54 protein-coding genes (1 of these 54 cut by a window edge) are annotated in these 54,379 nt (G+C 71.1%); 26 read left to right on the top strand and 28 right to left on the bottom strand.

Annotated features, from left to right (window positions below; genetic code table 11):
* Positions 1–263 precede the first annotated feature (263 nt).
* Complete coding sequence (locus tag ACFFIC_RS07025; RefSeq protein ID WP_377049454.1) at positions 264–1,631, top strand: hydrolase; 1,368 nt, start codon at positions 264–266, stop codon at positions 1,629–1,631.
* A gap of 47 nt (positions 1,632–1,678) precedes the next feature.
* Here the strand turns inward: ACFFIC_RS07025 and ACFFIC_RS07020 are convergent, their stop codons facing one another.
* Positions 1,679–2,737, bottom strand: a complete 1,059-nt coding sequence (locus ACFFIC_RS07020) for an AbrB family transcriptional regulator (RefSeq protein ID WP_377049453.1) — start codon at positions 2,735–2,737, stop codon at positions 1,679–1,681.
* A gap of 125 nt (positions 2,738–2,862) precedes the next feature.
* Between ACFFIC_RS07020 and ACFFIC_RS07015 the strand changes: the two genes are divergently transcribed.
* Positions 2,863–4,194 carry a dihydroorotase gene (locus ACFFIC_RS07015; RefSeq protein WP_377049452.1) on the top strand — a complete coding sequence of 444 codons (1,332 nt, stop codon included), beginning with the start codon at positions 2,863–2,865 and terminating at the stop codon, positions 4,192–4,194.
* A gap of 32 nt (positions 4,195–4,226) precedes the next feature.
* On the opposite strand, the gene ACFFIC_RS07010 is transcribed toward ACFFIC_RS07015, so the two are convergent.
* Together ACFFIC_RS07010 and ACFFIC_RS07005 are read right to left on the bottom strand one after the other, a co-directional pair.
* Entirely contained in the window at positions 4,227–4,568 is a 342-nt protein-coding gene (locus ACFFIC_RS07010; RefSeq protein WP_377049451.1) for a hypothetical protein, read from the bottom strand.
* Between the two features lie 113 nt (positions 4,569–4,681).
* Positions 4,682–5,038 carry a hypothetical protein gene (locus ACFFIC_RS07005; RefSeq protein WP_377049450.1) on the bottom strand — a complete coding sequence of 119 codons (357 nt, stop codon included), beginning with the start codon at positions 5,036–5,038 and terminating at the stop codon, positions 4,682–4,684.
* A gap of 118 nt (positions 5,039–5,156) precedes the next feature.
* Between ACFFIC_RS07005 and ACFFIC_RS07000 the strand changes: the two genes are divergently transcribed.
* The 3 genes from ACFFIC_RS07000 (at position 5,157) to der (ending at position 8,596) form a co-directional block, all read left to right on the top strand.
* Entirely contained in the window at positions 5,157–5,810 is a 654-nt protein-coding gene (locus ACFFIC_RS07000; RefSeq protein WP_377049449.1) for a tetratricopeptide repeat protein, read from the top strand.
* Between the two features lie 25 nt (positions 5,811–5,835).
* Positions 5,836–7,182 (top strand): outer membrane protein assembly factor BamB family protein, encoded by a 1,347-nt coding sequence (locus ACFFIC_RS06995; RefSeq protein WP_377049448.1) that lies wholly within the window; start codon positions 5,836–5,838, stop codon positions 7,180–7,182.
* Between the two features lie 73 nt (positions 7,183–7,255).
* Positions 7,256–8,596, top strand: coding sequence for a ribosome biogenesis GTPase Der (der, locus tag ACFFIC_RS06990; protein WP_377049447.1), 1,341 nt, complete (start codon positions 7,256–7,258; stop codon positions 8,594–8,596).
* A 141-nt stretch (positions 8,597–8,737) separates the two neighbouring features.
* Here der and ACFFIC_RS06985 read toward each other — a convergent pair whose 3' ends face one another.
* The 5 genes from ACFFIC_RS06985 to radA form a co-directional block, all read right to left on the bottom strand.
* Complete coding sequence (locus ACFFIC_RS06985) at positions 8,738–9,466, bottom strand: SDR family NAD(P)-dependent oxidoreductase (protein ID WP_377049446.1); 729 nt, start codon at positions 9,464–9,466, stop codon at positions 8,738–8,740.
* Positions 9,463–10,956: an amidophosphoribosyltransferase gene (gene purF / locus ACFFIC_RS06980; protein WP_377049445.1), complete on the bottom strand. Its 1,494-nt coding sequence runs from the start codon at positions 10,954–10,956 to the stop codon at positions 9,463–9,465. Before purF ends, ACFFIC_RS06985 begins: the two co-directional genes overlap by 4 nt.
* A 4-nt stretch (positions 10,957–10,960) precedes the next feature.
* The gene (locus ACFFIC_RS06975) at positions 10,961–11,533 is read right to left on the bottom strand and encodes a CvpA family protein (protein ID WP_377049444.1); all 573 of its coding nucleotides are present in this window, start codon (positions 11,531–11,533) and stop codon (positions 10,961–10,963) included.
* Positions 11,534–11,639: 106 nt separating this feature from the next.
* Positions 11,640–12,065, bottom strand: a complete 426-nt coding sequence (locus ACFFIC_RS06970) for a hypothetical protein (RefSeq protein WP_377049443.1) — start codon at positions 12,063–12,065, stop codon at positions 11,640–11,642.
* Positions 12,066–12,138: 73 nt separating this feature from the next.
* Entirely contained in the window at positions 12,139–13,578 is a 1,440-nt protein-coding gene (gene radA, locus ACFFIC_RS06965) for a DNA repair protein RadA (protein ID WP_377049442.1), read from the bottom strand.
* Positions 13,579–13,702: 124 nt separating this feature from the next.
* On the opposite strand from radA, the gene ACFFIC_RS06960 reads away from it, so the two are divergent.
* Positions 13,703–14,101, top strand: coding sequence for an MAPEG family protein (locus ACFFIC_RS06960; RefSeq protein WP_377049441.1), 399 nt, complete (start codon positions 13,703–13,705; stop codon positions 14,099–14,101).
* A 4-nt stretch (positions 14,102–14,105) separates the two neighbouring features.
* Here the strand turns inward: ACFFIC_RS06960 and ACFFIC_RS06955 are convergent, their stop codons facing one another.
* The 10 genes from ACFFIC_RS06955 to rpsF form a co-directional block, all read right to left on the bottom strand.
* Complete coding sequence (locus ACFFIC_RS06955) at positions 14,106–15,188, bottom strand: SPL family radical SAM protein (RefSeq protein WP_377049440.1); 1,083 nt, start codon at positions 15,186–15,188, stop codon at positions 14,106–14,108.
* Positions 15,178–16,233, bottom strand: a complete 1,056-nt coding sequence (locus ACFFIC_RS06950) for a spore photoproduct lyase family protein (RefSeq protein WP_377049439.1) — start codon at positions 16,231–16,233, stop codon at positions 15,178–15,180. The genes ACFFIC_RS06955 and ACFFIC_RS06950 overlap by 11 nt, the downstream gene beginning before the upstream one ends.
* Positions 16,234–16,308: 75 nt before the next feature.
* Positions 16,309–17,085 carry an ABC transporter ATP-binding protein gene (locus ACFFIC_RS06945; protein WP_377049438.1) on the bottom strand — a complete coding sequence of 259 codons (777 nt, stop codon included), beginning with the start codon at positions 17,083–17,085 and terminating at the stop codon, positions 16,309–16,311.
* On the bottom strand, positions 17,082–17,885 hold the full coding sequence (locus ACFFIC_RS06940; RefSeq protein WP_377049437.1) for an MlaE family ABC transporter permease: 804 nt from the start codon (positions 17,883–17,885) through the stop codon (positions 17,082–17,084). The genes ACFFIC_RS06945 and ACFFIC_RS06940 overlap by 4 nt, the downstream gene beginning before the upstream one ends.
* Positions 17,882–18,934 carry an alanine racemase gene (alr, locus tag ACFFIC_RS06935; RefSeq protein ID WP_377049660.1) on the bottom strand — a complete coding sequence of 351 codons (1,053 nt, stop codon included), beginning with the start codon at positions 18,932–18,934 and terminating at the stop codon, positions 17,882–17,884. The genes ACFFIC_RS06940 and alr overlap by 4 nt, the downstream gene beginning before the upstream one ends.
* Positions 18,935–18,947: 13 nt before the next feature.
* Positions 18,948–20,468 carry a replicative DNA helicase gene (locus tag ACFFIC_RS06930; RefSeq protein ID WP_377049436.1) on the bottom strand — a complete coding sequence of 507 codons (1,521 nt, stop codon included), beginning with the start codon at positions 20,466–20,468 and terminating at the stop codon, positions 18,948–18,950.
* A 9-nt stretch (positions 20,469–20,477) separates the two neighbouring features.
* Positions 20,478–21,764 (bottom strand): class I SAM-dependent methyltransferase, encoded by a 1,287-nt coding sequence (locus tag ACFFIC_RS06925; protein WP_377049435.1) that lies wholly within the window; start codon positions 21,762–21,764, stop codon positions 20,478–20,480.
* A 151-nt stretch (positions 21,765–21,915) separates the two neighbouring features.
* A complete protein-coding gene (rplI, locus tag ACFFIC_RS06920) occupies positions 21,916–22,482 on the bottom strand; it encodes a 50S ribosomal protein L9 (RefSeq protein WP_377049434.1) in 567 nt (188 codons plus the stop codon).
* Positions 22,483–22,497: 15 nt separating this feature from the next.
* Positions 22,498–22,776: a 30S ribosomal protein S18 gene (gene rpsR / locus ACFFIC_RS06915; protein ID WP_043830720.1), complete on the bottom strand. Its 279-nt coding sequence runs from the start codon at positions 22,774–22,776 to the stop codon at positions 22,498–22,500.
* A 6-nt stretch (positions 22,777–22,782) separates the two neighbouring features.
* Positions 22,783–23,250, bottom strand: coding sequence for a 30S ribosomal protein S6 (rpsF, locus tag ACFFIC_RS06910; protein WP_377049433.1), 468 nt, complete (start codon positions 23,248–23,250; stop codon positions 22,783–22,785).
* Positions 23,251–23,598: 348 nt separating this feature from the next.
* On the opposite strand from rpsF, the gene aqpZ reads away from it, so the two are divergent.
* Positions 23,599–24,339 (top strand): aquaporin Z, encoded by a 741-nt coding sequence (aqpZ, locus tag ACFFIC_RS06905; protein ID WP_377049432.1) that lies wholly within the window; start codon positions 23,599–23,601, stop codon positions 24,337–24,339.
* Positions 24,340–24,360: 21 nt separating this feature from the next.
* Here aqpZ and ACFFIC_RS06900 read toward each other — a convergent pair whose 3' ends face one another.
* Together ACFFIC_RS06900 and ACFFIC_RS06895 are read right to left on the bottom strand one after the other, a co-directional pair.
* Positions 24,361–25,044: a Fe2+-dependent dioxygenase gene (locus ACFFIC_RS06900; RefSeq protein WP_377049431.1), complete on the bottom strand. Its 684-nt coding sequence runs from the start codon at positions 25,042–25,044 to the stop codon at positions 24,361–24,363.
* Positions 25,045–25,150: 106 nt separating this feature from the next.
* Complete coding sequence (locus tag ACFFIC_RS06895) at positions 25,151–27,448, bottom strand: TonB-dependent receptor (RefSeq protein WP_377049430.1); 2,298 nt, start codon at positions 27,446–27,448, stop codon at positions 25,151–25,153.
* Positions 27,449–27,665: 217 nt separating this feature from the next.
* Here ACFFIC_RS06895 and ACFFIC_RS06890 point away from each other — a divergent pair, with 217 nt between their 5' ends.
* From ACFFIC_RS06890 to ACFFIC_RS06855, 8 genes are all read left to right on the top strand, one after another.
* Positions 27,666–27,929, top strand: a complete 264-nt coding sequence (locus ACFFIC_RS06890) for a hypothetical protein (RefSeq protein ID WP_377049429.1) — start codon at positions 27,666–27,668, stop codon at positions 27,927–27,929.
* Positions 27,930–28,109: 180 nt separating this feature from the next.
* Complete coding sequence (fabD, locus tag ACFFIC_RS06885; protein ID WP_377049659.1) at positions 28,110–29,069, top strand: ACP S-malonyltransferase; 960 nt, start codon at positions 28,110–28,112, stop codon at positions 29,067–29,069.
* The gene (locus tag ACFFIC_RS06880) at positions 29,066–29,536 is read left to right on the top strand and encodes a GNAT family N-acetyltransferase (protein WP_377049428.1); all 471 of its coding nucleotides are present in this window, start codon (positions 29,066–29,068) and stop codon (positions 29,534–29,536) included. The genes fabD and ACFFIC_RS06880 overlap by 4 nt, the downstream gene beginning before the upstream one ends.
* Positions 29,524–30,261, top strand: coding sequence for a 3-oxoacyl-[acyl-carrier-protein] reductase (fabG, locus tag ACFFIC_RS06875; RefSeq protein ID WP_377049427.1), 738 nt, complete (start codon positions 29,524–29,526; stop codon positions 30,259–30,261). Before ACFFIC_RS06880 ends, fabG begins: the two co-directional genes overlap by 13 nt.
* A gap of 201 nt (positions 30,262–30,462) precedes the next feature.
* On the top strand, positions 30,463–30,702 hold the full coding sequence (locus tag ACFFIC_RS06870) for an acyl carrier protein (protein WP_043830727.1): 240 nt from the start codon (positions 30,463–30,465) through the stop codon (positions 30,700–30,702).
* 139 nt (positions 30,703–30,841) lie between these two features.
* Positions 30,842–32,125 carry a beta-ketoacyl-ACP synthase II gene (gene fabF, locus ACFFIC_RS06865; RefSeq protein WP_377049426.1) on the top strand — a complete coding sequence of 428 codons (1,284 nt, stop codon included), beginning with the start codon at positions 30,842–30,844 and terminating at the stop codon, positions 32,123–32,125.
* A 46-nt stretch (positions 32,126–32,171) separates the two neighbouring features.
* Positions 32,172–33,206 (top strand): endolytic transglycosylase MltG, encoded by a 1,035-nt coding sequence (gene mltG / locus ACFFIC_RS06860; RefSeq protein ID WP_377049425.1) that lies wholly within the window; start codon positions 32,172–32,174, stop codon positions 33,204–33,206.
* Positions 33,207–33,228: 22 nt separating this feature from the next.
* Entirely contained in the window at positions 33,229–34,122 is an 894-nt protein-coding gene (locus ACFFIC_RS06855) for a DMT family transporter (protein WP_377049424.1), read from the top strand.
* Between the two features lie 22 nt (positions 34,123–34,144).
* Here ACFFIC_RS06855 and rutA read toward each other — a convergent pair whose 3' ends face one another.
* Positions 34,145–35,245, bottom strand: a complete 1,101-nt coding sequence (gene rutA / locus ACFFIC_RS06850) for a pyrimidine utilization protein A (RefSeq protein ID WP_377049423.1) — start codon at positions 35,243–35,245, stop codon at positions 34,145–34,147.
* 168 nt (positions 35,246–35,413) lie between these two features.
* Here rutA and ACFFIC_RS06845 point away from each other — a divergent pair, with 168 nt between their 5' ends.
* A complete protein-coding gene (locus ACFFIC_RS06845) occupies positions 35,414–36,178 on the top strand; it encodes a TerC family protein (RefSeq protein WP_377049422.1) in 765 nt (254 codons plus the stop codon).
* Here the strand turns inward: ACFFIC_RS06845 and ACFFIC_RS06840 are convergent.
* Complete coding sequence (locus ACFFIC_RS06840) at positions 36,141–36,935, bottom strand: SDR family NAD(P)-dependent oxidoreductase (RefSeq protein ID WP_377049421.1); 795 nt, start codon at positions 36,933–36,935, stop codon at positions 36,141–36,143. The genes ACFFIC_RS06845 and ACFFIC_RS06840 overlap by 38 nt on opposite strands.
* A 30-nt stretch (positions 36,936–36,965) precedes the next feature.
* On the opposite strand from ACFFIC_RS06840, the gene ACFFIC_RS06835 reads away from it, so the two are divergent.
* Genes ACFFIC_RS06835 through ACFFIC_RS06825 form a run of 3 tightly spaced genes read left to right on the top strand, consistent with a single transcriptional unit; the run spans position 36,966 to position 39,423 of the window.
* The gene (locus ACFFIC_RS06835) at positions 36,966–37,859 is read left to right on the top strand and encodes a YicC/YloC family endoribonuclease (protein WP_377049420.1); all 894 of its coding nucleotides are present in this window, start codon (positions 36,966–36,968) and stop codon (positions 37,857–37,859) included.
* 8 nt (positions 37,860–37,867) lie between these two features.
* Entirely contained in the window at positions 37,868–38,482 is a 615-nt protein-coding gene (gene gmk / locus ACFFIC_RS06830) for a guanylate kinase (RefSeq protein ID WP_377049419.1), read from the top strand.
* Positions 38,482–39,423: an AEC family transporter gene (locus ACFFIC_RS06825; protein ID WP_377049418.1), complete on the top strand. Its 942-nt coding sequence runs from the start codon at positions 38,482–38,484 to the stop codon at positions 39,421–39,423. The genes gmk and ACFFIC_RS06825 overlap by 1 nt, the downstream gene beginning before the upstream one ends.
* Before the next feature lie 22 nt (positions 39,424–39,445).
* Here ACFFIC_RS06825 and ACFFIC_RS06820 read toward each other — a convergent pair whose 3' ends face one another.
* Positions 39,446–39,721 carry an usg protein gene (locus ACFFIC_RS06820; protein ID WP_377049417.1) on the bottom strand — a complete coding sequence of 92 codons (276 nt, stop codon included), beginning with the start codon at positions 39,719–39,721 and terminating at the stop codon, positions 39,446–39,448.
* Between the two features lie 259 nt (positions 39,722–39,980).
* Here ACFFIC_RS06820 and groES point away from each other — a divergent pair, with 259 nt between their 5' ends.
* The 3 genes from groES to ACFFIC_RS06805 all read left to right on the top strand — a co-directional run bounded on the left by groES (position 39,981) and on the right by ACFFIC_RS06805 (position 42,790).
* Entirely contained in the window at positions 39,981–40,301 is a 321-nt protein-coding gene (gene groES / locus ACFFIC_RS06815) for a co-chaperone GroES (RefSeq protein WP_377049416.1), read from the top strand.
* 28 nt (positions 40,302–40,329) lie between these two features.
* Entirely contained in the window at positions 40,330–41,976 is a 1,647-nt protein-coding gene (gene groL, locus ACFFIC_RS06810) for a chaperonin GroEL (RefSeq protein WP_377049415.1), read from the top strand.
* Between the two features lie 604 nt (positions 41,977–42,580).
* Positions 42,581–42,790 carry a cold-shock protein gene (locus ACFFIC_RS06805; protein WP_377049414.1) on the top strand — a complete coding sequence of 70 codons (210 nt, stop codon included), beginning with the start codon at positions 42,581–42,583 and terminating at the stop codon, positions 42,788–42,790.
* 7 nt (positions 42,791–42,797) lie between these two features.
* On the opposite strand, the gene ACFFIC_RS06800 is transcribed toward ACFFIC_RS06805, so the two are convergent.
* The 3 genes from ACFFIC_RS06800 to ACFFIC_RS06790 are packed head-to-tail and all read right to left on the bottom strand — an operon-like array spanning position 42,798 to position 46,677.
* The gene (locus tag ACFFIC_RS06800) at positions 42,798–43,295 is read right to left on the bottom strand and encodes a hypothetical protein (protein ID WP_377049413.1); all 498 of its coding nucleotides are present in this window, start codon (positions 43,293–43,295) and stop codon (positions 42,798–42,800) included.
* Between the two features lie 59 nt (positions 43,296–43,354).
* Positions 43,355–43,804 (bottom strand): tellurite resistance TerB family protein, encoded by a 450-nt coding sequence (locus ACFFIC_RS06795; protein WP_377049412.1) that lies wholly within the window; start codon positions 43,802–43,804, stop codon positions 43,355–43,357.
* A gap of 32 nt (positions 43,805–43,836) precedes the next feature.
* Positions 43,837–46,677 (bottom strand): ATP-dependent DNA helicase, encoded by a 2,841-nt coding sequence (locus ACFFIC_RS06790; RefSeq protein ID WP_377049411.1) that lies wholly within the window; start codon positions 46,675–46,677, stop codon positions 43,837–43,839.
* Positions 46,678–46,821: 144 nt separating this feature from the next.
* Between ACFFIC_RS06790 and fbaA the strand changes: the two genes are divergently transcribed.
* Together fbaA and ACFFIC_RS06780 are read left to right on the top strand one after the other, a co-directional pair.
* Complete coding sequence (gene fbaA, locus ACFFIC_RS06785; RefSeq protein WP_377049410.1) at positions 46,822–47,919, top strand: class II fructose-bisphosphate aldolase; 1,098 nt, start codon at positions 46,822–46,824, stop codon at positions 47,917–47,919.
* Between the two features lie 259 nt (positions 47,920–48,178).
* Positions 48,179–49,036, top strand: coding sequence for a manganese catalase family protein (locus ACFFIC_RS06780; RefSeq protein WP_377049409.1), 858 nt, complete (start codon positions 48,179–48,181; stop codon positions 49,034–49,036).
* A gap of 72 nt (positions 49,037–49,108) precedes the next feature.
* Here ACFFIC_RS06780 and ACFFIC_RS06775 read toward each other — a convergent pair whose 3' ends face one another.
* Positions 49,109–50,116, bottom strand: coding sequence for an aspartate-semialdehyde dehydrogenase (locus tag ACFFIC_RS06775; RefSeq protein WP_377049408.1), 1,008 nt, complete (start codon positions 50,114–50,116; stop codon positions 49,109–49,111).
* A 184-nt stretch (positions 50,117–50,300) separates the two neighbouring features.
* On the opposite strand from ACFFIC_RS06775, the gene ACFFIC_RS06770 reads away from it, so the two are divergent.
* Together ACFFIC_RS06770 and ACFFIC_RS06765 are read left to right on the top strand one after the other, a co-directional pair.
* Positions 50,301–51,944, top strand: coding sequence for a lysine--tRNA ligase (locus ACFFIC_RS06770; protein WP_377049407.1), 1,644 nt, complete (start codon positions 50,301–50,303; stop codon positions 51,942–51,944).
* Complete coding sequence (locus ACFFIC_RS06765) at positions 51,941–53,878, top strand: phosphatidylglycerol lysyltransferase domain-containing protein (RefSeq protein WP_377049406.1); 1,938 nt, start codon at positions 51,941–51,943, stop codon at positions 53,876–53,878. Before ACFFIC_RS06770 ends, ACFFIC_RS06765 begins: the two co-directional genes overlap by 4 nt.
* 12 nt (positions 53,879–53,890) lie before the next feature.
* Here ACFFIC_RS06765 and ACFFIC_RS06760 read toward each other — a convergent pair whose 3' ends face one another.
* On the bottom strand, positions 53,891–54,379 hold the 3' portion of the coding sequence (locus ACFFIC_RS06760; RefSeq protein WP_377049405.1) for a S24 family peptidase. Its footprint extends 147 nt past the window's final position; 489 of the gene's 636 nt are visible here — the last part of the coding sequence; its start codon lies beyond the right edge, outside the window; the stop codon is at positions 53,891–53,893.

Raw genomic sequence — 54,379 nt, 5'->3', positions numbered from 1 at the left:
GAATGGATCACGCAGGGGCCGGGGGCGCAAGCCGGGGCGGGCGGGGCCGTGGCCGGGAAAGCTAGGATGGACCGGTGGTGCCAGGCCCCGAACAGGGTTGCCACGGCGCCGCGGGTTCTGAGCCGGTCCATCCATCCGGGGTCCCGTGCCCCAGGTCTGCCGATCTTCGTGCGCCGCCCCCGCCGGACGCTGCGTTGCCGAGGGAACCACGGGCCTGCCGGGCTGTTCCACCGGGCGGACCGCCATAAGATGGCACGAAGCTGATGAACAACAAGGAAACGCCGACCATGCGCCCATTCCGGCGCGCCCTTCTGGGTGCCATGGCCTTCTCGCCCCTTCTGTCCCGCCTCGCCCTGGCCCAGGAGGCCGCCCTGACCCCCATCCTGTTCGTGCACGGCAACGGCGACCATTCGGCGCTGTGGATGACGACCCTGTGGCGTTTCGAGAGCAATGGGTGGCCGCGGGACCGGCTGCGGGCGCTGGACTTCACCGACCCCCTGGCGCGCGACGACGACGCGGTGGCCCAGCCCATGCGCTCCTCCTCCGAGGATGCCTGGCGGGAGATGGCGGCGGAGGTGGCGGCGCTGCGCGGGCGGACCGGGGCGGGGCGGGTGGCGCTGGTGGGGAATTCCCGCGGGGGATACCCGATCCGCAACCATGTTCAGCTTCATGGCGGGGGCGCGGAGGTTTCGCACGTGGTCACCTGCGGCACGCCGAACAACGGCATCTACAATTGGGAGGAGAATGCGGGGCGGGAGTTCAATGCGCGGTCCACGCTGCTGCGGGCGCTGAACGGGGAGGAATCCCAGGTGGTGCCGGGTACGGAGTTCCTGACGCTGCGCTCGGATTCCAACGATCTTTATGCCCAGCCGGAGGGGCGCTACGCCGGCCGGCCGGGCGTGCCCACGGGGGTGGGATATGACAGCCCGGCGCTGCGGGGCGCGACCAACCTGGTGCTGCCCGGGGTGGACCACCGCGAAACCGCCTATTCCGCCCGCGCCTTTCGCGAGATGTTCCGCTTCATCGCGGGGCGGGAGCCGGAGCGGCTCTCGGTGGCGGCGGAGGCGAGGCCGGTGCTGGACGGGCGGGTGACGGGCACCCCGGGCGGCGTTCAGACCAACCGGCCCGTAGCGGGGGCGGTGGTGGAGGTGTTCCGGGTTTCGCCCGAAACCGGGGAGCGCATGGGCGAGGCGGTGCATCGCCGCACCACGGGCGAGGACGGGCGCTGGGGACCGGCGGCGGTTGCGCCGGACTGGAGCCTGGAGATCGTGGTGGCGGCGCCGGAGCACCCCATCACGCATTCCTACCGCTCGCCCTTTCCGCGCTCCTCGGACGTGGTGAACCTGCGCCCGGCGGCGCCGCCCGTCGCGGCGGACCGGGGGGCGGGGGCGGTGGTGCGCTTCAACCGGCCGCGCGGCTATTTCGGCATCCCGCGCGACGTGGTGCTGCTGGACGGGCGCGAGCCGGCGGAGCTGCCGCGTGGGGTGGCGGCCGGGGCGACGGCGGTGGCGCGGCTGCCGGAGGCGGAGGTTGGCCGTGCGGTCGCGGGCGTGTTCAACAAGGAGCGGGTGGTGGCCCGCGCCTGGCCGCTGGCGGAGAACCGGATCAGCGTGGCCGAGCTGACCTGGTAGGGGCCGGCGGGCGGGGGCGGGCATCGCCGCCTCCGCCGCGTGCCGCCCTATCCGCCCGAGCGGCGTGCCAGGGCGCGCGCCAGCGGCGGGCCGAGCAGCAGCACAACCAGCATGCGCACCGTCTGCAGCGCCATGACGAAGGACATGTCCGCGCCGCTCGATGCCCCGATGGCGGCGACGGAATCGATGCCTCCCGGGCTCATCGCGAGATAGGCGGTCAGCGGATCGAGCCCGAGCGCGCGGGCGAGGGCGACCGACATCAGCCCGCAGAGGGCGATCAGCACGGCGATGCAGAGCAGGAGCTTCGGCAGGGCGGAGGCCGCCTGGGCGAGGACGCCCCGCGTGAAGCCCAGCCCGATCTGGAAGCCGATCGCGCCGAAGCCGAGCGCGCTGAGCCAGGGTGGCACCTGCAGCGCCACCAGCCCCGAGGACTGGAGGAGGGCGCCGGCCACCATCGGCAACAGCATCGGCCCCGCCGGGATGCGGGAGGCCCGGCCGGCCCAGGCGCCGAGCAGCGCGAGGGCCATGGCCGCCGCCACCGCCCGGGGCTGGAACGGCGCCGCCGCCATGGCCGCCGCGGCCGGGCTCGGGCCGGTCGCCAGCCAGTGCGCCACCGCGATGGCCACGCCCACGACGCAGACCACCCGCAGGTACTGCATCAGCGCCACCATCCGCACGTCGGCGCCGAAGGCTTCCGCCATCACCACCATGGCCGAGGCGCCCCCGGGCGCCGCGCCCCAGATGGCTGTGGTGCCCGGCAGCACCCGCCAGACGCTGAGGAGCCAGCCCAGCAGCAGGCTGACGAAAAGCGTGCCGAAGGCGGCCGCGGCGATATAGGGCCAGTCCTCCAGGAAGGAGTGGAGGATGGCGGCCGTGATGGTGGTGGAGATGAGGCACCCGACCATCCCCTGGCCCGCGACATAGGCCCGGCGCGGCAGGCGGATGGAAACGCCCGCCAGGCTGAGCACGATCGCCGCGACCAGGGCGCCGAGGAGGGATGAGCCGGGCAGGCGGGCAAGGGCGCCGCCGAGGTCCAGGAGGAGCGCCAGGCCGATCAGGAGGGCCCACTGGGCAGCGGCCGGCAGCCGCGCCAAACGAGCCGGCATGAGCATCACCTTGTTGCAATGGGAGGGATGATAGGCCGGACGGGCGAATGGGGGAAATCGCCCTCCCGCCCCCGGCGCCCCTGGAGTATCACCCCGCCCTGGCAATTTGGCGATGGAACGGCGAGATGGCGAGATACGACCTGATCCTGCGCGGCGGCACCGTTGTCCTTCCCTGGGGCGAGGCTTCCGTCGACGTCGCGGTGCGCGCGGGAAAGATCGTCACGCTCGGCGACCTCCGCACGGACGAGGCGGCAGAGGTGATCGACTGCGCCGGGCTGCACGTGCTGCCCGGGCTGATCGACCCGCATGTTCATCTGCGCGACCCCGGCGACGCGGCGGTGGAGACGCTGGCCACCGGCACGAAGGGCGCGGTGCTGGGCGGGCTCGCGGCGGTGTTCGACATGCCCAACACCCAGCCCTCCATCACCTCGGTGGAGCAGCTGGACTGGAAGCGCGGGTATATCCGGGAGAACGCCTGGTGCGACGTCGGCATGTATGTCGGCGGCGCGCGCAGCAACGTGGGCGAGCTCGGCACGCTGGAGCGCGAGCCGAATGTCTGCGCCATCAAGGTCTTCGCCGGTTCCTCCACCGGCGACCTGATGATCGAGGACGACGAGACGCTGGAGCGCGTGATGCGCAACGGCGGGCGCCGCATCGCCTACCACTCCGAGGACGAGTACCGGCTGCAGGCGCGGAAGCCGATGTTCGAGGCCGGCGGGCCGCACCGGCTGCACGCGGAATGGCGGGACGTGGAATGCGCTTTCCTCGGCACGCGCCGCCTGATGGCGCTGGCGCGCAAGACGAACCGGCCCGCGCATATCCTGCACGTCTCCACCGCGGAGGAGCTGGACTACATGCGCGACTTCCGCGACGTGGCGACCGTGGAGGTGCTGCTGAACCACCTCACGCAATGGGCGCCGGATGCCTATGACGCCCTGGGCGGCTACGCCGTGATGAACCCGCCGATCCGCGACAGGCGCCACTACGAGGCGGCCTGGGCGGCAGTGGCCGACGGCACGGTGGACACGGTGGGCAGCGACCACGCGCCGCATTCCCGCGCGGCGAAGGAGCGCCCCTGGCCGGCGACGGCCGCGGGGCTGACGGGGGTGCAGACCCTCGTGCCGATGATGCTCGACCACGTCTCGGCCGGGCGGCTGTCGCTGGCGCGGCTGGTGGACCTGATGGCGGCGGGCCCCGCGCGGGTCTACGGCGCGATCGGGAAGGGCCGTATCGCGGCCGGCTACGATGCGGACTTCACGGTGGTCGACATGGGCCGCAGCCGGGTGATCGAGCAGGACTGGCTGGTCTCGCCCTGCGGCTGGAGCCCCTTCGTGGGCACGCGCTGCCAGGGCTGGCCCGTGATGACCGTGGTGCGCGGGCGGGCGGTGATGCGGGAGGACGAGGTGCTGGGCACGCCGGGCGGCCTGCCCGTGCGCTTCGACGGCACGCGGGCCTGAGGCGGAGGGCCGGGGACAACCCCCGGCCCGGCTCAGCTTCGGCCGAGATGGCGCCCGAAGGCGTCGCGGATCGCGGCCATGGCGTTGGCGGCGTTCTCGGCGTGGCGGCGGGCCGCCTTCTCGGTGGACTCCACCTCGTCGATCGCCTCGATCGCCGCCTCGGTGCTTTCCTTGAAGCCCTCGTGCAGTTCCTCCAGCCAGGTGCGGAGCTCCTCCTCGTCGCCGGCGGAGCGCAGGTCGTCCACCACGGCCTCCACCTCGCGCACCATGCGCTCGGGGCTCGCGCCGCGCTGGAGCACCTGGGAGAGGCGGTTGAAGGCCGCGCGCGTGGGGGCTGGAGCGCGCTTTGGCGCCGCGGCCGTCGATCGGGCCATGGAAGGTCCTTGGTGATGGGTGGTGAGAGCCCGGCCTGGGCCGGGCCGCATCCCCCTGAGGTGGGGCGCCGGGGCGATAAATCCAAGTGTTTCCCTGTGCTTGAAGGGCCTTCCTAGAGCAAACGTTCCGGCCAGGGCTCGACCGGCGGGGCGGGTCGCGCGTCGCCGACCGGGCGCGGCGGCGGGTTGCCGGGCGGCGGGCTGATCCAGCAGTCCACCGCGCCCAGGCTGCGGGTGCAGTGCGGCTGCGGCGCCGCGTCGGGCCCGGGGCGGCAGTAGCGCTCGCGCGCGTCCAGGTAGGCGATGGAGCAGTCCCGCCCGGTGACGCCGGAAACCACGATGTCCGGCACGGCGCGGCCGGTCAGCATCAGGGACACGCCGTTGGCCGCGGCCAGCGGCACCACCGCGCCGCAGCCGGGCAGCGCGAGCAGTGCCAGGAGGAGCGGAAGCAGGAGGGAAGGGGCGGGCATGCCGGCACGATGCACCGGGCGGGCTTAACGCCCTGTGACGGTCCCGCTATACCCCGGCCGGCCGCTCCTGCGGCAACGCCTGCGGCACCCGTGTGGCATCAAGGGGGAAGGAACCCGCTTGCCCGATATCTTCGACGAGGTCCGCGAGGATCTCCGCGCCGAGCGCGCCCGGCAGCTCGGGATGCGGTACGGCGGGATCCTGGCGGCGGTTGCGCTGCTGGCGCTGATCGCCGTCGGTGGGTGGCAGGGCTGGCGCTGGTACCAGACCCGCGAATCCGAGGCCTCGGCCAACGCCTTCCTTCTGGTTCACCGCGAGGCGGAGCAGCCCGGGGCCGACCTGAAGGCCGCGGCCGCCCGCTTCCAGGACATCGCGAACCAGGCGCCTGAGGGCTACCGCACCCTGGCGCGGCTGCGCGCCGCGGCGCTGAGGTCCGAGACGGGCGACCTGCCCGGCGCGCTGGCGGACTGGGACGCGGTGGCGAACGACCGCGCGGCCGACGCGCTGTACCGCGACCTCGCCAGCCTGAACTGGGTGCTGCACGGGCTGGACACGCAGGACCCGGCGATGCTCGCCGCCCGCATCACGCCGCTGACTGTGGAGGGCAACCCCTGGCGGGCCTCCGCGCGGGAGCTGCAGGCGCTGGTGGCGATCCGCCAGGGCCGGAACGACGAGGCGCGCCGCATCCTGGAAGCCCTTTCGGCCGATGCCGCGGCCCCGCAGGCGCTCCGTGACCGGGCCGCGCGCGTGGCGGCGCAGCTTCCGAATGCCTGACCCGATGCAGGAGAGCGTGTTGCCCATGAAGCCCACCCCGTCCCGACGCGGCCTGCTGCTGGGCGGCGCGGCCCTCGCGCTCTCGGGCTGCGAGACGATCGACAGCATCCTGGGCGACAAGAAGACGCCGCTGCCGGGGGAGCGGCTGCCGGTGATCCAGCAGGACCGCGAGCTGGCGATCGACCCGGCCGCGGCCGGGCGGCCCGTGGAGCTTCCGGCGCCCGTCGCGCGGGCGGATTGGCCGCAGGCGGGCGGGGTGCTGTCGCATGATCCCGGCCCGGCCTCGGTGGGGACGGGGCTGCGGGAGGTCTGGCGGGCCAGCATCGGCACCGGTTCCTCCTATCGCCGCCGGATCACCACGGGGCCGATCATGGCCAATGGCACGGTGTTCACCGCCGACGCCTTCGGCACCGTCTCGGCCTTCGACGCCGCCGGCGGCGCGCGCCGCTGGACGCGGGAGACGACGCCGGAGAAGGACGACGTGGGCGCCGTGGGTGCTGGCCTCGCCTTCTCGGAGGGCGTTCTCTACGCGACCACGGGCATGGCCGAGTTGCTGGCGATCGACCCCGGCACGGGGGAGGTGCGCTGGCGCGCCACCACCGGGGCGCCGACGCGGGGCGCGCCGACGGTTGCGGGCGGGCGGGTCTTCATTCCCACTGTGGAGAACCAGCTTGTCGCCCTTTCCACCGAGGATGGGCGGCGCCTCTGGACCTATCGGGGCGCCGTGGTCTCGGCCGTGCCGCTGGGCCTGCCCGCGCCGGCGGTGGAGGGCGAGAGCGTGGTGGTGGGGCTGCCCTCCGGCGAGCTGGCGGCGCTGCGGGCGGGCGACGGCCGGGTGATCTGGACCGAGAGCCTTTCGGCGGGGCCCGGCGGCCAGCGCGGCAGCATGGCGGAGCTGGCCGGGGTGCGCGGGCTGCCGATCATCACCGAGGGGCGTGTCTTCGCCGCCGGTCAGGCCGGCACCTGCCTCCTGGTGGACCTCCGCTCCGGGCGGCGGCTGTGGGAGCGGGACGTCGGAAGCAATTATTCTCCGGCGGTGGCGGGCGACTGGATCTTCGTGGTGACGCCGGACAGCCAGATCGTCGCCATCGGCCGCACGGACGGGCGGGTGCGCTGGGTGTCGCTGCTGGACGAGCGCTCGGCGCGCGACCGGCGCCGCACCCCCGCCACCTTCGGCTCGCCCCTGGTGGCGGCCGGGCAGATTCTGGTGCCGTCCTCCCTGGGGGAGCTGGTGCTGGTGGATCCGGGAGAAGGGGGCATCGCCGGGCGGGTGCGCCTGCCGGATGGCGCCACCCTCGCGCCCGTCGCGGCGGGCGGCACGGTGTACGTGGTGACGGACGGCGGGACGCTGGTGGCGTTGCGCGGGGCCTGATCCCCCGCCAGCCGTTTGCTGCCCCGCCGAGGTCGCGCTTGACCCCTCGGCCCCGGCGGTGCTCTTGCGGCCTATGCTTCCCCGTATCGTCGTCATGGGCCGCCCCAATGTGGGCAAGTCCACCCTCTTCAACCGCCTCGCCGGGCGGCGCATCGCCATCGTGGACGACACGCCCGGCGTGACGCGCGACCGCAAGGAGGTGGTCGCGCGCATCGCCGGGCGCGACGTGCTGCTGGTGGACACCGCCGGGCTGGAGGAAGCCTCGCCCGACACCATTCCCGGCCGCATGCGCGCCTCCTCGGAGGCGGCGCTGCGGGAGGCGGACCTGATCCTGTTCGTGGTGGATGTCCGCACGGGCATGACGCCCGCCGACCGGAGCTTCGCGCAGTGGCTGCGGCGCCAGGGCAAGCCCGTGCTGCTGCTGGCGAACAAGGCCGAGGGGCGCCTGGGCGCCGCCAATTCGCTGGAAGCCTATGAGCTGGGCCTGGGCTCGCCGCTGCCGGTTTCCGGCGAGCACGGCGATGGCTTCGGCGAGCTGCACGACGAGATCCGCGAGGCCCTCCCGCCGGAGCCCGCGGAGGAGGACGAGGAGGACCCGGACCGGCCGCTGCGGCTGGCTATCGTCGGGCGCCCGAACGCCGGCAAGTCCACCCTGCTGAACGCCCTGCTGGGCGAGGAGCGGATGATCACGGGGCCGGAGCCGGGGCTGACCCGGGATTCGGTGGCGGTGAAGTGGATCGACGAGACCGGCAAGCCCGTGCGGCTGGTGGACACCGCCGGGCTGCGCCGGCGCGCGCGGATCACGGCGGCGCTGGAACAGATGTCCACCGCCGCCACCATCGCGGCGCTGAAGGAATGCGAGATCGCCGTGCTGGTGGTCGATGCCGTGCAAGGGATGGACGAGCAGGACCTGCGGATCGCGCGGCTGGCCGAGCGCGAGGGCCGGGCCATCGTGATCGCCTTCAACAAGTGGGACGCGGTGGAGGACCGGGCGGCGGCGCGGCGCAAGGTGGAGGACGTGCTGACGGCCTCCCTCGCGCAGCTCCGGGGCATCCTGGTGGTGCCGCTCTCGGCCGCGACGGGCAAGGGCGTGGAGAAGCTGATGCCCACCGTGCGCGAGGCCTACGAGACCTGGAACCGCCGCATCCCGACGGGTGCGCTGAACCGCTGGTTCGAGGACGCCCTGGCCCGGCACACGCCGCCGCTGGTGGAGGGCAAGCGCCTGAAGCTGCGCTACGCCACCATGCCCAAGGCGCGGCCCCCCACCATCGCGATCTTCGGGACGCGGGCGGAGATGCTGCCGGAGGACTACCGGCGCTATCTCGTGAACTCCTTCCGCGAGGCCTTCACGATGCCGGGGGTTCCCGTTCGGCTCAACCTGCGCGGGACGGAGAACCCCTACGCGGAGGAGTGATGGCGCTCAGGGCTGGTCCTCCCTGGCCCGCCCGACCGCAGGGGTGGCGACCGGCCGGCCAAGCTCGGTGCCGGCGCCGCGAAATCCCGGCGCCGGGGAAGTGACGGAAGGCACGGCCCGCGCTCCGGGCGTGCCTTCCGGTCAGGCGGCGCGGACGACCTGACCCACGCGCTCCTCGCCGGGCAGGCAGAGGGCGGCGATGCGCGGGGCGACGTCGGCGGGCTGGGCGATGCTGGCGGGGTCCTCGCCCGGCATGGCGGTGGCGCGCAGCCGGGTGGCGACGGGGCCGGGATCGAGCAGGTTCACCCGGAGGGGGGTGCTGGCGACCTCGGCGGCCCAGGTGGCGGTCAGGTGCTCCAGCCCGGCCTTGGTCGCGCCATAGGCGCCCCAGTAGGGCTTGGGCTCGCGCGCGCGGTCCGTGGTCAGGATCACGGCGCGGCCGGCATCCGAGGCGCGGAGCGGCGGGTCCAGGGTGCGGATGAGGCGCCAGGCGGCGGTGAGGTTGACCGCGACCACGTCGGCCCAGTCGCGCGGGGTGATGTGCGCCACCGGCGTCAGCGTGCCGAGGGTGCCGGCCGCGTGGACCAGGATGTCCAGCCGGCCGAAGCGCTCGATCACGGAGGGGCCGAGGGGGTCGAGCTTGTCGGCGTCCTTGGCGAGGTCGAAGGGCAGCAGGGTGGCGCTGCCGCCCAGGGCGCGGATCCGGTCGTCGGTTTCCTCCAGACCGCCCTGGCTGCGGGCGGTGAGGACGAGGTGCGCGCCGAGGCGGGCGAGTTCCACCGCAACCGCGGCGCCGATCCCGCGCGAGGCGCCGGTGACGAGGGCGACGCGGCCCTCAAGCGGCCGGCCCTCCGGCAGACGGGCGCTCATACGCCGTTCAGCGCCAGCAGGGCCGGCTTGCGCTCGGGGTGGCCCTGGAGGTCGGTCAGCGGGATGGAGTAGTCGCCGGTGAAGCAGGCGTCGCAGTAGCCGGGGTCGCGCGCGTCGCGGCCGCGGCGGCCGAGGGCGCGGTAGAGGCCATCCAGCGAGATGAAGGCGAGGCTGTCGGCGCCGATGATGCGGGCCATCTCCTCCACGTTGTGCTTGGCGGCGAGCAGCTTTTCGCGCTCGGGCGTGTCGATGCCGTAGAAGCAGGAATGGGTGGTGGGGGGCGAGGAGATGCGCATGTGCACCTCCTTGGCGCCGGCGCCCCGCACCATTTCCACGATCTTCTTGGAGGTGGTGCCGCGGACGATGGAGTCGTCCACCAGGATCACGCGCTTGCCCTCCAGCATGGCGCGGTTGGCGGAGTGCTTCAGCTTCACGCCGAGGTGGCGGATGCTGTCGGTCGGCTCGATGAAGGTGCGGCCCACATAGTGGTTGCGGATGATTCCCAGCTCGAAGGGGATGCCGGCTTCCTTTGAATAGCCCATGGCGGCGGGCACGCCCGAATCGGGGACGGGCACGACCACGTCGGCGTCCACGCCGCTCTCGATCGCCAGCTCCCGGCCGATGCCCTTGCGGGCCTCGTAGACGGGCGTGCCTTCCACCACGGAGTCCGGGCGGGCGAAGTAGATGTACTCGAAGATGCAGAAGCGGCTGGCGGTCTCGGCGAAGGGCTTGATGCTGCGCACGCCGTCGTCGTCGATGATGACGATCTCGCCGGGCTCGATGTCGCGGACGAACTCGGCGCCGACGATGTCCAGGGCACAGGTTTCGCTGGCGAGCACCCAGGCGTTGTTCTGGTCGGCGCCGAGGCGGCCCAGCACGAGGGGGCGGACGCCGAGCGGGTCGCGCACGCCCATGAGCGCGCCGTCGTGCAACGCGACGAGCGAGTAGGCGCCGTCCACCTGCTTCAGGGCGTCGATCAGGCGGTCCAGCACGGTGGCGTAGAGCGAGATCGCGATGAGGTGGACGAAGACCTCCGAGTCCGTGGAGGACTGGAACAGGCAGCCGCGGCGGACGAGCTGGCGGCGGAGCGTGAGGGCGTTGGTGAGGTTGCCGTTGTGGGCCACGGCGAAGCCGCCGAAGGCGAAGTCGGCGTAAAGCGGCTGGACGTTGCGCAGCGCCGTCTCGCCCGCCGTGGCGTAGCGGTTGTGGCCCACGGCGGCGCGGCCGGGCAGCCCCGCCATGACGCGGGCATCGCCGAAGATGTCGCCGACCAGGCCGAGTCCCTTGTGGGAGCGGAAGCCCTTCTCGCCGAGGGAAACGATGCCCGAGGCTTCCTGGCCGCGGTGCTGGAGCGCGTGGAGGCCCAGCGCGGTGAGGGCGGCGGCGTCGGGCGAGTTCCAGACTCCGAAGACGCCGCATTCCTCGTGGAATCCGTCGTCGTCGGGGTTGTGGGGGTCGCTCTCGAACGGGTTGGTCGTCAGGTCCGTCATGGGATCAGATCCTGTTCCGCGCGGGAGGGCGCAGGAGTTCTTCGGCGGTGGGGGCGCGGCCGGTGGACGCGTCGGGGAGGCGGGGGCGGTAGCGGGGCGGAAGCTGGCTGTTCAGCCAGGCCGCGCCGTCGGCGATCAGGGGCATGGAGCGGGCCTGCCGCACCGGGGCGGGCCAGAGGTCCGGATTGGGGACGAAGGCCCCGGCCGCGATATAGGCCACCAGGATCACCGCCACGCCCCGGCCCAGGCCGAAGACGATGCCGAGCGCGCGGTCGACGCCGCCCAGCACGGAGTTTCGCACCCCGCGGGCGATGAAAGCGATGATGATCTTCAGGATGATGAGGGTGACCACGAAGACCGTGGCCAGTGCCGCGGCGTCGGCCATCCACTCCTGCGGGAACAGGTTGGCGAAGAGGCCGCGCATGCCGTCCAGCATGAAGAAGGCGAAGAAGATGGCGCCCACCCAGGCACCCACGCCCAGCACCTCCCGGACGAGGCCGCGCAGGTAGCCGATGGCGCCGGAGACGGCAACCAGCGCGAGGAAGACGGCATCGACCCAGGTCATCTGCGGCGGCATATAGCGATGCGCAGGCGCGGCGTCACGCACCCGGCGGCCCGGCGGGTGCGGGGGTGGCATGTTCCCGCGCCATGGGACCGGGATGGACCCGGTGGGGCGGACCCTGCTAAAGGCGGAACGCCCGGGTGAGGATAAGGGCGGTGCCCCAGCCGAAGGTGCCGTTGATCAGGGCGGAGCGCAGCAGGGCCACGGTGTTGCCGCCCGCGAAGAGGGGCTGCCCGCGGAGCGAGGGCACGAGGGTCCAGCCGACCATGGCCGCGCCGAGGACGCCGATCAGGAAGCCCGCGAGCAACGCCGCCCCGCGCACACCGCGCAGCACGAAGGCGATGAGGATTCCCCAGAGGCCGCCCCAGAAGCAGAGGTTGGCGAGCGCCGGCACGCCCCAGGGCCCGACGGGGCGCAGCGACCAGGGGGCGTTCGGAACGTAGCCGGCCTTGTGCAGCAGCCAGATCAGGCCCTGGTGGAACACGACAACGGAGATCGCCGCCGCGACGAAGCCCAGCGCCGCCGTCCGCCCGACCGAGTTCCTCATGCCGTTCTTCGCCCTTCGCGATTCCCGCCCCGGACGGCATCACGCCGGACGGAGGGCCGCAAGGGGCCGGGCCTCACTCGGCCTCGGCCGGCTCGGGCTTCGCCTTTTCCTTTGCGCCCGGCTTGCGGGTGGCGCCGGCGGCGAAGGGGGCGACGAGGTCGGCGAGGTGCCCGGTTTCGCTCAGGCGTAGCCCCTCGGGCGCGGACAGGGCGCGGCCGCCGCGGGCGACGCGGCGGGGGAGGGTGGCGGCGGAGAAGCCGAGCTTGGCGGCCTCCCTGAGGCGAAGCTCGGTCTGGGCGACCTGGCGCACCTCGCCGGAGAGGCCGACCTCGCCGAAGAAGACGGTGTCGGGCGCGCAGGGGCGGTCGGTGGCGGCGGAAACCAGGGCGGCGGCGACGGCGAGGTCGGCCGCGGGCTCGTTGATGCGGAGGCCGCCGGCGATGTTCAGGTAGACGTCGTTCTGGCCGAGGCTCATCCGGCAACGGGTTTCGAGTACGGCCAGCAGCATCGACAGGCGGCCGGAGTCCCAGCCCACCACCTGCCGGCGGGGGCTGCCGCCCGAGGCCGGGGACAGCAGGGCCTGAATCTCCACCAGCACCGGGCGCGTGCCCTCCAGGCCCGCGAAGACGGCGGAGCCCGAAACGTTGCCGCGGCGCTCGGCGAGGAAGAGGGCGGAGGGGTTGGGGACCTCGGCGAGTCCCGTCTCGGTCATCTCGAAGACGCCGATCTCGTCGGTGGCGCCGAAGCGGTTCTTGGTGGCGCGGAGGATGCGGAACTGGTGGCCGCGGTCGCCTTCGAAGTAGAGGGTGGCGTCCACCATGTGCTCGAGCACGCGGGGGCCGGCCAGCGTCCCTTCCTTGGTCACGTGGCCGACGAGGACGAGGGCGAAGCCGCGGGCCTTGGCCAGCCGCCCCAGCTCGGCCGCGCAGGCGCGGACCTGGGAGACGGTGCCGGGGGCGGAATCGAGGCTGTCCAGCCAGACGGTCTGGATGGAGTCCATGATGACGAGGCCGACGTCGCGCTCCTCCTCCAGGCTGGTCAGGATGTCGCGGAGGGAGGAGGCGGCGGCGAGGCCGAGAGGGGCCGCGGCGACTCCCAGGCGCAGCGCGCGGAGGCGGACCTGCTCGATCGCCTCCTCGCCGGAGATGTAGAGGGTGCGCTTGCCGGCCGTGGCCACGCGGGCGGCGGCCTGCAGGAGGATGGTGGACTTGCCGATGCCGGGGTCGCCGCCGACGAGGACGACCGAGCCCGGGACAAAGCCGCCGCCGAGGACGCGATCGAGTTCCGCCATGCCGGTGCGGGTGCGGGGAGGAGGGGCGGAATGGCCCTTGAGGGGAACGAATTCGACGCGGCGGCCACCGATGGCCGCGGTTTTCGCGGGGCCGGGGCCGCGGGCCTCCACCACTTCCTCGGCCAGGGTGTTCCACTCGCCGCAGCCCTCGCACTTGCCCTGCCACTTCGCGTGGACCGTGCCGCAGGACTGGCAGACGAAGCGGTGGGAGGCTTTGGCCAAGGGGTGCCCGATCAGGAACGAAAGGTGGACACAGGGATGTAGCGCGGCGCGGGGCCGGAAAGAAGGGGTGGGGTTCCCTGCGCGCCCGAACCGGTTAGCCTCGGGCGGACAGAGCGAGGCGCCGATGACCCCTGAACTCCGCTGGCTGGCCTGGAGCGCGCTTCTGGGCTTCGTGCAGATCCTGGCCGCCGCCATCGCGACGATCCGCCAGCGCGAGGGCGGGCTGCAATGGGCGGCGGGGCCGCGCGACACGACGCCGCCGCCGCCGCAGGGAACGGCCGCGCGGCTGATGCGGGCGCGGGACAACTTCCTGGAGACCTTTCCGCTGTTCGTCGCGGCGGTGGTGGTGGCGCAGCTTTCCGGGCGCAGCGGGGCCCTGACGGGCTGGGGCGCGCTGATCTATTTCTGGGCCCGCCTGGCCTATGTGCCGGCCTATGCGCTGGGGCTGGCGGTGCGGCCGGTGGTCTGGGGCGCGTCGATCGCGGGAATCCTGATGGTGCTCTCGGCCGCGCTGTTCGGGTGAGGCCTCAGGTCCAGTAGAGGACCCGGGCCTGGGGCAGGTGGCGGGCGACGCTGCGCTCCAGCCCGGCGCGAAGCTCGGCCATCCGCTCCCGCGGGAAGACGTATTTGATCGAGCCGAACTTCGTTGTTTTCCGGGTGCGCTGCGCCGGGTCCATCTCGAGGGCGCTGCCGGGGTACCAGCCCTGGAGGATCTCGCGCGAGCCCTCGGTGAAGCGGTGGGTGATGAGTTCGACCGTGAGGTCCGGGTCCGGGGCACCGGACAGGGCGGCGCCGCAGTCGGCGAGCAGGGCGTCGTAGGCGGCCTGCCAATCCGGCAGGGCCAGGATGGGGGCCACGGTCAGGCCGATCCGGTATCCGGCCAGGGCGGCCTTGCGCATGGCGGCGAGGCGCCTGCTCACGCGCGGGGCGCCGCCCTCGAAGCGTTCGGCCGGGCGGGCGTTGACGGAAAAGCGGATGCGGGTGCGGCGTGCGTGCGGCAGGGCCAGAAGCGGGTCGATGGCGTCGAACTTGGTGGTGAAGCGGAGCTGGGCTTCCGCGTCCCAGGCGCCGAAGAAGCGGATGGTTTCGGCCAGGCTGCCGGTGATGTGCTCGATGCCCAGTGGATCGGTGTAGCAGGAGGCCTCGAAGGTGGTGCCCTCCGCCGCGCGGGCGGCGTTGCGGGAGGTGACCTGGCCCTGGCCGAGCAGGGGCGGGAGTTCGGCGAGGATCTCCGGCAGGTTGGCATAGGCGCGGATGATGGGCGGGCCCTTGAGCGAGCCGGCGAGGTAGCAGTAGGCGCAGTGGGCGGGGCAGCCCTCGGCCAGGTCGAAACGCCAGTCGGCGCTCGGCGGGATGGGCTGCGGGCGGCGGCGGCTGGGGGAGGCGGCGACGACGGCCATGGTGGTCTTGGCGTCGCGATAGGTGTCCGGCAGGCCGGTCAGGCGGTCGGCCTTCAGGCGGACGATCTCGGTGCCCAGCGCTGCGGCGCGCTGCGCCATCGCCTCGCCCTGGGGCCAGGAAAGGGCGGCAGGGGTGATGAGGAGGCGCTTGGGCACCCAGAGCGGGTGCGGGCGCGCCGGGGCCTCGGCGGCCAGGGCTTCAGAAGGCATAGCGCACCCGGCAATAGGGCATGCGGTCGGCCAGCAGGTCCTGGAAGCGGCGGAGCCAGCGGCCCTTCCAGCCCGTGCGGTAGCGCAGGTTCACGCCGCCGCCCTCCGAGAGCTTGGTTTCCTGGATGTCGGGGCGCCAGAGCAGCTCCTCGGCCTTCGGGTGCCAGGCGAGGTTGATCTCGTGCAGGCCCTCGTTGTGGGTGAGCATGATGATCTCGGCGGCGAGCTGGCTTTTCACCGCGTCGGGCAGGATGTCGTCGAGCTCGGCGAAGAGCTCCCCCCAGTCGGCCTCCCAGCCCTCCCGAAGGACCACGGGGGAGAAGTTGAGGTGGACCTCGTAGCCGGCCCGGTGGAGCTCGGGAATGGCGGCGATGCGCTCCGCCACGGGGGAGGTGCGGACGTCCAGCAGCTTCGCCATGGCGGCGGGCATGAGGGACATGCGGATGCGGGTGCGGCCCCGGGGATCGTAGGACAGCAGGCCCGGATTGGCCCACTTCGTCGCGAAGCTGCCCTTGGCGTTGGGGATGCCGCGGAAGGTGGCCACGAGGTCGCGGACGTTGTCGGAGATGAGGGCATCCACCGAAAGGTCGCCGTTCTCGCCGAGGTCGTAGACCCAGTCGCGCGGATCCACCTGGTTGGGCTCGGCCTTGGGGCCCTGGCGGGCGGCGTGGCGGGCGACGGAGGCGGCGATCTCCTCGATGTTGACGAAGACGCTGATGGGGTTGGAGTGCCCCTTGCGGCGCGCGACGTAGCAGTAGGCGCAGGCCATGGCGCAGCCATTGGAGGAGGAGGGCGCGATGAAGTCCGCGCTGCGGCCGTTGGGACGGAAGGAGAGGCCCTTCTTCACGCCGAGCACCAGCGTGTCGCGCTTGGCGCGGAGGAAGTCGCCGGGATCGGCCTCGCGCAGCTCGGGGATGCGCCAGTGGGAGGCGACGGGGATGCGCTCGGCCTCCGGGAACCGGGCGAGGATCTCGCGGCCGCGTGCATGGGCCTCGACCGCCGGTTCCAGATAGATACGGGCGATGTCGAGGAGGGGGCCGGTCATCCGGCTGGAGATATGGGGTGATGCGGCCGGGGCGACAGGGCGGCGGCCCTGCGTTTGCGCGTCGGGAGGGCTGCTTTAGCGCCTCAGTTCCATGGCGATGGGGCCTTCGCGCTCGCCCCGCGCGAACTGGTCCACCAGGGGATTGCCGGTCTCGCCGAGGGTTTCGGCCGGGCCGGTCCAGACGATGCGGCCGTGGTGGATCATGGCGGCCGTGTCGCCGATGCGCCGGGCACTGGCCATGTCGTGGGTGATGGTCACGGCCGTGGCGCCCAGGCGCTGGACGCAGTCCACGATCAGGCCGTCGATCACGGCGCCCATGATCGGGTCGAGCCCCGTGGTGGGCTCGTCGAAGAAGATGATGTCGGGCTCGGAGGCGATGGCACGGGCCAGCGCCACGCGCTTCTGCATGCCGCCCGAGAGTTCCGCGGGGGAGAGGTCCCCCACCGCGGCGTCCAGGCCGACATCGGCCAGGGCCTCGGCGGCCTTGTCGCGGGCCTGGGCGCGGGTGATGCGCTTCTGGGCGAGGAGCTTGAAGCAGACATTCTCCCAGACCGGCAGGCTGTCGAAGAGGGCGCCGTTCTGGAAGAGCATGCCGGTGCGGTCGAGCACCGCCTCGCGCTCACGGGCGGACATGGAGAGGACATCCCGGCCGTCGATCTCGACGGTGCCGGAATCGGGGGTGATGAGGCCCAGGATGCACTTGATGGTGACGGACTTGCCCGAGCCGGAGCCGCCCAGGATCACCATGGAGCTGCCTGGCATGACGTCGAGGTCAACGCCGTCCAGCACCTGCTTGGATCCAAAGGCCTTGCGGAGGCCGCGGAGGCGGATCTTCGGGACGGTGCCGCTCATCGGGCGAAGAAGACCTCGGTGAGCACGTAGTCGAGGGCGAGGATGAGGATGGAGGAGGAGACCACGGCGGTGGTGGTGGCCCCGCCCACGCCCTGGGCGCCGCCGCGGGAGGTGTAGCCGCACCAGGTGCCCATCAGCGCCACGATGAAGCCGAAGACGGCGGCCTTGGCCAGGCCGCTGACCACGTCGATCGCCTGCAGGAAGTCCAGCGTGGACTTCAGGTAGGTGGGGCCGGAGAAGCCGAGCTTGAGGGTGGCGATCAGGTAGCCGCCCATGACGCCGAGGACGTCGGCCACGAGCACCAGGAGCGGCATGGCCAGGGTGGCCGCCAGCAGCCGGGGGGTGACGAGGTACTTCACGGGATCGGTGGAGAGGGTGGTCAGGGCGTCGATCTGGTCGGTGACGCGCATGGTGCCGATCTCGGCCGCGAAGGCGGCGCCGATGCGCCCCGACACCATGAGGCCGGCGAGCACGGGGCCGAGTTCGCGCGTGATGGAGATGACGACCACGTTGGCGACCGCCCCTTCCGCCCCGAAGCGGGAAAAGCCGGAATAGGACTGGAGGGCGAGGACCATGCCCGTGAACACGGCGGTGAGGCCGACCACGGGGAGGGAGAAATAGGCGACCTCGATGAAGGCGCGGAGGAAGAGGCGGGGGTGGAAGGGCGGGCGGACGGCGTGGCTGATCGCCTCCAGCGCGAAGAGGGTCACGGCGCCGGCGGTGCGGCACAGGTCCAGCGCGGCGCGGCCAAGGGCGGCCAGCCCGTCCAGCGGGCGGGCGAGGAGGGAGGAGGCGTTCACGCGGCGCGCAGGTATTCGCGGCGGTAGCGGGCGCCGAGGGAGGTCAGCACCTCGTAGCCGATGGTCCCCGCGCGGGCGGCGACATCGTCCGGCGCGGTGCCGGGGCCGATCAGCTCGATCATCGAGCCGGGCGCGATGGTGGGGTGGTCGGTCACGTCGAAGGTTGTGAGATCCATGGATACCCGGCCGACCAGGGGCACGTCCCGGTCCTTGAAGCGGGCGGTCGCGTGCCCGGAGAGGGACCTCAGATAGCCGTCGGCATAGCCGGCGGCAACGGTGGCGATCCGGGAAGGGCGCGGGGCGGTCCAGGTGGCGCCGTAGCCGACGGGGGTTCCGGCCGGGATTTCGCGGAGCTGGAGGACCGGGACCTCCAGCCGGACCACCGGGCGCATGGGGTTCGGGCGGCCGGGCGTGGGGTTCAGGCCGTAGAGGGCGCAGCCGGGGCGGGCGAGGCCGGAGGCGAAGGGCGCGCCGAGGAAGAGGCCGGAGGAATTGGCGAAGGAGAAGGGGGCGGCGGGGAGGCGGGCGCGGGCGGCGGCGAAGCGGGCGGCCTGTTCGCTGTTCAGCGGGTGGGCGGGGTCATCGGCGCAGGCCAGGTGGGTCATGACGCAAAGGAGGTTCAGGCCGGCGAGGGGGGAGGGGTTTTCGGCCAGGGCGGCGGTTTCGGCGGAGGACAGGCCCAGGCGGGCCATGCCGGTGTCGATGTGCAGGATGGCGGCCGCGCCGGTGCCGGCCCAGGCCGCGATGTCGCCGGGGCTGTTCAGCACGGGGGTAAGGGCGGCGTCCTCGTCGGTGCCGGGGGCGAAGCCGTTGAGGACGGCGATGGTGGGGCCGGGGCCCAGGGCGGCGCGGACGGCCATGCCTTCCGCCGCGTGGGCGACGAAGAAGTGGCGGCAGCCGGCCGCGGCCAGGGCGGGGGCGACCTCGGCGGCGCCGAGGCCATAGGCGTCGGCCTTCACCGCCGCGCCCGTTTCGCCGCCGCCCATGGCCCTGTGGCGGTCGCGGAGCGAAGCCCAGTTGGCGGCGATGGCCGGAAGGTCGACAGTCAGGACGCCCGTGGTGTCAGCCGTAGTCGTTCTCGTCGTGGGTCTGGTCGAGGTCGCCGAAGCGGGTGAACTCGCCTTCGAAGAAGAGGCGGATGGTGCCGGTGGGGCCGTGACGCTGCTTGGCAATGATCAGCTCCGCCTTGTTGTGCGCCTGCTCCATGTCCTTCTGCCACTTGTCCGTGGCTTCCGTGAACTTCTCCGGATTATCGAAGGCCAGCTCCTTCGGCATCTTCTGCTGCAGGTAGTATTCGTCGCGGTAGACGAACATCACGACGTCGGCGTCCTGCTCGATGGAGCCGGATTCGCGGAGGTCGGCGAGCTGCGGGCGCTTGTCCTCGCGCTGCTCCACCTGACGGGAGAGCTGGGAGAGGGCGATGACGGGGACCGACAGTTCCTTGGCGATGGCCTTCAGGCCCTGGGTGATCTGGCTGATCTCCTGCACGCGGTTTTCCGGCCGGGTGCCGGCCGCGGGGCGCATGAGCTGGAGGTAGTCCACGATGATGAGGTTCAGGCCCTTGGTCCGCATCAGGCGCCGGCAGCGGGTGCGGAGCGCGGAGATGGTGATGGCCGGGGTGTCGTCGATGAAGAGGGGGAGGGTGGACAGCTCGCGGCTGACCTCCACGAACTTGTCGAAGTCGCGCTGGGCGATGTCGCCGCGGCGGATCCGGTCGCCGGAGACCCGCGACTGCTCGGACAGGATACGGGTGGCGAGCTGGTCGGCGCTCATTTCCAGCGAGAAGATGGCGACGCCGCCGCGGACCACGGCGTTGGGGTCCTTCTCCTGCGCTTCCCGGATCACGGCCTGGGCGGCCCCGAAGCCGATCTTCACGGCCAGCGCGGTTTTGCCCATGGCAGGGCGGCCGGCGAGGATCAGGAGGTCGGAGGGATGCAGGCCGCCGAGCTTGCTGTCGAGGTCACGCAGCCCCGTGGAAAGGCCCGAGACCCCGCCGGGGGTGGAGAAGGCGCGCTCGGCGAGTTCGACGGCGGCGGTGAGGGCGCGGTCGAAGGAGATCAGGCCGCCCTCGGCGCTGCCCTCGGTGGCCAGGTCGAACAGGGCCTGCTCGGCGGCTTCGAGCTGGGCCTTGCCGTCCAGGTCGGGCTCGGCCCCGAAGGCGCGGTTCACCACGACCTCGCCGAGATCCACGAGCTGGCGGCGGAGGAAGCAGTCGTGGATGACGCGGCCGTACTCGCCGGCATTGATGATGCCGACCATGGCCGTGAGGAGCTGGGTCAGGTAGGCGGGGCCGCCGACCTCGTCGAGGAGGCCGGAATGCTCGAACTCGGCGCGCAGCGTGACGACGTCGGCGAGCTGGCCGGCTTCGACCCGGCGCTGGATGGCCTTGAAGATGCGGCCATGGATGGGGTCGGCGAAGTGCTCGTCGGCCAGGAACTCCGAGACGCGCTCATAGGCCTTGTTGTTGGCCAGAAGCGCGCCCAGCAGGGCCTGCTCCGCCTCGGCGTTCGAGGGGGGCAGGCGCTGGGACAGGCCCAGCAATCCTGGGCCGGCCGGCTCCGCGAGGCTATCGAAGGCGTTCATGGGCCCAGTCTAGCCCTCGGCGCGCTCCGCGTCCTGTTTCACCTGTTGCCGGGGTCCTGTGGATGGCGGTGGATCATGTGGATAAGCCGCGGCCCGCTCGGCATCCAGCATGTAGTCGCGCGTGAGGGGAAGGGCATCCGCGGAGCGGGTCAGCTGCATCTGCCAGTTCATGTGGCCCCAGCGTCGGAAGGACAGTTCCGAGGCCGAAAGGTAGAACTCGAACATGCGGCAGAAGCGCTCGTCGTACAGGGCCTTGATCGCGTTGCGGTTTGCCGCGAACCGGGCGCGCCAGTGGGCGATGGTCATGGCGTAGTGGAGGCGGAGGATCTCGATGTCGGTGATCCAGAGCCCGGCCTTCTCGGCCGCGGGAACCACCTCCGACAGGGCGGGGGAATAGCCGCCGGGAAAGATGTACTTGGTGAGCCAGGGGTTGGTGGTGGCCGGGCCCTCGGACTGACCGATGGCGTGGATCAGGGCGACTCCGTCCTCCTTGAGGGCCGCCTTCACGGTGCGGAAGAAGGCCGTGTAGTGGTTGATGCCGACGTGCTCGAACATGCCGACGGAGACGATGCGGTCCATCGGGCGCTTCCAGTCCCGGTAGTCCATCAGCTCGAAGGACACGCGGTCGGACAGGCCGGCGGCTTCGGCGCGGGCGCGGGACTCGGCGAGTTGTTCCTCGGAAAGGGTCAGGCCGGTGACGCGGGCGCCGTGCTCGCGGGCGAGGGTGATGGCGAGGCCGCCCCAGCCCGAGCCGATGTCGAGCACCTCGAGGCCCGGGCGGTCGAGGCGGAGCTTGCTGGCCAGGTGGCGCTTCTTGAGGGCCTGGGCTTCCTCCAGGGTTTCACGGCCGGTCGGGAAGTAGGCGCAGGAGTACTGGAGGTCGGCATCGAGGAAGAGAGCGTAGAGGGTGCCGTTCAGGTCATAGTGGTGGGCGACGTTCTGGCGTGCGCGGGTGGCGGTGTTCAGGTCCAGCAGCCGCCGGCGCAGCCAGCGCAGCACCTCGCCGGCCCGCAGCGCCGGGTGGCTGCCGCCCTGGGCGAGGTTGAAGATCATCAGGTCCAGCAGGTCGTAGATGGTGGAGCCCTCGATGGGCTCCACGCTGCCGTCCATGTAGCCCTCGCCGAAGGCGAGGCCGGGATTCATGACGAGGCGGCGGAAGATCGCGCGGTTGGTCAGGGCCATGGCGGCCTGGGGGCCGGGGCGGGTGCCGCCGAAGGTGGCGGTGCTGCCATCGGGGCGGCGGAGCCGGAGCGTGCCGTGACGGATCAGCCGGGGAAGAACGGAATCGAGCAGCAAGTGGTGCCCTCCTTTGCGTGGAAGGCTGTTCGCATGAAGGAGGGGGATCAATTGCCGGGGATCAGGATCGCGCGACGGTGATCGCCCCACATGCAAATGGCCGCCCCCGTGAAGGGGCGGCCATCCGCGGCAATCCTCGCGGGGGAGGTTCTTACTCGCTGGCGGCGCCCAGCTCGGAGAGCTCGGCGGCCAGCTCGGCCTCGAGGCTGGCTTCCTCGGCTTCCTGCTCGGCGCGGAGGTCCTCGCCGCGCATCTGCTTGTCGGCTTCCTCGGGCGTGCGGGCGATGTTCACGACCACGGGGATCGAGACCTCCGGGTGCAGCGCGATGCGGACGGTGGTGAGGCCCAGCGTCTTGATCGGCTGCTCCAGGATGACCTGCTCGCGCGTGATGGTGAGGCCAGCGTCCTTGGTGGCGTCGGCGATGTCGCGGCCGGAAACGGAGCCGTAGAGGGCGCCGCTCTCGCCGGCGGAACGGATCAGGACGACCGTGAGGCCCTCCATCCGCTCGGCCACGCGCTCGGCCTCCTCGCGCCGCTTGAGGTTCTGGGCCTCGAGCTGCGCGCGGTCCTGCTCGAACTTCTTGAGGTTGACCTCGGTCGCGCGGATGGCGCGGCCGGAGGGCAGGAGGAAGTTGCGGGCATAGCCGGGCTTCACCGTGACGGTGTCGCCCATCTGGCCGAGCTTCTCGACCCGCTGCATCAGGATGACGTTGATCATGGTGCTATGCCCCGATCAGTCGTTGATGACGTAGGGCAGCAGCGCCAGGAAGCGGGCGCGCTTGATGGCATTCGCCAGCTCGCGCTGCTTCTTGGCGGAAACCGCCGTGATGCGGGACGGCACGATCTTGCCGCGCTCGCTCAGGAAGCGGGACAGCAGGCGCACGTCCTTGTAGTCGATCTTCGGCGCGTTGGGGCCGGAGAAGGGGCAGGACTTGCGGCGGCGGTAGAAGGGCCGGCGGGCGCCGACGGCCGGGCGGCGCGCGGCGGGGGTCAGGTCGGTCGTGTCGGACATCGGTTCTTACTCCTCGCCGGAACCATCGAGATCGTCGCGGGGACGGGCGCGGAACTCCTCGCGGTCGTCGCCACGCTCACGGCCACGGCCGGAGCCGAAGCGGCCGGCGGGGCGGGGGCCGCGGAAGCCGCGGTCGCGCTCGCGGTCGTCGCCGCGCTTGGCAAGGATCGCGGAGGGGGCGTCGTCGATCGCCTCGATGCGCAGCGTCATGTGGCGCAGCACGTCCTCGTTGAGGCCGAGCTGGCGCGTCACTTCCTTCTCGGCGACCGGCGTGCAGTCGATGCCGAGGAGCATGTAATGCGCCTTGCGGTTCTTCTTGATCTTGTAGGCGAGGCCACGGAGGCCCCAGTACTCGCGCTTGCGGATCTCGCCGCCGGTCTCGGCGATGATGCCGGCGACCTGGTCGGCCACGGCCTCGACCTGGGCCTGCGTGAGTTCGTTCCGCGCGATCAGCACGGTTTCATACAACGGCATCGGTATCCCTTCGGATGGCTCAGCCCGAGGGCCCGTGCGGGATGCGCGGGCCGGAATGGGCATAGCCGGGCGCGATGCCTCGCGCCCGGCAGGGTGGGCGGGGCCTATAGGGGATTGGCGGGGGTGGGGCAAGCGGATCCTGAGTTGTCACGGGAGGATCCGAACGGCGGCCCGGAAGGAATATTTCGAACTCAAGATGAAAAAGCAAAACATTATGGATGTGGAGCGGTTTCACCGGAAAATGATGAAAGCTGCCTCCATCGCTGATCTAACGATTATGCGACCTCCGGTATGCGCCAAGTGGAAACCGTCATTGAGGTCGATGAGCTCACGGGAGCGTCGGTTCTTATGCACAACGACATGCAGAAGCGGCTTGCCGCGGAGTTCTTCGGAACTTTCTGGCTGGTGTTCGGTGGTTGCGGTGCCGCGGTCTTCGCGGCTGCCTTCCCGCAGCTGGGAATAGGCTTCACGGGCGTATCCTTCGCCTTCGGCCTGACGGTGCTGACGATGGCCTATGCGGTGGGGCACATCTCGGGCGGGCATTTCAACCCGGCGGTGACGCTGGGCCTCTGGGCGGCGGGGCGCTGCGCCAACAAGCACGTGCTGCCCTACGTGGTCGCGCAGGTGGTGGGCGCCGTGGTGGCGGCGGGGATGCTGTGGCTGATCGCCTCCGGCAAGCCCGGCTGGGTGCCGGCCGGCTTCGCCTCCAACGGCTACGGGGAGCTGAGCCCGGGCAAGTACTCTATGATGGCCTGCCTGGTGGCGGAGCTGGTGCTGACCTTCTTCTTCCTGATGATCATCATCGGCACGACCTCCAAGGGGGCGGCCACGGGCTTCGCCGGCATCCCGATCGGGCTGGCGCTGACGCTGATCCACCTGATCTCGATCCCCATCACCAACACCTCCGTCAACCCCGCGCGCAGCACGGCGCCGGCGCTGTTCGGGGGGGCGGAATACGTGGCGCAGCTCTGGCTGTTCTGGCTGGCGCCGATCGCGGGGGCGATGCTGGCGGGCATCCTGGCCAAGATGATCTACGAGCCCGCCGACGCCGTGGACACGACCGTGATGGAGGAGGGGCGGGTGGTCTAGCGCGGCCCCGGGCGGGCCGCGCTACATCTCGACCCAGCGGCGGAGCAGGTTGTGGTAGGCCGCCGTCATGGCCAGGACCCCGGCATGGTCGTCCGGAAGGTCCTGGCGCAGCGCGATGATCCCCATGTCCAGGTCGTAGAGGAACTGGCGCTGGCCATCGTCCTTGACCATGGACTGGGTCCAGAAGAACGAGGCCCACCGGCTGCCCCGCGTGACGGGGTTCACGCGGTGCAGGGAGGTGGCGGGATAGACCACGAGGTCGCCGGCGCCGAGCTTCACCTCCTGGGTGCCGTAGGTGTCCTCGATGACGAGCTCGCCGCCGTCATAGTCCTCGGGGGCGGACAGGAAGAGGGTGGAGGAGACGTCCGTGCGGATGCGCTGGCCGGTGCCGGGCACGGGGCGGATGGCGTTGTCCACATGGGCGTGGAAGGTCATGCCCACGTCGTAGCGGTTGAAGAGCGGCGGGAAGACCTTCAGCGGCAGGGCGGCGGTGGCGAAAAGCGCGCTGCGGCCGAGGGCGCGGAGGACGAGGTCCGCCAGCTCCTTGCCCTCGGCGGAGTCCTGCGGGACCTGCAGGTTGAATTTCGCCTTGGCCGATTGCTCGCCCGCGGTGGCCTTGCCGTCCACCCAGGCGGCGGCCTCCAGGCGCTCGCGGCAATAGGCGACCTCGGTGGGCGTCAGGACCTGGGGGATGCGGACGAGCATCGGCTACACCTCGATGGGACGAGCGGACGGAGATCGGAGCGGCCGCTTCGCCGACGCGCCGCCGGTTTGGTCGGAAAGCGGCCGCTCCACAAGGCTGGGTCCGCCGTCAGAAATCGGCGGCGAGGGAAACGAGGACGGTGCGGCCGGCGGCAACGGTCGCGCGGCCGTTGAACAAGCCTTCGTAGTTCGTGCGGTTGGTCAGGTTGTAGCCATTCACCCGCACCGTGAGGTTCTGATTGATCTTGTGCTGCACCAGGGCATCGAGGCTGACCGTGTCCGGCGCCTCGGCGACGTTGTCGAGGGTCAGGGAGACCTTGCTGCGATAGATCACGCCTGCGCCGAGGGTCACGTTCCAGGGTGTGTCGGGCGCGATGTCGTAGGTCGTCCAGAGCGAGGCCGAGTGCAGCGGCACGAACTGAACGCGCTTGCCGAGATTGGCCGGCGTGGCGGAACGGGTGGTTTCGCTGTCCAGGTAGGCATAGGCGGCATTGACGTTCCACTCCGGCGTGATGCGGCCGGTCAGGCCCAGTTCGAGGCCCCGTATCCGCTGCCGGTCCCCGGTCTGCAACACCGAATTGGCGTCGTTGGGATCCTGCACGAGAGCATTGCCTTTCTCGGACTGGAACAGGGCGGCGGTCGCGCCGAGGCGGTTCCCGAACAGCCCGATCTTTGCGCCGACCTCGTGGGTCGTGTTGCGCTCCGGCTCGAAGGTGCTGCGGAAGTTTGCCGCCGTGGAGGGAAGGGTCGTGAAGAAGGTGCCGGGCGGCGTCGTTGAGGAGGAGTAGGAGTAATAGTAGGTCTGGTTGGGCACGGGCTCGAAGATCACGCCGGCACGCGGATCGAAGTAGCTGTCGGAGACGTTGAAGTTCTGGCTGGGGGCGAGGCCCGGCGTGCCCGCCTGGTAGTCGAGGTCGAACTTGGTCCAGCGGAAGCCGCCGAAGACCGAGAGCTGGTGGTTCAGGTAGAGGCGCTCGTTGGCGAAGAGGCCGAGATTGGTCAGCGAGGTGTCGCGCTGGTTGTTCGCGGGCCCGGTCGAGAGGCGAAGGCCGTTGTTGGTTTCGGAGTTCAGCAGGGTCACGCCCGGACGCGTGGGCACATAGGAGAAGCCTGTGCGGTCGACGGTCTCGTGCGAGATGTCCACGCCGGTCGTGAGCTCGTGCCGCAGGGGACCCGTGCGGAAGCGGGCGATGCCGGTGGTGAGGTTCTGGATCGCCTCGTTCACCTGGTTGTAGGTGCCATTGCTGCCGCCGCCATAGGCCAGGCTGGGGTTCAGGCCGCGGAAGAACTGCCCGGAGCAGGAATTCGCCTGGGTGACCGTGTTTGATTGCCGGCCGCAGCTCGGCGCCGTGAGTGCCGTGTCGCGGTTCACGCGGGAAAGGCGGGTGTCGTTGCTGACCGTCAGCCATTCGCCGAAGCTGTGCGCGAAGCGAGCCGTCAGGCGGTCGACGTCCACGTCGTCCCGGTCGTTTCCGATGCCGTAGAAGTTCGCGCGGCGGACGCCGAATTCGGGCGCGGGGCGGCCGATGGAGTTGGCGCCCCGGAAGAGGACGGGCGTGCCGCTGTCGATCGTGTGGACATCGTGGTAGTGCAGGTACTCCACCGAGAAGGTGGTGGGGGTGCCCAGGCCGAAGGCGATGGAGGGGGCGATGCCCCAGCGGCGCGTGTCGATGTCGTCGCGGCCCACCAGACTGCTGCTCTGGCCCATGACGTTCAGGCGGATGGCCGCCGTCTCGCTGATGCGCTGGTTGATGTCGGCCGTGGCGCGGGCATAGGGGCCCGTGCCGCCGGTGACGACGCCGGAGTAGCGGTTCTCCAGCGTCGGCGTGCGGCTGTTGACGTTGATGCCGCCGCCGATGGCGCTGGTTCCGATGGCGAAGCCCGAGGCGCCCTTGAGGACCTGGACGTTGTCATAGGTGAAGGCGTCGCGCTGGTAGGAACCGAAGTCGCGCAGGCCGTCCACCAGCACGTCGTTCTGGGCGGAGAAGCCGCGGATGCGGAACTGGTCGCCGGTGACGCCGCCAGCGCCCTCGCCAATGGTGGAGGTGATGCCGGGCACGTTGCGGAGCGCCTGTTCCAGCGTGGTCACGTTCTGCTCGCGCAGGACCTCCTGGGGGACGACGTTGATGGTCTGCGGCGTGTCCTGGACGGCGCCGGGGAGGCGTACGTTGCCGGTGGGCGCCTGGAGGGTGTTGTTGGGCCGGGCGCCGGTGACGGAAACCTCGGGCACCACGACCTCGGCCACGGGGAAGGGGGCGGCGGGGGCCGCGGCGGTGCCGGACGGCGCGGTCTGGGCGGCGGCGAACTGGGCGAAGGCCATGCCGCCCGCGACCGCGGCGCCGAGGCTCAGCCCGGCGACCAGGGCGGTGTTGGGGGCCGTTCTTGCCCTGTTGCCGGAACCGTTCATTGCTTCGTCACCCAAGTTGATAATGCGAGTGACTCTTAGTTACATCCGGTTTGAGGGTCAAGGAGCGGGCCGAGCGCCGGGGAGGCGGGGCCGGGGGCGGCGTTGCCCTCCTGTGACGGGCGCTGCCATGATCCGCTCTCCGGGCCGCCATATTTCCCCGGCAGCCTGGCAAAGCCTGGCCGCCGGACAGGCCCAACACGCGGAGGATGCCCTCACGATGATCTCCCTCTCCCGCCTCGCCCTCGTGGCCTGCCTCATGGGCGGCCTCGGTGCCCTCGCTCCGTCTGCCCAGGCCGCGCCGGTTTCGGCGGCGCCCATGCTGGGTGCCGCGGAGTCGGGCCTCCATGACGGGCTGGTGGAGGACGTGCGCTACGTGACCCGCTGCCGCCCCGTCGTGGTGCATCGCCGGGATCGCTTCGGCCGCCCGGTGCGGGTCCAGCGCGAGCGCTGCCAGCGGGTCTGGGTCGGCCGGGGCCGCTGACGCGCGCCGTGGCGCGCTGACGGGCGCGCTGCCTGCCGCCCATGGATGCGCCATGGAGGCGAGGGTGGGCGTGGCTGCGGGGGATCATCCCGGCGCTTGCTTCCCACCCTCGCCCAGGTGATTGACAGTTCCGTGACGCGGCCCTACCCCGCCGCGCCCGTCCCGGAAGGTGTCTCCCCAATGGCTCTCGCGCTCGTTTTCCCTGGCCAGGGCAGTCAGGCCGTCGGCATGGGCCGTGACCTGGCCGGAGCCTTTCCGGCTGCGCGCGAGGTCTTCGAGGCGGTCGACGAGACGCTGAAGCAGCACCTTTCGCGCCTGATGTTCGAAGGCCCGGCGGAGGAGCTGACCCTGACGGCGAATGCCCAGCCGGCGCTGATGGCGGTTTCGCTGGCGGTGCTGCGCGTGCTGGAGGCCGAGGGCGGGCTGGACGTGCGCGGGCGCGTGGCGCTGGTGGCGGGGCATTCGCTCGGGGAATACAGCGCGCTCGCGGCCGCGGGGGCCTTCGACGTGGCGCAGGCGGCGCGGCTGCTGCGGCTGCGGGGCGATGCGATGCAGGCGGCGGTGCCGGCGGGCACGGGCGCGATGGCGGCGCTGCTGGGTGCCGAGATGGACCAGGCGCGGGCGATCTGCGAGCGGGCCTCGGTGGATCCCCTGACGGAGGAGAAGCAGGTGGTGGAGGCCGCCAACGACAACGGCGGCGGGCAGGTGGTGATTTCCGGCCACAAGGCGGCGGTGGAGCGGGCCGTGGAGATCGCCAAGGCCGAGGGTATCCGGCGCGCGATGATCCTGCCGGTTTCGGCGCCCTTCCATTCCTCGCTGATGGCGCCCGCGGCGGAGGCCATGGCGGAAGCGCTGGAGCGCGACCCGCCGCGGGCGCCCTCCGTGCCGGTGGTGGCCAATGTGACGGCGGCCAAGGCGACGGATCCGGGCACGATCCGGGAGCTGCTGGTGCGGCAGGTCACGGGCACGGTGCGCTGGCGGGAATGCGTGGCGGCCATGGTGGAGATGGGCTGCGACACCTTCGTGGAGGCGGGCTCGGGCAAGGTGCTGACCGGGCTGATGAAGCGAAACGCCCCGGATGCGCGGGCCATGGCCTGCGGCACGCCGGCCGAGATCGAGGCGGTGCTGCGCGCGCTGTGACCCGGATCACGGTGGAAGACGCGCCCGGCCCGGCCGGGCAGCCCGTTGGGCGGGACGAGGTCTGGGCGGGGCTGCTGGCCTTCAACGAGGCGGGATCCGGGCCCGGATCCTTCGCTTCCCGCCCGCTGAGCGTGCTGCTGCGGGGCGAGGACGGGGCGGTGCTCGGCGGCCTGGTGGGCCGGAGCTATTCGGGCTGGCTCTACGTGGAGTTGTTTCACCTTCCTGAGGAGCATCGCCGCGCGGGGCTGGGGCGGGAGATGCTGTCCGTCGCCGAGCGCGAGGCGGTGGCGCGGGGCTGTGTCGGGGTGCGGCTGGAGACCTATTCGTTCCAGGCGCCCGGATTCTACGCTCGCATGGGTTATCGGGTGGTGGGGCAATTGCGCGACTGCCCGCCGGGGCATACCCGCTTCTCGCTTGCCAAGCGCCTCGATGGCGTGCCGCTGGAGGAAATCGCATGTTCGACCTGACCGGGAAGTCCGCCCTCGTCACCGGAGCCACCGGGGGGATCGGGGCCGCCATCGCGCGGGGCCTGCATGCCCAGGGGGCGCGGGTGGCGCTGACCGGGCGCCGGGAGGCGGAGCTGGCTGCCCTGGCCGCGGAGCTGGGGGAGCGCGCCTTCGTGGCGGCCGCCGACCTGTCCGATCCCGCCGCGCCGGCCGAGCTGGTGGAAAAGGTGGAGGCGGCGTTCGGAGGGCTCGACATCCTCGTGAACAATGCCGGGCTGACGCGGGACGGCCTGGCGCTGCGCATGGGCGACAAGGACTGGTCGGACGTGATCGAGGTGGACCTGACGGCCCCCTTCCGGCTGGCGCGGGCCAGCCTGCGGGGGATGATGAAGCGGCGTTCGGGGCGGATCATCTCCATCGCCTCGATCGTGGGGGTGACGGGCAACCCGGGGCAGGCGAACTACGCGGCGGCCAAGGCCGGGCTGATCGGGATGAGCAAGGCGCTCGCCCAGGAGGTGGCGCCGCGCGGCGTGACCGTGAACGTGGTGGCGCCGGGCTTCATCCAGACGGCCATGACGGACGCGCTGAACGAGGCGCAGCGCGCGGCGCTGATGGGCCGGATACCGCTGGGCAAGATGGGCTCGGTTGCGGACATCGCGGCGGCGGTGGCCTACCTGGCCTCGGACGAGGCGGCCTGGGTGACCGGGGTGACGCTGCACGTCAACGGCGGGATGGCCATGATCTGACGCGGCGCGGCGGGCACACCGGGGCTTGATCCGGGGGGCGCAAGGTCCATCCTGCCTTCCCGGCCAAAGCGTGGTCTAGGCCCCCGGAAACAGGCATGCTAAGGCCCGCGCCCTGCGCCCGGGCGTTTACGCGAGACGGCCCGCCCGGCCGGCACAGACGGATTTCCGGCGGTTCACCGCCATCAGGAGAGAGCAAGCGCGATGAGCGAAACCGCCGAGAAGGTGAAGAAGATCGTGGTCGAGCACCTCGGCGTCGAGGAGGCCAAGGTCACCCCGGAGGCGTCCTTCATCGACGACCTGGGCGCGGACAGCCTGGACACCGTCGAGCTGGTGATGGCCTTCGAGGAGGCCTTCGGGGTCGAGATCCCCGACGACGCCGCCGAGAAGATCACGACGGTCGGCGACGCGATCACCTATATCGACGCCCACAAGACGGCCTGAGGGCCAAGCCGGGGCGGCGAACGGCCAGAGGGCCGGTCGCCGCCCTTTCTGAAACGGATGCGCGAGGCGGAGCCGGGATAACCGGTTACCGCCCGGACCCGGATCAACGGCCGGGCGGTGCGCGGGAGGAGTAGCGAGAGTGTTCGGTCAGCTCAGGGCCCCGCGCCGCGTCGTCGTCACCGGGATGGGCATCGCCTGCCCGCTCGGGCTCGGGGTGGAACGCGTCTGGAAGCGCATGCTGGGCGGTGAGTCCGGCATCGCCGCGATCCAGTCCTTCGATGTCTCGAACATCCCGGCGAAGATCGCCGGCATCGTGCCGAACGGCACGAAGGCCGATGGCGGGCTGGACCTGGCCGAGTGGATCCCGGTCAAGGACCAGAAGAAGATGGACCGCTTCATCCAGCTCGCGCTGGTGGCGGCGACCGAGGCGGTGGAGGATTCCGGCTGGGTTCCCGAGAGCGAGGATGACCGCCACGCGACGGGCGTGATGATCGGCTCCGGCATCGGCGGGCTTCAGACGATCTACGAGGCTTCCATTCAGATCGCGGCGGGCAAGCACCGGCGGCTCTCGCCCTTCTTTATTCCGTCGGCGCTGATCAACCTCGCCTCCGGGCATGTTTCCATCAAGTATGGGTTCAAGGGACCGAACCATTCGGTGGTGACGGCCTGCGCCACGGGGGTGCATGCGCTGGGCGATGCGGCGCGGCTGATCGCGCTGGGCGATGCGGACGTGATGGTGGCCGGCGGCGCCGAGGCCGCGGTCAGCGAGCTGGGCATGGCGGGCTTCGCGGCCTCCCGTGCGCTGTCCACCGCCTTCAACGACACCCCGGCCGAGGCGTCCCGCCCCTGGGACAAGGACCGCGACGGCTTCGTGATGGGCGAGGGCGCGGGGGTGCTGGTGCTCGAGGAGTACGAGCACGCGAAGAAGCGTGATGCCAAGATTTACGGCGAGGTGATCGGCTACGGCATGTCCGGCGACGCCTATCATATCACCGCCCCGGCCGAGGGCCACGAGGGCGCTTTCCGGGCGATGACCGCCTGCCTCAAGTCGGCGGGCATCGGCACGGGCGACATCCAGTACATCAACGCGCACGGCACCAGCACGCCGCTGGGCGACGACCTGGAGTTGCAGGCGGTGGAGCGGTTGTTCGCGGAGGATGCCAAGGGCGTCGCCATGTCCTCCACCAAGTCCGCCATCGGGCACCTGCTCGGGGCCGCGGGGGCGGTTGAGGCGATCTTCTCGCTGCTCGCGATCCGCGACGACGTGGCGCCGCCGACGCTGAACCTGCACGAACCCTCCAACCCCTCGGCGATCGACCGGGTGGCGAACGAGGCGCAGCCGCGCAGGATCGAGGTGGCGCTGTCCAACTCCTTCGGGTTTGGGGGCACCAATGCCTCCATCCTGTTCAAGGCCGCGGCCTGAGACGCTGCCCCGGGTCTGGCCCGGGGGTTGAGGGGATGGCTTGCCAATGGGACGGGCGATCCGCGCGCTGCTGATCCTGGTGTTGCTGCTCGGCCTGGCCGGGGGCGGCGCGTTTTTCTACGCCCAGTCCGTCTATGAACGGCCGGGGCCCCTGGCGGCGCCGGCGCAGGTTGTGGTGCCGCGCGGGGGTGCCGAGACGATCGGGGCGGCGCTGGCAGAGCGGGGCGTGGTGGCGGATGGCCGAGCCTTCCTGGCGGCTGCCTGGGCCACGCGGGGGCAGGGGCCTTTGCGGGCGGGGGAATTCCTTTTTCCGGCCGGGGCGTCGCTGGCGGATGTGCTGGGGGTGCTGCGCACCGCGCGGCCCGTGCAGCGGCGACTGACCATTCCCGAGGGGCTGATGGCCCGCCAGATCGTCGCGGTGATCGACCGCGCCGAGGGGCTGGTCGGCGAGACGCCGCCGGTCGACGAGGGCGAGGTGCTGCCCGAGACCTACACCTACCAGTACGGGGATACGCGGGCGGCCATCGTGCGCCGGGCGATGGCGGCGATGGACGAGGCCCTGAAGGAGGCCTGGGCCAACAAGGCGCCGGACCTGCCCATTTCCTCGGCGCGGGAGGCGCTGGTGCTGGCGAGCATCGTGGAGCGCGAGACCGGGCAGGCGGCGGAGCGGCCGCGGGTGGCCTCGGTGTTCCTGAACCGGCTGCGGCGCGGGATGCCGCTGCAATCCGATCCGACCGTGGCCTATGCCGCGACGGACGGCGCGCCGCTGGAGCGGGGCCTGACGCGGGCGGACCTGGACCGGGAACACCCTTTCAACACCTACCGCAACCGCGGGCTGACGCCGGGGCCGATCGCTTCCCCGGGCAAGGAGGCCTTGCGCGCGGTGACGCGGCCGGAGGCGACCGACTTCCTTTACTTCGTCGCGGATGGCAGCGGCGGACACGCCTTCGCGCGCACGCTGGAGGAGCACAACCGCAACGTGGCGCGCTGGCGCGAGGTGGAGCGCGCCCGGGGAGCGGCGGGCGCCGGGGCGGATCCCTCCCCGGGCCCGGTGCCGGCCACGGCGGCGCCGCAGCGGTGAGGCTCCGCGCGACGCGGGGGGCGTGAGCGGCCCTCCGGGGCTGCGCGGCTGGCCATTGTGGTGGCGGCTGCTGGTGATCGCGGGGCTCTGGGGCACGGCCTTTCCGGTGATACGCCAGGCCGCGCGGTCGATGCCGCCTTTCTCCTTTTCCTTCAGCCGGGGCGTGGTGGGCTGCGTCGCCATGCTGGGCTTCGCCTTCGCGACCGGGGCTTTCCGGGGGCTGGGGCTGCGCTTCTGGCGGCATGGCCTGGTGCTGGGAAGCACCAACGGGTGGCTGGCGAATTGCCTGACCGCCATGGCGCTTCTCTCCCTTGGCGCGGCTTCGGTGGCGCTGGTCCAGTCCACCACGCCGCTCTTCGTGGCGCTCCTGGCCTTCGGCTTTCTTCCGGCGGAGCGGCCGGGACCGCGGACGCTCGCGGGGATGATGATCGGGTTCCTGGGGATCGCGGTGATCCTGGGTCCTCAGGCGCTTTCCGGCGGGGAGGCGGGGCTGGCCGGGCTGCTCGTGCTGGTGGTCGCCTTCGGTTACGCCGTGGGCACCATCTATGTGCGCCGGGTCCGGCCGGGCAGCCCGGTGGCGCTCTCGGTCGGGCAGCAGGTGGTGGGCACGGCGGGCGCGGGGCTGCTCAGCCTGTTCTTCGATCCTGCCGGCAGCTTCGACCAGCCCTGGGCGGTCTATGGGGCGGCGCTGTGGGTGGGGCTGGTCGCCTCGGCGGTGCCGCTGACGCTGTTCCTGATGCTGCTGCAGCGGGCGCGGGCGACGGATGGCGCGATGACCAGCTACCTGCAGCCGGGCTTCGCGGCGTTGTTCGCGGCGCTGCTGCTGGGGGAATGGCCGGAACTGCGCGTGGTGGCGGGGGGCGTGGTGATCCTGGCGGGGGTCTGGCTGGCCACCAGTGGAGCGCGGGCGGCCTGAGGGTGGCCGCCCGCGGAATGGCTCAGGCCGGCTCGGGCACCGGCTCGGCCGGTGCGGCGACATGGGCCCGGCTGCGCATCAGCGGCTGGATGCGCTCGCCGAACTCCACGATGCCGCGCTGGAAGTCGTCGAAGGTGAGGAGGACGCCGGCGAGGCCCGGGACCTCCGCCATCTCGTCCAGCATGCGGGCGACGGAGGCGTGGGAGCCGATCAGCGTGCCCATGTTCAGGTTGATGGCCCCTTCGGGCAGCGCATACTGCTTGGCGTTGGTGTCCGCGCCCGAGCGGGTGTCGGCGGCGGCCTGGCCGGCCATCCAGGCGATGGCCTCGCGGTCGGCGCCGGCCTGGTAGTGCTGCCACTTGGCCATGGCGGCCTCGTCCGTCTCATCGGCGATGATCATGATGAGGGCCAGCGAGCCGACCTTGCGGCCCGTCGCCGCGGCGGCCGCCTGGACGCGGGCGGTCATGGGGGCGAGCGCCCCGGGGGTGTTGATCCCCTGACCCAAGCAGAAGTTGTAGTCGGCGTAGCGGGCCATGAAGTCGAGGCCGGCCGCGCTCTGGCCGGCGCAGACGATCTTGATCTCCCCGGCCGGCATGGGGAGGAGACGGCAGTCGTCCATCTGGAAGTGGCTGCCCTTGAAGTCGGAGCGGCCGGTGGCCCAGAGCTCGCGGATGATGGTCGCGTATTCCGAGAGGTGGTCGTAGCGGCTGGCGAAGTGCTCGTCGCCGGGCCAGAGGCCCATCTGGGAGTATTCCGGGCGCTGCCATCCGGTGATGAGGTTCACGCCGAAGCGGCCGGGGGCGATGGAATCGATGGTGACGGCCATGCGGGCCATGATGGCAGGGGGCAGGACGAGGGAGGCGGCGGTCGCGAAGAGCTTGATGCGGGTGGTGACGGCGGCGAGGCCTGCCATGAGGGTGAAGGATTCCAGGTTGTAGTCCCAGAAACCGGTTGCTCCGCCGAAGCCGCGGAGCTTGATCATGGAGAGCAGGAAGTCGAGGCCGTAGTGCTCGGCCTTTTGGGCGATCTCCTTGTTCAGCTCGAAGCTCGGCTTGTACTGGGGGGCGTTGGACGAGATCAGCCAGCCATTGTTGCCGATGGGGATGAAGACGCCGACTTCCATGATCCGGTTCCTTTTCGCTGACCCTCGGTGAGGCTGGGCTGCGAAAGGCGGAGCAAATCCCGTTCCATGCCGGGAGGGGCGAGGGGCCTTTCCCGCGCGCAGGTCTTTCAGGAAAGCCTTTCTCTCCCCATACAGGGAGCTGCATTACAGAAAGGACATGTTTGAGCCGTGGAAGCCGAAGTCATCATCGCCCTCGTGGCCCTGATCGGGATGGAGGTGATCCTCGGGATCGACAACCTCGTCTTTATCGCCATTCTCACCAATCGCCTTCCGGTGGAGCGGCGGAGATCGGCGCGGCTGATCGGGCTCGGGCTCGCGGTGGTGATGCGGCTGGGCATGCTGGCCGGGGTGGGCTGGCTGATCTCCCTCACCCAGCCGTTCTTTTCCGTGCTGGGAATGGATTTCTCCGGCAAGGACCTGATCCTGATCGCGGGCGGGCTGTTCCTGATCGGCAAGGCGGTGGTGGAGATCCACCATCGTGTGGACCCGGCGGCGCAGGCCGAGGAGAAGGCGGCGAATGCGGTGACCGCCAGCTTCGGCGCGACCGTGTTCCAGATCATCCTGATTGACATGGTGTTCAGCGTGGACAGCATCCTGGCGGCCGTCGGGTTGACCACGGTGATGTGGGTGATCGTTGTCGCGATCCTGGTTTCGGTGACGGTGATGCTGCTGTCGATGGATGCGCTGTCGAACTTCATGGAGAAGAACCCGACGGTGGTGATGCTGGCCCTGGCCTTCCTGGTGATGATCGGGATGGTGCTGCTGGGCGAGGGCTTCGGCTTCCACGTGCCCAAGGGCTTCGTCTACGTCGCGATGGCTTTCGCGGCGGGGGTCGAGGGGCTGAACATCTGGGCTCGGCGTGGCTCGGAACGGAAGGTGGCCGATCCGGAGATCGTCACTCCCGTGAGCCGGCCTTCGACGGAAGCCGGCTGAGCCAGGCGGGCGGCAGGGCGCCCATGAGGCGGGCTGCCGCATAGACGGGCCAGGGAAACACCACCCTTGCCCGGCCCTGCGCGATGCCGCCGAGGCTGCGTCGCGCGGCTTCCTGCGGTTCCATCAGGAGCGGCATGGGGAATTGGTTGGGCGCGGTCATCGGCGTGCGGATGAAGCCTGGACAGATGGCGTGCAGGCGGATGCCGTCGCGGCGGGCGGTTGCGTCCGTCGCCTCGGTCCAGCGCTGCAGGGCGGCCTTGGAGGCCGAGTAGGCGGGGGCGCCGGGCGAGGCCACGAAGGCGGCGATGGAGGCGATGGCGGCGATGCGGCCGCGGATTCCGTCCGGACCCGGTGGCTGGGCGCGCATCAGGTCGAGTGCGGGCAGGATGGTGTTCAGGGCGCCGGTGAGGTTCACGGCAAAGATGCGGGCGACCTGGTCGGGTGATTCGCTGGTGCCGCCGGTGCCGGCGGAGGTGCCGGCGTTGGCGACCAGCAGGTCGAGGCCGCCGGTGCCTTCGATCCAGGCGCGGGCGGCGGGCGCGTCGGTGACGTCGAACGCGGTTTCGGTGACGGTGGCGCCGGCGGCGCGGCACGAGGCGGCGGTGGTGCCGAGGCGGGCGGGGTCGCGGCCGGCCAGGTGAAGGATGCGCCCGGGGCCGGCAAGGGCCTGGGCGAGGGCCGCGCCGAGACCGGAGGAGGCGCCGGTTATGGCCGCGCGGGAACAGTTGGGGAGCCAAATCGGGAGGCTGCCTTGCATCGTCCCGTCTCCCGCCGCAGAAGGCCGCGCATGTCCATCCGATCCATGACCGGCTTCGCGCGCGCCACCGGCACCCTGCCGGACGGCACCCCCTTCGCCTGGGAGCTTCGCAGCGTCAACGGGCGCGGGCTGGACGTGCGGCTGCGGCTGCCGGGTGGGCTCGATGTGCTGGAATTGCCGCTGCGCGAGGCGGCGGCGGGGCGGTTCGCGCGGGGGAACGTCAACGCCACCCTGACCGTGAAGCGGGAGGACCGGGCGCCGAAGCTGGTGCTCGACCAGGCCGCGCTGGACCGGGCCATGGCCTTGGTGCGCGAACTGGCGGAGCGGATGCCTGGGGCTGCCGCGCCGCGGCCGGAGGCGGTGCTGGCGCTGCCGGGCGTGTTGCGAACCGAGGTGGAGGTGCCGGACGAGGCGGCGGAGGGCGCGCGGCGGGCGGCGGTTTCACAGGGCTTCACGCAGGCGCTGGAGGAGTTGTTCGCGGCGCGGGCGGCCGAGGGCGCCCGGCTCGCGGCGATCCTGGCGACGCTGCTGGACGAGATCGAGGCGCTGTGCCGGCGGGCGGTGGCGGAGGCGGCGGGGCAGCCGGCGGCGCACCGGGCGCGGCTGGCCGGCGTTCTGGCGGAATTGCTGGATGGGGAGCGGCGGGTGCCGGAGGACCGGTTGGCAGCCGAGGTGGCGCTGCTGGCCGCGCGGTCGGATGTGCGGGAGGAGCTCGACCGGCTGGGGGCGCATGTGGACGCGGCGCGGGCGCTGCTGGCCGACCCCGCGCCGATCGGGCGGAAGCTGGAGTTCCTGACCCAGGAGTTCGGGCGTGAGGCGAACACGCTGGGCGCCAAGTCGGGCAGCCTGGCGTTGACGCGGATTTCCCTTGAGTTGAAGGCCGCGATCGAGCGGCTGCGCGAGCAGGCGGCGAACGTGGAATGAGTGGCGTGATGAAGCGGCGGGGGCTCTGCCTGGTGCTGGTGGCGCCCTCGGGCGCGGGAAAGACCAGCGTGTCGCGGGCGCTGCTGGAGCGGGAGGCGGAGTTGTCGCTCTCCGTTTCCGCCACCACGCGGGCGGCGCGGCCGGGGGAGGTGGAGGGGGTGCATTACCACTTCCGCAGCCAGGAAGAGTTCGAGGCGATGGAGGCGGCGGGGCTGCTTCTGGAAAGCGCGCATGTCTATGGCCGGCGCTACGGCACGCCGCGAGAGCCGGTGGAACGGGCGCTGGCCGGGGGGCGGGACGTGCTGTTCGACGTGGACTGGCAGGGGCACCTGCTGCTGCGGGCCGCCATGCCCGAGGACGTGGTGGGGATCTTCCTGCTGCCGCCCTCCATCACGGAGCTGGAGCGGCGGCTGCGGACGCGGGGGCAGGATAGCGAGGAGGAGATCGTCCGGCGCATGGGCAAGGCGCGGGACGATGCTTCCCACTGGCGGGAATTCGACCATGTGCTGGTGAACAGCGTTTTCGAGGATACGGTGGAGACGGTGGCCGCCATTCTGCACGCGGCGCGGACGGCGCGGGCGCGGAACCCCTGGCTCGGGGATTTCGTGGCGGGGATGGGGTAGTGCTCGGGGTCCTCGGCCTCGTCGCGCCGGTTTTCCTGCTGATCGCGCTCGGCTACGGGGCGGCGCTGCGGCGGATGGTGGCGGACGAGGCGCTTCGGGGACTCAATGACTTCGCCTACTGGCTCTGCGCGCCGGCGCTGCTGTTCGTGTCGGCGGCCGCAGGAGGCGGGCTTGCCGCGCATGGCGGGCGGCTGGAGGTGGCCTTCTTCGCGGGGGCGCTGGGGATTTACGCGGCGGCGCTGGCCTTCTCGCGGCTGGTGGCGGGGAGGGGGCTCGCGGAGTCCGGGCTGTTCGCCCTGAACTGCGCCTTCGGCAACACGCTGATGATGGGGGTGCCGGTGGTGCTGGCAGCCTTCGGGCCGGGTGGACTGGGGCCGGCCACGGCGATCATCGCGCTGTATTCGCTGATCTTCATGCCGCTGACGACCATCGTGGCGGAGATGGGGCTGGCGGAGGGAGCCTCCCCGATGCGGGTGGTGCGGACCACGATCCGCTCGGTGGCGCGGAATCCGATCGTGGTGTCGGTGGTGCTGGGGAACCTTTGGGCTCTGGTGCTGCCGCCGCCGCCCTTTTTCCTGGTGCGTTTCCTGGAGCTTCTGGGGGCGGGGACAAGCCCGCTGCTGCTGTTCTGCCTGGGCGCCTCGCTGCGCGATTTCCGGCTGCGGCGGGACTGGGTAGATGCGGTGGTGATCAACGCGCTGAAGCTTGTGGCCATGCCGCTGGTGGTGCTGGCAGCGGGACGGCTGGTCGGGCTCGGGGCGCTGGAGCTTTCGGTGGCGGTGACGATGGCGGCGATGCCGACGGGGGCGAATGCCTTCCTGATGTCGCGGCGTTACGCCGTGGGAATGGAGCGTTCGGGCGCAGCGGTGCTGCTCGGGACCATGGCGTCGGTGCTGACGCTGAGCGGGGTGCTGGGCTGGTTCGCGGGGGCGGCGCCCTGAGCGGCCGCCTCCGCGCCTGCGCTCAGTGCAGGCGAAGCTCGCCTTCCGCATAGGTGAAGTCGGCGGGGCGCCAGAGGGCGGCGGAGGCGACGCGGACGGAGTGGAGCGCGCCCTCGATCTCGCGCCGCCAGAAGTCGAGGAAGCCGTGCAGCTCCGGGAAGTTCGGGGCCTGATCGACCTTCTGCCACACGAAGGTCTGCAGGAGGGCCGGATGGTCGGGCATCCGGTACAGGATTTCGGCCGTGGTCAGGCGCCAGTCGGGGATGCGGACGACGCGCTCGATGCCGTGCAGAAGCATGTCCCAGTTCCTCTCAACCAGGCGGCGAGAGTGCCGCGAGGGGCTGATGGTGCCATGCAACATCAACCATGGAAGACAATAAATGTTTCATATCAATGCTTTGGCACTCCACGCCCGAGAGTGCTGCCGGACTTGACGGAAGGGGGGTCGATCCCCTAGATCGCTGGCACTCACCGGGTGCAAGTGCTAACGGCCCCTCGGGACGTGGTTCGGGCACCCGGCCGGGTTCATCCCAGATAAAGGCTCAGGAGAGGACCGCATGACCAAGTTCCGTCCCCTGCACGACCGCGTTCTCGTTCGCCGCGTCACGGCCGAAGAGAAGAGCGCTGGCGGCATCATCATTCCCGACACCGCCAAGGAGAAGCCCCAGGAGGGCGAGGTCGTGGCCGTCGGCGCCGGCGCGCGCAACGAGCAGGGCCAGATCGTGGCGCTGGACGTGAAGGCCGGCGACCGCATCCTGTTCGGCAAGTGGTCCGGCACCGAGGTGAAGCTCGATGGCGAGGAGCTCCTGATCATGAAGGAGTCCGACATCATGGGCATCGTCGACAACACCGGCGCCACCACCGCCAAGGCCGCCTGAGCAGCAACGAGAAGCAGGAGAAGCAAGTATGGCAGCCAAGGACGTCAAGTTCGGTTCCAATGCCCGCGAGCGCATGCTGCGCGGCGTGGACATTCTCGCCGATGCCGTGAAGGTCACGCTGGGCCCCAAGGGCCGCAACGTGGTGCTCGACAAGAGCTTCGGCGCGCCGCGGATCACCAAGGACGGCGTGACCGTCGCCAAGGAGATCGAGCTGGCCGACAAGTTCGAGAACATGGGCGCGCAGATGGTGCGCGAAGTGGCCTCGAAGCAGAACGACCTGGCCGGCGACGGCACCACCACCGCGACCGTGCTGGCCCAGGCCATCATCCGCGAGGGTGCGAAGGCCGTGGCCGCCGGGCTCAACCCGATGGACCTCAAGCGCGGCGTCGACAAGGCGGTCGCCGTGATCGTCGCTGACCTGCAGGCCAAGACCCGCAAGATCACGACCTCCGCCGAGGTGGCCCAGGTCGGTTCGCTCTCCGCCAATGGCGAGACCGAGATCGGCGAGATGATCGCGCAGGCGATGGAGAAGGTCGGCAACGAGGGTGTCATCACCGTCGAGGAAGCCAAGTCCATCCAGACCGAGCTCGACGTCGTCGAGGGCATGCAGTTCGACCGCGGCTACGTCTCCCCGTATTTCATCACGAATGCGGAGAAGATGATCGCCGAGCTCGAGAACCCGTACATCCTGATCCACGAGAAGAAGCTCTCCCAGCTGCAGCCGATGCTGCCGCTGCTGGAAGCCGTTGTGCAGTCCGGGCGTCCGCTGGTGATCGTGGCCGAGGACATCGAGGGCGAGGCTCTGGCCACGCTCGTGGTGAACAAGCTGCGTGGCGGCCTGAAGATCGCGGCCGTGAAGGCCCCGGGCTTTGGCGACCGTCGCAAGGCGATGCTCGAGGACATCGCCATCCTGACGGGTGGTGAGGTGATCTCCGAGGACCTCGGCATCAAGCTCGAGAGCGTGACGCTGAACCAGCTCGGCCGTGCGAAGAACATTCGCATCGAGAAGGAGAACACCACGATCATCGACGGCGCCGGCGAGAAGTCCGCCATCGAGGGCCGTGTGGAGCAGATCAAGGCGCAGATCGAGGAGACCACCTCGGACTACGACCGCGAGAAGCTGCAGGAGCGCCTGGCGAAGCTGGCTGGCGGCGTGGCCGTCATTCGCGTCGGCGGTTCGTCCGAGGTCGAGGTGAAGGAGCGCAAGGATCGCGTCGACGACGCGCTGCACGCGACCCGCGCCGCGGTTGAGGAAGGCATCGTTCCCGGCGGTGGCGTGGCTCTGCTGCGCGCCAGCCTGAAGCTGTCCGACCTCAAGGGCCTGAACAACGACGAGCAGGTCGGGATCGAGATCGTTCGGCGCGCCATTGCGGTGCCGCTGAAGCAGATCGCCGAGAACGCCGGCAAGGACGGCGCCGTGATCGCTGGTGAGGTGCTCCGCTCCGACGCCTACGAGTACGGCTATGACGCCCAGACCGACGAGTACAAGAACCTCGTCGAGGCCGGCATCATCGACCCGACCAAGGTCGTTCGCACGGCCCTGCAGGATGCCGCTTCGGTGGCCTCGCTGCTGATCACCACCGAGGCGATGGTGGCCGAGCGCCCGTCGAAGGCGGCTGCTCCGGCCGGTGGCCCGGGCGGCGGCATGGGCGGCATGGGTGACATGGACTTCTGATCGGCTCTCGCCGGCCCGGTTCGCCGGGCTGGCGGGGATCAGGCGTTCAAGGAAGGGGCGGCCCGGCGACGGGCCGCCCCTTCTGCGTTCGGTGGCCCGCTTCCGGAGGGAGGGTCGCAGCCGAGGGGCGGCCTACAAATCCTTTCGTTGAAGCGGCGCTTGCGAGGTTGTGATCGGCCGAGGGCCTCGCTTAGCTTTCAGGCATGCTTTCCACCAGAGGTTGTGATGCAGGCCCTGAACTCGCTATCGGCCCTTCGTCTGACACTGGCCCGGTCCTACGACCTCTTCTATGGGATCGGCTTAGGGACTTTTGGCTTTCTGTTCGATGGGCCGAGTCCGATGCCGAGCCGGGACGCGACTACCGGGAAGGCTGAGGAACGGGCACGCGCAGTTCCGCCGCATCCGGGTTTGCCGGCCCTGGTTCATTCCGGCCGGTCGCAGTAGCCGAGCCGATCCCCGGCGGTCTGGAGCCTCCGGACGGAGGCCGCGCCCGGATCGAAAGCACCCATCACCCGCGGGCATCCGTCGATTACGGGGCGGGCTCCCTTGCACTGGAGGGGTGGGGCTTCGTATGGCCACTTCGCATGATGCGGGAGGCGCGGCGATGCCGAGGGGCACGGTGATCTGGTATCAGCCGCACAAGGGCTATGGCTTCATCCGGCCCGAGGATGGCGGGCCGGATGTGCTGGTCCATGCCTCCGCCGTGGAGGCGGCGGGCCGGCGTGAGCTTCGCAAGGGTGAGGAGGTCACCTACGAGGTGGAGCAGAGGCCGAAGAAGCCGGCACCGTCGGTGACACGGCTCCTGCCGGACTGAAGTTCGCCTACTCCTCCCAGACCTTGATGGCCGACAGCTTGCCGAGAACGCCCTTGGCGCGCACGGACTGATCGGCCGTGGCGGGGGTGACGGTCACGACGGCGGCTGCCTTCTCCGATTCAGGCTTCACGTTCGTGCCCGAGGCGGCGGAGACGCCTTCGCTGGCGGCACCGGCACCGAGGCCCGCGACGGCCGCTGCCGCGATCGCGGGAAGGGCCGCGCCGCCGGTGGCGACCACCGCGCCCGCCGCGGCCATGCCGGCACCTGCGGCCGCCATGCTGGAACCCATGGTGCGGAGGTTGCGGTGCTCGTCCTCCTGGACCTGGCCTTCCGGCTCTCCCGGCGGCTGGGGCGGGGCAAGGGACGTTTCGCCCGTACGGATGGCGACGAGTTCCTGCGGAATGGCCTCGGCGTTGAGGTACTGCAGGGCGGACTCGGCTTCCTCGCGCGTGGCGAAGCTGGCGTTGACCGTGGGGTGGGTGGTGTGGCCGGTATTTTCGGGCATGTCATGCTCCCTTCGGGATGTCATGACCCCCAACGCCGTTGCGGCGGGGATGTTGCCCTTCAGATGACCTGGTAACGGGCCTTGGCCGCGCGCTCGATGGCGCCGGCGATCAGGCGGTCGATGTCGAGGGTGATGCGGAAGTCCTGGAGGAAGCGGAGTTCCTCCTGGGAGGCGTCGCCGTCGGCGGCGGCGATCTCGCAGGCCAGAAGGTAGGCCGTCTCACGCAGGCGGGGCGGCAGGGCGTCGCGGATCATCTCGGCGGCACGGTCCAGGCCGTCATTCTGGTCCAGCAGGCCCAGAACCACTTCGGTGACGGTGTCGATCTCCGTGGGGTGGAAATCGCCGAACACGGGCAGCTCGCGCACCAGACGGGACATGGTGGCGAGTTCGGCGTCCGACATGCCGCGGTCGGACACGCCCATCAGGACCATGGCGCAGATCAGGGCTTCCTGCGCGGAGAAGCGGGTGGGAAGGGCCGGCTGGGCGTCCATCGCGTTCGTATCCATCATGCGCGCAGGGTTCGCGCGGCCGCGCGGGCGCGTCAATCGCCGCGAGGCGCGCCAACCGGGAATTGATCCTCCAGAAAGGAACGGGTCTCGCGCACCGCCTCCGCCAGGCCCATGCGGCGCACGGGGACGCCTTCCGGGAGGCCGGCGAGGAGGCGGGTGGGCGCGCGGGCGTCGAGCAGGACGAAGACGCCGCGGTCGTCGGCGCGGCGGACCAGGCGGCCGAAGGCCTGGCGGAGCCGGTGGCGGGCTATGGCGTCGTCATAGGCCTTGGGGCGGCCGCCGGAGAGATGGGTGCGGCGCTCGCGGTGGAGGATGGTGGGGCGGGGCCAGGGGATGCGGTCGAAGACGAGGAGGCGGAGGGAGCGGCCGGGGACGTCCACGCCGTCGCGCAGCGCGTCGGTGCCGAGGAGGCAGGAGTCTTCCTCGGCGCGGAACACGTCCACCAGGGTGGCATTGTCCATGGCATCGACGTGCTGGGCGTAGAGGGGAAGGCCTGCGGCTTCCAGGCCGGGGGCCATGCGGACATGGGCGTCGCGCAGGCGCCGGATGGCGGTGAAGAGGCCGAGCGCTCCCCCGCCTGAGGCGCGGAAGAGCTGCTCCATGGCCATGGCGGCCTGCGAGCCCTCGCGGGAGACGTCGGTGACGACGATGGCGAGGGTCTGGTCGGGGTAGTTGAAGGGGGAGGGGACGGCGGCGCGGATGGCGGGAGAGGGGAGGTGGTTGGCGCCGGTGCGGGCCTCGGCTTCCTCCCAGGCGGCCTCGCCGTCGGGCTCGCCGCTGTCGCGGAGCGTGGCGGAGGTGATGAGCAGGCCGTGGGAGGGGGCGGCGACCGCGGCGGCGAAGGGTTCGGTGGGGTCGAGGAAGTGGCGGTGCAGGGCGGCGTCGATCACGCGGCCCTCGCGGCGGGTGAGGGCGAGCCAGTCCACATGGGCTGGGCGTGTGCCGGGCTCGGGTGGGCGGGCGGCGAGGGCCTGGAGCATGGCGCGCCAGGCGCCGAGCGGGCACAGGCCGCGGCGGTCCACCACGCGGCGGGCGGTGTCGAGGCGGATGCGGTCGCCCGTTTCGAGTTCGGCATCGGGGTCCTCCAGCAGGCCGGTGAGGCGGGCGTGAAGGGCACGGAGCGGGGTCTCGATGCGGCCGAGGGCGTCCTCCAGGGCGGCGCCGGACTCGGCCACGCCGGGGTTGAGGGGGTGGAGGTCGCATTCGGCGTCGTAGCCGGTGTCGGCCTCGGCCGAGCGGGCGAGGACCTGGGTGATGACGGTGCGGAGGAAGGCCTCGGCGGGGTTGGTGGCCGTGGGGATGCCGGGGCGGGGGTCCTCCTCCTCCTCGTGGGGGGCGCGCTCCTCGGGTGCGCCGAGGCGGGAGCCCCAGCCGGGGCCGGGGAGGGAGCCGGCATGGCGGAGTGCTTCCTCCACGAGGGGGAGGAGGGCGGGGTGGTCGGTGGTGGTTTCCTCCAGGCGGCGGCGGAGGCCGCGGGCGCGGCCGCGGGAGCCTTCCGCGCCCAGCAGCCAGCGGCGGAGCTCGGCCATCTCGCCGCCGGAGATCTCGGCGGAGAAGGCGCTGTCGGCGGCGTCGAAGAGGTGGTGGCCCTCGTCGAAGACGTAGCGGAGGGCGGGCTTGTCCTCGCCGCCGCCGAGCGCGGCCTGGACCATGACGAGGGCGTGGTTGGCGATCACCAGCCGGGCGGTGCGGGCGCGGCGGATGGAGTGCTCGACGAAGCAGCGGCGCCAGTGGGGGCAGGCGGAGTGGATGCATTCGCCGCGCCGGTCGGTGAGCCCCGCGACATGGCCCCAGGGGAAGAGTTCCGCGATCCAGCCGGGGAAGTCGCCGCCCTGCATGTCGCCGTCGCGCGTGGCGAAGGCCCAGCGGGAAACGAGGGAGAGGGCGAGGAGGCGGGATGGCATGGCGCCGCTGACGGCTTCCTCGTGGTTGAGGAGGCAAAGGTAGTTCTCACGGCCCTTGCGGATGACGACGTGCCGGCGGCGGTCCTCGGGATCGGGGTAGAGGCGGTGGAGTTCCTGGTCGATCTGGCGCTGGAGGTTGCGGGTGTAGGTGCTGATCCAGACGGGGGCGCCGTTGCGCTCGGCCCAGAGGGAGGCGGGGGCGATGTAGCCCAGGGTTTTCCCGGTGCCGGTGCCGGCCTCGGCGAGGACCAGGGCGGGCTGGCCCTCCACCTCGCGCGGGGCGAAGGCCAGCGAGGCGGCGGAGGCGTAGTCGGCCTGGGCGGGGCGGGTTTCGGCGTCGGCGCCGAGGATCTCGGCCAGGCGCTTGCGGGCTTCCAGCGGCGCGATGGGGATGGAGGCAGGCGGGGTGGGGGGCGCCGTTTCCTCCCAGTCGGGAAGGCGGCGCCAGACTTTCAGCGCGTCGGCGGACGCGTGGGGATCGGGCTGGCCGAGGGCGGCGAGGACGCTGGCTGCCCAGGGCCAGTCGGCGGCGTCGCGCAGGCGGGCGGTGAGCTGGGCGGCGTCGCGGTTCGGCAGGGCGTGGCGGGTGGTGGCGAGGTGGCGGAGGAGGGTGGTCGCGATCTCCGGAAGGAGGATGGCGGCGGCCTCGTCGTCCTTGGGCGGATCGAGTTCCAGGGCGAGGGCCAGGCCACGCGGGGTGGGCGCTGCGGGCTGGGCCGGCATGGCGAAGGCGAAGAGTTCGAGAAGGTCGAAGGCCACGGGGAAGGGAGGCAGGCCCAGGCGGCGGGCCGTGGCGGGAGCGTGGACGAGGAGAGGGGGCGGGAGATCCGGCAGGCGGCGCGCGAGGTCGGAGGCGGAGAGGGACTCGATCTCGCCCTCGGGAGTGAGAAGGGTGGCGCGGCGGATGCCGGCGACCAGGGCGGGGGCTTCCGGCAGCAGCAGGCGGGGTGTGGCCGGAGCGGGGGGCATCGGCGGGTCTATACCTGCTTTGTTCGCGCGGGGGAGCCCGCCGCCCTATTTCCATGATATTTCCGTGGGACACCGCAGGGGGCGGGATGGCCCGTGCTATGGGGCCGTCCCCCAACCCTGACCAACCAGAGCAGGAACCAGAGCGTGAACCATATCTCGCCGGCCGGGACCGGATCGAAGCTGAAGCCGGGCGTCGTCACGGGCGCCGACTACCTGACGCTGCTGGAGGCGTGCCGCGCGGGCGGCTATGCGCTGCCGGCGGTGAACGTGGTGGGCACGAACAGCATCAACGCCGTGCTGGAATCGGCGGCGAAGAACAAGGCCGACGTGATCATCCAGCTCTCCAACGGGGGTGCGCGCTTCTTCGGCGGCGAGGGCTGCCCGGACGCCAACGCGGCGCGGGTGCTGGGCGCGGTTTCGGCGGCGCAGCACGTGCACACCATGGCCGCGGCCTATGGGGTTTGCGTGGTGCTGCACACGGACCACGCCGACCGTTCGCTGCTGCCCTGGGTGAACGCCATGATCGACCATGGCGAGGAGCACATGAAGCGGACGGGCAAGCCGCTCTTCTCCTCCCACATGATCGACCTTTCGGCCGAGCCGCTGGAGACCAACATCGCCGAGTGCGCGGCGGTGCTGAAGCGCATGGCGCCCCTGGGCATGAGCCTGGAGATCGAGCTGGGCGTGACGGGCGGCGAGGAGGACGGGATCGGGCACGACATCGAGGAATCGGCGGACAACGCGCATCTGTACACGCAGCCCGAGGACGTGCTGCGCGCCTGGGAGGTGCTTTCGCCGATCGGGCATGTGACGATGGCGGCGTCCTTCGGGAACGTGCACGGGGTTTACGCGCCGGGCAACGTGAAGCTGCGGCCGGAGATCCTGAAGGCGTCGCAGGACGCGGTGGCCGGGAAGTTCGGCGGCGGCGACAAGCCGATGAGCCTGGTGTTCCACGGCGGGTCGGGGTCCGAGAAGGACAAGATCACCGAGGCCGTTTCCTATGGCGTGTTCAAGATGAACATCGACACGGACACGCAGTTTGCCTTCGCCGAGCCGGTGGGTGCCTATGTGCAGGCCAACCCGGTGGCCTTCACGCACCAGATCGACCCGTCCAACGGCAAGCCGACCAAGAAGCTGTATGACCCGCGCAAGTGGCTGCGGGCGGCGGAGAAGGGCGTGGCGAAGCGGCTGGACGAGGCCTTCGCGGACCTGGGCTCGGCCGGGCGCAGTCTGGCGGGCTGAGACCGCGCCTGGCGGGGGCCTTGGTCCCCGCCTTCCGCTGCGGCAGCCGCTGGTGGCCACGAGGGCTGCCGGATTCGATGGGGCGCGGAAGGGGAAGCCCTTTCGCGCCTTTTTCTTGTCTGGCCGGGAATGAATAGAGGCACGAAGCCTTCCTCACGGTGCCGAAAAAGGCTGTGTGCCGGATTTTCTATCCAACGGAACGCACGTGGGGGCGTTGTCGGGGCGGGGTTCACATCCAGCCCAGGACGAGGATTAACCTATGTTTTATCACGATAAACGGCTTCAGTACCCGGTTGTGGTGAACACGCCGGACCCGATCTTCGCGCGCATGCTCCAGCAGGCGATCGGCGGGGTGGAAGGCGAGATCCGGGTTTGCATGCAGTACTTCTTCCAGGCCTGGGGCAACCGCTCGCCCAACCCGAAGTACCGGGACATGCTGATGCACACGGCGACGGAGGAGATCGGGCATATCGAGATGCTCGCCAACGCCGTGGCGATGAACCTGGAGACGGCGCCGACCAAGCTGCAGGAAGAGGGTGCTGCGGACGGCATCGTGGGCGCGGTGATGGGGGGCGGCAACGCGCGCCACACGATCGAGGGCATGCTGCACCGGCACATGCTCTCGACGGGGATGGCGGCCTTCCCGGCGAATTCGGACGGCGTGCCCTTCGACATGTCGCATATCTATGCCAGCGGCAACTTGGCGGCGGACATGTACTGCAACGTGGCGGCGGAGAGCACCGGGCGCGTGCTGGCCGTGCGGCTCTTCAACGCCACGCAGGACGCGGGCATGAAGGACATGCTGCACTTCCTGATCGCGCGCGACACGATGCACCAGCAGCAGTGGCTGGCGGTGATCGAGGAACTGGGCGGGGCCCAGGGGGCGCTGCCGATCCCCAATTCCTTCCCCCAGGAGAAGGAAGACCAGCGGCACAACTACGACTTCTTCGACACGGGGCTCCAGGGGTCCGAGGCTCCGGAGGGGCGCTGGACGCAGGGGCCCTCCCTGGACGGGAAGGGGCAGTTCTCGGTGTTCAAGAACGTGCCAATGGGGCCGGTGCCGAACCTGGGGCCGGCCCGGCCGGACAGCGGGGCGGAGAGCCAGCAGATCGCCTGAAAAGGGAAGGGCCGGGGATGAACCCCGGCCCTTTCGGCGCCTGGCGCCCGGGGCGCGGCCCGGCGGAGGTGTTCAGGCCGCCAGGCGGACGGGAAGAGCCTCGGCGATCTGCACGGCGTTGAGGGCGGCGCCCTTCAGGAGCTGGTCGCCGCAGACGAAGAAGTCGAGGCCGTTTTCGCCGAAGACCGGGTTGGCGCGGACGCGGCCGGCCTCGACGTCGTAGCGGCCGCTGGCGGTCAGCGGCATGGGGTAGAGGGCATTCTCCACGTCGTCCACGAGCTTCACGCCAGGGGCGGTGGAGAGGATGCGGCGGGCGGCCTCGGCGGTGACGGGGCGCTCGGTTTCGATCGTCACGGCCTCGGCATGGGCGCGCATGGTGGGGACGCGGACGGCGGTGCAGGAGATCAGGAGGTCGGGCAGGCCCATGATCTTCCGGGTTTCCCAGGTGACCTTCATTTCCTCCCGCGTATAGCCGTTGGGCTGGAAGCTATCGATGTGCGGGATGAGGTTCATGGGAAGCGGGTGGCGGAAGAAGCTGTTCTTCGCCTGGCCGCCGTTCAGCAGAACATCGCGCAAGCCATCTTCCAGTTCCTGCATGCCTTCGGCGCCGGCCCCGGAGGCGGCCTGGTAGGTGGAAACGATCACCCGCTTGAGGCCGAAGGCCTCGTGCAGCGGGGCGAGGGCGACGGCCAGAATGGCGGTGGTGCAGTTGGGGTTGGCGATCAGGCGGGCGTTGCCGGCCGCGGCCGCGTTGACCTCGGGCACCACCAAGGGGACGTCGTTCTCCAGGCGGAAGGCGGAGGAGTTGTCGACCACCACGGCGCCGGCGGCCACCAGTTCGCGGGCATGGGCCTTGGACCATTCGCCGGAAACGGCCAGGAGGGCGAGGTCCAGGCGGGGCGGGGTGGCGGGGTCGTAGACCTCGATCCGTTTGTCGCCGAAGGGGGTGGGAATTCGGGTGCCGGCGCTGCGGGTGGAGGCGAAGAGGCGCAGCTCGGTCACCGGGTAGCCGCGGTCCCCCAGGACCTGCACCAGTTCCTTGCCGACGGCGCCCGTGGCGCCGAAAACCCCAACGCGCATGACCTGCGTTCCTTGCGAGGCGTTGTATGGGAGGACCGAGATGGGCCCGCCCGGCCAGAGTGGCAGGGTGCCTTATACAGGCGGGCGCGCGGGACGCGAGGCGCGCGTTGCGGGGATCAGGGATGCCGGCTTGTTGAAGGGGCGCGTTGACCGGGCGGGGTGGCGGGGGCAATTGGGGGCGGCCATGCAACGTCCCCCCGCCGATCCCTCCCTTCGTGATGTCCGCGCCTGGCCTTTCGAGGAGGCGGCGAAGGTCGCCGGCCGTGCCTCGGTGGGCACCAAGGGCATGGCGCTGTTCGAGACGGGGTATGGGCCTTCGGGGTTGCCGCATATCGGCACCTTCGGGGAGGTGGCTCGCACCACCTGGGTGCGGCAGGCCTTTGAGCGGCTGACGGGGCTGCCGTCGCGGCTGCTGGCCTTTTCGGACGACATGGATGCGCTGCGGAAGGTGCCGGACAACGCCCCGCAGCCGGAGATGCTGCGGGCGCATCTGGGGCAGCCGCTGACGCGGATTCCGGACCCCTACGGCACCCATGAGAGCTATGGCGCGCATAACAACGCGCGGCTGCGGGCCTTCCTGGACGAGTTCGGGTTCGATTACGAGTTCGCGTCATCGACCGACTACTATGGTTCGGGGCGGTTCGATCAGGCCCTTTTGCGAATGTTGGCGGTGCACGAGGCGGTTCGGGGGGTGATCCTGCCGACGCTCGGGCCGGACCGGCGGGCGACCTATTCGCCCTTCCTGCCGATCCATCCGAAGACCGGCATCGTGATGCAGGTTCCGATGGAGGAGGTGCGGCCGGAGGCGGGGACGGTGGTCTGGCGCGATCCCGCAAGCGGAGAGCGCTTCGAGACGCCCGTGACCGGCGGCCATGTGAAGGCGCAGTGGAAGGCGGACTGGGCGCTTCGCTGGTTCGCGCTGGGCGTGGATTACGAGATGTCGGGCAAGGACCTGATCGACAGCGTGAAGCTGTCCTCGGCCATCTGCCGGGTGCTGGGGGGGGAGCCGCCGGTTGGCTTCACCTACGAGCTGTTCCTGGATGCCCAGGGGCAGAAGATCAGCAAGAGCAAGGGCAACGGGCTGACGATCGACGAGTGGCTGCGGTATGCGCCGCCCGAGAGCCTTTCGCTGTTCATGTACCAGCAGCCCGGGCGGGCGAAGCGGCTGCATTTCGACGTCATCCCGCGGGCGACCGACGAGTACCTGGCGAATGTGGAGAAGCTGCGGGCGGCGGCGGATCCGGCGAACCCGGTCTGGCACATCCACGGCGGGGCGTTGCCGAACGGGGCCGGGAGCCCGATCACCTTCACGCTGCTGCTGAACCTGGCGGTGGCTGCCAATGCCGAGACGCCGGAGATGCTGTGGGGCTACCTGCGGCGGCACGCGCCGGAGGCGACGCCGGAGGCCTCGCCGATGCTGGCGGTGCTGGTGGAGCGGGCCTCGGCCTATTACCGGGACGTGGTGAAGCCGACCAAGCGGTTCCGCGCCGCGTCCAAGGCGGAGCGGGAGGCGTTGCTGCATCTGGCCGCGTTGCTCCGGGAGAACCAGGGGCGGATCGAGGCGCTTCCGGCGGGGGCGCGGCCGGCGGCCATCCAGGACCTGGTTTACGATGCGGGGCGCCGGGAGCCGTTCCTGCAGCCGGGCAAGGACCCCTCCCGCCCGGGCGTGTCGCGGGCCTGGTTCGCGGCGATTTATCAGGTGCTTCTGGGTCAGGAGGAGGGGCCGCGCTTCGGCGGCTTCGTCGCGCTCTACGGCGTTCCGGAGACGGTCGCGCTGATCGAGGGGGCGTTGGCGGCCGCCCCCGGCCCCGAACTGGGTGCCGCATGAGCTGGGCGCTGATCCGCAAGCACGGGCCCACCGTTTTCGGGCTGATCCTGCTGGTCGGCGCGCTTTACGTCGTGCAGCGGGAGTTCCGGAGCCTTTCCGTGGCGGATGTGGGGCGGGCGCTGGAGGCCACGTCGCAGCGGCAGCTGTGGATCGCCGGGGGGTGGACGATCATCGCCTATGCGGTGCTGACGATCTACGACCGGCTGGGATCGGTTTATGCCGGCAAGCCCATCTCGTACCTGCGAACCTCGCTCGCGTCCTTCTGCGCCTACACGCTGGCCCATAACCTGGGCTTCGCGGCGGTGTCCGGTGCTGCCGTGCGCTATCGCTTCTATGCGGCCTGGGGGCTGACCTCGGTCGAGATCGCGAAGGTGATCGCCTTCACCTCCCTCACCTTCGGGCTGGGAGGCTTCGCGCTGGGCGGGCTGGTGCTGGTGCTGGAGCCTTCGGTGCTGCCCTGGGTGGGCGAGGCGGCCGGGGAGGTGGTGCCGTCCTGGGTGGCGCAGGCGGTCGGGGTCACGATGTGGGCGATCGTCGCAGTGTACGTGGTGCTGTCGCGGCGCTTTCCGCACTTCAAGGCCTTCGGGCACCAGATCGACCTGCCGGGGTTTCGGATGGCGGTGGCGCAGGTGGCGCTGGCCAGCGTGGACGTGGCGGTGACGGCGGCGATTTTCTACTCGCTGCTGCCGGAGGCGCCGGGGCTGACCTTCTCGAAGTTCCTGGGCATCTACATCGCGGCCTATACCGCCGGGCTCGCGGCGAGCGTGCCCGGCGGGCTTGGGGTGTTCGACGGCTTCATCCTGCTGAGCCTGGAGCCGTACCTGCCTTCGGCCCAGGTGATCGGAGCGGTGCTGCTGTTCCGGCTGTTCTACTACATCGTGCCGCTGTTCCTGGCGGGCGGGCTGTTCGCGGCCTTCGAGCTGGGGCAGCGGCGCCCCGCCATGGGGCGGATGCAGGTGGAGACGCGGGTGACGGGGGCGCTGGAGGTGCCGGTGCTCGCGGGGCTGACGGGGCTGGGCGGGGTGGTGCTGATCTTCGTGGGCGCCCTTCCGGCCAGGGGGTCCGACATCGCGCACTGGGGCGGGGAATGGGCGGCGCTGGCGAGCCAGTTCGCGGCCTCCATCGTGGGGTCGCTGCTGCTGGTGGTGTCCTATGGGATGATCCGGCGGTTGCGGCTGGCGTGGTGGGCGGGGTTGTTCCTGCTGCTGAACGGGGTGGCGATCCTGCTGGTGCGGGGCGATCCCTGGTGGGTGGCCGCCGGCTACCTCGCGGTCGGGCTGTTCCTGGCGGCCATGGGGGGCGCCTTCTACCGCGATGCGCGGCTGACGGGGGAGCCGCTGACGGCGTCCCGCGTGTTCTCGCTCTCGGCCGGGGTGATCTGCGGGCTGACACTGGCGACCGTGGCGTATCACGGGCGGGTTTCCGAGGCCGCCTGGTGGGAGGTGGTGCTGCTGTCCGGGATGCCGGCGCCGCTGCGCTTCGGGGTGGGGGCGACGGCGCTGCTGCTGTTCTTCGCGGCCTTCCGTCTGCTGCGGCCGGCGCGGATCCGGGCGGAGGACTACGACGAATCGGCCCAGGCCAGGCTGGCGGCGCTGGGCGCGCGGGTGCCGGCCCATGCGGACGGGGTGGTGTTCGCCGATGGCGGGCGGGCTGGCTTCGCGTTCCGCCGGCTGGAGGGGATCTGGGTGGCCGAGGGCGACCCGGCGGGGGCGCCGGACGCGCGCATCAGCGCGATCTGGCGGTTCCGGGATCTCTGCGACGCGGCCGGGGTGGCGCCGGCTTTCGCCGGTGTGGGGCACGGGATGCAGCGGGCCTATGAGGCGGCGGGGATGGCATCCGTGACCTTGCCGGATGGGCGCTCGATGGCGCTCTCGGGTGACCAGGACCCGCAGAAGGTGCTGCGGTTGCTTGCGGCCGGCGGGGCCGGGGACTGAGGGAGCGGTTGCCTATTGGCTGGCCCAGACGATGCGGTGCATCCAGGTCAGTTCCTCCAGCTCGAAGCTGTAGTTCGGGTGGGCGGGGTTGAGGCTGGAAAGCTCGATCCGGCGGGCGGACTGGCGCAGGAGTTCCTTGGCCATGACCTCGCCGCCGCTGGTGCGGACCACCACGCGGTCTCCGCGCCGCACGGGGGCGCTGGGGGAGACGATGATGACGTCGCCGTCACGGAAGACGGGTTCCATCGAGTCGCCGCTGATTTCGAGGGCATAGGCGTTCGGGTCCCCGACCTCGGGAAGGCTGATCTCGTCCCAACCGCCGCCGACGGGGTAGCCGCCGTCGTCGAAGTATCCGCTGCTGCCGGCCTGGGCGAGGCCGATGAGCGGGATGCGGCGGTTGGGGCGGGATGCCGTGCGGAGGTTGCCGGTGATCAGGCTGGCGAATTCGTCCATGCCCGTGCTGGTGGCGGCGAGGACCTTGGCAACGCTTTCGGTTGAAGG

The organism is Muricoccus vinaceus (assembly GCF_042433125.1).
Taxonomy (GTDB): Bacteria; Pseudomonadota; Alphaproteobacteria; order Acetobacterales; family Acetobacteraceae; genus Roseomonas; species Roseomonas vinacea.
The sequence above is the reverse complement of the archived record's forward strand: the minus strand, read 5'-3'. Positions and strand labels throughout refer to the sequence as shown.

What these genes read in the sequence shown, in the direction of transcription:
- fabG (WP_377049427.1), top strand. Translation starts at nt 29,524, where the DNA reads ATGTTCGACCTGACCGGGAAGTCCGCCCTCGTCACCGGAGCCACCGGG.
- ACFFIC_RS06975 (WP_377049444.1), bottom strand. Translation starts at nt 11,533, where the DNA reads ATGCCGCCGCAGATGACCTGGGTCGATGCCGTCTTCCTCGCGCTGGTT.
- aqpZ (WP_377049432.1), top strand. Translation starts at nt 23,599, where the DNA reads ATGCACAACGACATGCAGAAGCGGCTTGCCGCGGAGTTCTTCGGAACT.
- ACFFIC_RS07025 (WP_377049454.1), top strand. Translation starts at nt 264, where the DNA reads ATGAACAACAAGGAAACGCCGACCATGCGCCCATTCCGGCGCGCCCTT.
- ACFFIC_RS06895 (WP_377049430.1), bottom strand. Translation starts at nt 27,448, where the DNA reads ATGAACGGTTCCGGCAACAGGGCAAGAACGGCCCCCAACACCGCCCTG.
- ACFFIC_RS06790 (WP_377049411.1), bottom strand. Translation starts at nt 46,677, where the DNA reads ATGCCCCCCGCTCCGGCCACACCCCGCCTGCTGCTGCCGGAAGCCCCC.
- gmk (WP_377049419.1), top strand. Translation starts at nt 37,868, where the DNA reads ATGAAGCGGCGGGGGCTCTGCCTGGTGCTGGTGGCGCCCTCGGGCGCG.
- ACFFIC_RS06955 (WP_377049440.1), bottom strand. Translation starts at nt 15,188, where the DNA reads ATGCCTTCTGAAGCCCTGGCCGCCGAGGCCCCGGCGCGCCCGCACCCG.
- ACFFIC_RS06805 (WP_377049414.1), top strand. Translation starts at nt 42,581, where the DNA reads ATGCCGAGGGGCACGGTGATCTGGTATCAGCCGCACAAGGGCTATGGC.
- ACFFIC_RS06870 (WP_043830727.1), top strand. Translation starts at nt 30,463, where the DNA reads ATGAGCGAAACCGCCGAGAAGGTGAAGAAGATCGTGGTCGAGCACCTC.
- groES (WP_377049416.1), top strand. Translation starts at nt 39,981, where the DNA reads ATGACCAAGTTCCGTCCCCTGCACGACCGCGTTCTCGTTCGCCGCGTC.
- ACFFIC_RS06890 (WP_377049429.1), top strand. Translation starts at nt 27,666, where the DNA reads ATGATCTCCCTCTCCCGCCTCGCCCTCGTGGCCTGCCTCATGGGCGGC.
- der (WP_377049447.1), top strand. Translation starts at nt 7,256, where the DNA reads ATGCTTCCCCGTATCGTCGTCATGGGCCGCCCCAATGTGGGCAAGTCC.
- ACFFIC_RS06795 (WP_377049412.1), bottom strand. Translation starts at nt 43,804, where the DNA reads ATGATGGATACGAACGCGATGGACGCCCAGCCGGCCCTTCCCACCCGC.
- rpsR (WP_043830720.1), bottom strand. Translation starts at nt 22,776, where the DNA reads ATGTCCGACACGACCGACCTGACCCCCGCCGCGCGCCGCCCGGCCGTC.
- ACFFIC_RS06945 (WP_377049438.1), bottom strand. Translation starts at nt 17,085, where the DNA reads ATGAGCGGCACCGTCCCGAAGATCCGCCTCCGCGGCCTCCGCAAGGCC.
- ACFFIC_RS06775 (WP_377049408.1), bottom strand. Translation starts at nt 50,116, where the DNA reads ATGCGCGTTGGGGTTTTCGGCGCCACGGGCGCCGTCGGCAAGGAACTG.
- mltG (WP_377049425.1), top strand. Translation starts at nt 32,172, where the DNA reads ATGGGACGGGCGATCCGCGCGCTGCTGATCCTGGTGTTGCTGCTCGGC.
- ACFFIC_RS06770 (WP_377049407.1), top strand. Translation starts at nt 50,301, where the DNA reads ATGCAACGTCCCCCCGCCGATCCCTCCCTTCGTGATGTCCGCGCCTGG.
- rpsF (WP_377049433.1), bottom strand. Translation starts at nt 23,250, where the DNA reads ATGCCGTTGTATGAAACCGTGCTGATCGCGCGGAACGAACTCACGCAG.
- ACFFIC_RS07020 (WP_377049453.1), bottom strand. Translation starts at nt 2,737, where the DNA reads ATGCCGGCTCGTTTGGCGCGGCTGCCGGCCGCTGCCCAGTGGGCCCTC.
- ACFFIC_RS06900 (WP_377049431.1), bottom strand. Translation starts at nt 25,044, where the DNA reads ATGCTCGTCCGCATCCCCCAGGTCCTGACGCCCACCGAGGTCGCCTAT.
- ACFFIC_RS06950 (WP_377049439.1), bottom strand. Translation starts at nt 16,233, where the DNA reads ATGACCGGCCCCCTCCTCGACATCGCCCGTATCTATCTGGAACCGGCG.
- groL (WP_377049415.1), top strand. Translation starts at nt 40,330, where the DNA reads ATGGCAGCCAAGGACGTCAAGTTCGGTTCCAATGCCCGCGAGCGCATG.
- ACFFIC_RS07015 (WP_377049452.1), top strand. Translation starts at nt 2,863, where the DNA reads ATGGCGAGATACGACCTGATCCTGCGCGGCGGCACCGTTGTCCTTCCC.
- ACFFIC_RS06970 (WP_377049443.1), bottom strand. Translation starts at nt 12,065, where the DNA reads ATGAGGAACTCGGTCGGGCGGACGGCGGCGCTGGGCTTCGTCGCGGCG.
- ACFFIC_RS06840 (WP_377049421.1), bottom strand. Translation starts at nt 36,935, where the DNA reads ATGCAAGGCAGCCTCCCGATTTGGCTCCCCAACTGTTCCCGCGCGGCC.
- ACFFIC_RS06985 (WP_377049446.1), bottom strand. Translation starts at nt 9,466, where the DNA reads ATGAGCGCCCGTCTGCCGGAGGGCCGGCCGCTTGAGGGCCGCGTCGCC.
- fabD (WP_377049659.1), top strand. Translation starts at nt 28,110, where the DNA reads ATGGCTCTCGCGCTCGTTTTCCCTGGCCAGGGCAGTCAGGCCGTCGGC.
- purF (WP_377049445.1), bottom strand. Translation starts at nt 10,956, where the DNA reads ATGACGGACCTGACGACCAACCCGTTCGAGAGCGACCCCCACAACCCC.
- ACFFIC_RS06960 (WP_377049441.1), top strand. Translation starts at nt 13,703, where the DNA reads ATGACCCCTGAACTCCGCTGGCTGGCCTGGAGCGCGCTTCTGGGCTTC.
- ACFFIC_RS06835 (WP_377049420.1), top strand. Translation starts at nt 36,966, where the DNA reads ATGTCCATCCGATCCATGACCGGCTTCGCGCGCGCCACCGGCACCCTG.
- rutA (WP_377049423.1), bottom strand. Translation starts at nt 35,245, where the DNA reads ATGGAAGTCGGCGTCTTCATCCCCATCGGCAACAATGGCTGGCTGATC.
- ACFFIC_RS06780 (WP_377049409.1), top strand. Translation starts at nt 48,179, where the DNA reads ATGTTTTATCACGATAAACGGCTTCAGTACCCGGTTGTGGTGAACACG.
- ACFFIC_RS06995 (WP_377049448.1), top strand. Translation starts at nt 5,836, where the DNA reads ATGAAGCCCACCCCGTCCCGACGCGGCCTGCTGCTGGGCGGCGCGGCC.
- ACFFIC_RS07010 (WP_377049451.1), bottom strand. Translation starts at nt 4,568, where the DNA reads ATGGCCCGATCGACGGCCGCGGCGCCAAAGCGCGCTCCAGCCCCCACG.
- ACFFIC_RS07005 (WP_377049450.1), bottom strand. Translation starts at nt 5,038, where the DNA reads ATGCCCGCCCCTTCCCTCCTGCTTCCGCTCCTCCTGGCACTGCTCGCG.
- ACFFIC_RS06930 (WP_377049436.1), bottom strand. Translation starts at nt 20,468, where the DNA reads ATGAACGCCTTCGATAGCCTCGCGGAGCCGGCCGGCCCAGGATTGCTG.
- ACFFIC_RS06800 (WP_377049413.1), bottom strand. Translation starts at nt 43,295, where the DNA reads ATGCCCGAAAATACCGGCCACACCACCCACCCCACGGTCAACGCCAGC.
- ACFFIC_RS06820 (WP_377049417.1), bottom strand. Translation starts at nt 39,721, where the DNA reads ATGCTTCTGCACGGCATCGAGCGCGTCGTCCGCATCCCCGACTGGCGC.
- ACFFIC_RS06765 (WP_377049406.1), top strand. Translation starts at nt 51,941, where the DNA reads ATGAGCTGGGCGCTGATCCGCAAGCACGGGCCCACCGTTTTCGGGCTG.
- rplI (WP_377049434.1), bottom strand. Translation starts at nt 22,482, where the DNA reads ATGATCAACGTCATCCTGATGCAGCGGGTCGAGAAGCTCGGCCAGATG.